49 protein-coding genes (1 of these 49 only partly in view) are annotated in these 56820 nt (G+C 73.4%); 17 read left to right on the plus strand and 32 right to left on the minus strand.

All coding sequences use genetic code 11. The features are described 5' to 3' along the window. The 5 genes from AC07GB_RS02435 to AC07GB_RS02455 form a co-directional block, all read right to left on the minus strand. Positions 1–1246, minus strand: partial view of a dipeptidase gene (locus AC07GB_RS02435; protein ID WP_478841347.1) — the 5' portion only. The gene continues 176 nt to the left of window position 1, outside the view; only the first 1246 of its 1422 coding nucleotides appear in the window; the start codon lies at positions 1244–1246; the stop codon falls past the left edge of the window. Between the two features lie 92 nt (positions 1247–1338). Next, complete coding sequence (locus AC07GB_RS02440) at positions 1339–4890, minus strand: UvrD-helicase domain-containing protein (RefSeq protein WP_478841348.1); 3552 nt, start codon at positions 4888–4890, stop codon at positions 1339–1341. A gap of 69 nt (positions 4891–4959) precedes the next feature. Next, positions 4960–5664: a hypothetical protein gene (locus AC07GB_RS02445; RefSeq protein WP_478841349.1), complete on the minus strand. Its 705-nt coding sequence runs from the start codon at positions 5662–5664 to the stop codon at positions 4960–4962. A 180-nt stretch (positions 5665–5844) separates the two neighbouring features. Then, entirely contained in the window at positions 5845–9279 is a 3435-nt protein-coding gene (locus AC07GB_RS02450) for an ATP-dependent helicase (RefSeq protein ID WP_478841350.1), read from the minus strand. A gap of 171 nt (positions 9280–9450) precedes the next feature. Further along, complete coding sequence (locus AC07GB_RS02455) at positions 9451–9849, minus strand: MGMT family protein (protein WP_478841351.1); 399 nt, start codon at positions 9847–9849, stop codon at positions 9451–9453. Positions 9850–10022: 173 nt separating this feature from the next. Between AC07GB_RS02455 and AC07GB_RS02460 the strand changes: the two genes are divergently transcribed. The 3 genes from AC07GB_RS02460 (at position 10023) to AC07GB_RS02470 (ending at position 16333) form a co-directional block, all read left to right on the plus strand. After that, positions 10023–12974, plus strand: a complete 2952-nt coding sequence (locus tag AC07GB_RS02460; RefSeq protein WP_478841352.1) for a lysylphosphatidylglycerol synthase transmembrane domain-containing protein — start codon at positions 10023–10025, stop codon at positions 12972–12974. Positions 12975–13086: 112 nt separating this feature from the next. Then, positions 13087–14673 (plus strand): alpha/beta fold hydrolase, encoded by a 1587-nt coding sequence (locus AC07GB_RS02465; RefSeq protein WP_478841353.1) that lies wholly within the window; start codon positions 13087–13089, stop codon positions 14671–14673. Between the two features lie 88 nt (positions 14674–14761). Beyond that, complete coding sequence (locus AC07GB_RS02470) at positions 14762–16333, plus strand: alpha/beta hydrolase (RefSeq protein WP_478841354.1); 1572 nt, start codon at positions 14762–14764, stop codon at positions 16331–16333. Positions 16334–16449: 116 nt separating this feature from the next. On the opposite strand, the gene moeZ is transcribed toward AC07GB_RS02470, so the two are convergent. The 12 genes from moeZ to AC07GB_RS02530 all read right to left on the minus strand — a co-directional run bounded on the left by moeZ (position 16450) and on the right by AC07GB_RS02530 (position 31498). Beyond that, the gene (gene moeZ, locus AC07GB_RS02475) at positions 16450–17628 is read right to left on the minus strand and encodes an adenylyltransferase/sulfurtransferase MoeZ (protein ID WP_478841355.1); all 1179 of its coding nucleotides are present in this window, start codon (positions 17626–17628) and stop codon (positions 16450–16452) included. 63 nt (positions 17629–17691) lie between these two features. Continuing rightward, a complete protein-coding gene (locus tag AC07GB_RS02480) occupies positions 17692–18507 on the minus strand; it encodes a spherulation-specific family 4 protein (protein WP_478841356.1) in 816 nt (271 codons plus the stop codon). Then, positions 18495–19445 carry an NAD-dependent epimerase/dehydratase family protein gene (locus tag AC07GB_RS02485; RefSeq protein ID WP_478841357.1) on the minus strand — a complete coding sequence of 317 codons (951 nt, stop codon included), beginning with the start codon at positions 19443–19445 and terminating at the stop codon, positions 18495–18497. Before AC07GB_RS02485 ends, AC07GB_RS02480 begins: the two co-directional genes overlap by 13 nt. A gap of 170 nt (positions 19446–19615) precedes the next feature. After that, positions 19616–21247, minus strand: a complete 1632-nt coding sequence (locus tag AC07GB_RS02490; RefSeq protein WP_478841358.1) for a hypothetical protein — start codon at positions 21245–21247, stop codon at positions 19616–19618. 122 nt (positions 21248–21369) lie between these two features. After that, positions 21370–23001 (minus strand): DUF3492 domain-containing protein, encoded by a 1632-nt coding sequence (locus tag AC07GB_RS02495; RefSeq protein WP_478841359.1) that lies wholly within the window; start codon positions 22999–23001, stop codon positions 21370–21372. 235 nt (positions 23002–23236) lie between these two features. Beyond that, positions 23237–24874 (minus strand): dipeptide ABC transporter ATP-binding protein, encoded by a 1638-nt coding sequence (locus AC07GB_RS02500; RefSeq protein ID WP_478841360.1) that lies wholly within the window; start codon positions 24872–24874, stop codon positions 23237–23239. Beyond that, on the minus strand, positions 24871–25878 hold the full coding sequence (locus AC07GB_RS02505; protein WP_478841361.1) for an ABC transporter permease: 1008 nt from the start codon (positions 25876–25878) through the stop codon (positions 24871–24873). Before AC07GB_RS02505 ends, AC07GB_RS02500 begins: the two co-directional genes overlap by 4 nt. Next, positions 25875–26879, minus strand: coding sequence for an ABC transporter permease (locus AC07GB_RS02510; protein ID WP_478841362.1), 1005 nt, complete (start codon positions 26877–26879; stop codon positions 25875–25877). Before AC07GB_RS02510 ends, AC07GB_RS02505 begins: the two co-directional genes overlap by 4 nt. Before the next feature lie 21 nt (positions 26880–26900). Continuing rightward, the gene (locus AC07GB_RS02515) at positions 26901–28625 is read right to left on the minus strand and encodes an ABC transporter substrate-binding protein (RefSeq protein ID WP_478841363.1); all 1725 of its coding nucleotides are present in this window, start codon (positions 28623–28625) and stop codon (positions 26901–26903) included. Positions 28626–28828: 203 nt separating this feature from the next. After that, positions 28829–28921 (minus strand): Ms4533A family Cys-rich leader peptide, encoded by a 93-nt coding sequence (locus tag AC07GB_RS02520; RefSeq protein WP_311775232.1) that lies wholly within the window; start codon positions 28919–28921, stop codon positions 28829–28831. A 67-nt stretch (positions 28922–28988) separates the two neighbouring features. Beyond that, a complete protein-coding gene (locus AC07GB_RS02525; protein ID WP_478841364.1) occupies positions 28989–30377 on the minus strand; it encodes a DUF3152 domain-containing protein in 1389 nt (462 codons plus the stop codon). An 83-nt stretch (positions 30378–30460) separates the two neighbouring features. Further along, a complete protein-coding gene (locus AC07GB_RS02530) occupies positions 30461–31498 on the minus strand; it encodes an alpha/beta fold hydrolase (RefSeq protein ID WP_478841365.1) in 1038 nt (345 codons plus the stop codon). 288 nt (positions 31499–31786) lie between these two features. Here AC07GB_RS02530 and AC07GB_RS02535 point away from each other — a divergent pair, with 288 nt between their 5' ends. The 4 genes from AC07GB_RS02535 to AC07GB_RS02550 all read left to right on the plus strand — a co-directional run bounded on the left by AC07GB_RS02535 (position 31787) and on the right by AC07GB_RS02550 (position 33733). Beyond that, a complete protein-coding gene (locus AC07GB_RS02535) occupies positions 31787–32005 on the plus strand; it encodes a hypothetical protein (protein ID WP_478841366.1) in 219 nt (72 codons plus the stop codon). A 167-nt stretch (positions 32006–32172) separates the two neighbouring features. Beyond that, entirely contained in the window at positions 32173–32814 is a 642-nt protein-coding gene (locus AC07GB_RS02540) for a TetR/AcrR family transcriptional regulator (protein ID WP_478841367.1), read from the plus strand. Positions 32815–32987: 173 nt separating this feature from the next. Beyond that, on the plus strand, positions 32988–33215 hold the full coding sequence (locus AC07GB_RS02545; protein WP_030684738.1) for a DUF3107 domain-containing protein: 228 nt from the start codon (positions 32988–32990) through the stop codon (positions 33213–33215). A 248-nt stretch (positions 33216–33463) separates the two neighbouring features. Further along, positions 33464–33733, plus strand: a complete 270-nt coding sequence (locus AC07GB_RS02550) for a hypothetical protein (protein WP_478841368.1) — start codon at positions 33464–33466, stop codon at positions 33731–33733. A gap of 29 nt (positions 33734–33762) precedes the next feature. On the opposite strand, the gene AC07GB_RS02555 is transcribed toward AC07GB_RS02550, so the two are convergent. Then, complete coding sequence (locus AC07GB_RS02555) at positions 33763–34545, minus strand: ferritin-like fold-containing protein (RefSeq protein ID WP_478841369.1); 783 nt, start codon at positions 34543–34545, stop codon at positions 33763–33765. A 521-nt stretch (positions 34546–35066) separates the two neighbouring features. Between AC07GB_RS02555 and AC07GB_RS02560 the strand changes: the two genes are divergently transcribed. Then, positions 35067–36530 (plus strand): DEAD/DEAH box helicase, encoded by a 1464-nt coding sequence (locus tag AC07GB_RS02560; RefSeq protein WP_478841418.1) that lies wholly within the window; start codon positions 35067–35069, stop codon positions 36528–36530. A gap of 99 nt (positions 36531–36629) precedes the next feature. Then, positions 36630–37505: an alpha/beta fold hydrolase gene (locus tag AC07GB_RS02565; protein WP_478841370.1), complete on the plus strand. Its 876-nt coding sequence runs from the start codon at positions 36630–36632 to the stop codon at positions 37503–37505. A gap of 10 nt (positions 37506–37515) precedes the next feature. On the opposite strand, the gene AC07GB_RS02570 is transcribed toward AC07GB_RS02565, so the two are convergent. Continuing rightward, positions 37516–38430: an NYN domain-containing protein gene (locus AC07GB_RS02570; protein ID WP_478841371.1), complete on the minus strand. Its 915-nt coding sequence runs from the start codon at positions 38428–38430 to the stop codon at positions 37516–37518. Between the two features lie 214 nt (positions 38431–38644). Between AC07GB_RS02570 and AC07GB_RS02575 the strand changes: the two genes are divergently transcribed. Continuing rightward, positions 38645–38797, plus strand: a complete 153-nt coding sequence (locus AC07GB_RS02575) for a hypothetical protein (RefSeq protein ID WP_138961645.1) — start codon at positions 38645–38647, stop codon at positions 38795–38797. Positions 38798–38900: 103 nt separating this feature from the next. Here AC07GB_RS02575 and AC07GB_RS02580 read toward each other — a convergent pair whose 3' ends face one another. From AC07GB_RS02580 to AC07GB_RS02595, 4 genes are all read right to left on the minus strand, one after another. Then, positions 38901–39503, minus strand: a complete 603-nt coding sequence (locus AC07GB_RS02580) for a MarC family protein (RefSeq protein ID WP_478841372.1) — start codon at positions 39501–39503, stop codon at positions 38901–38903. Between the two features lie 109 nt (positions 39504–39612). Next, entirely contained in the window at positions 39613–40488 is an 876-nt protein-coding gene (locus AC07GB_RS02585; RefSeq protein WP_478841373.1) for a PHP domain-containing protein, read from the minus strand. Between the two features lie 128 nt (positions 40489–40616). Further along, positions 40617–41258, minus strand: a complete 642-nt coding sequence (locus tag AC07GB_RS02590; RefSeq protein WP_478841374.1) for a DUF6758 family protein — start codon at positions 41256–41258, stop codon at positions 40617–40619. An 87-nt stretch (positions 41259–41345) separates the two neighbouring features. Next, the gene (locus AC07GB_RS02595; protein ID WP_478841375.1) at positions 41346–41945 is read right to left on the minus strand and encodes a suppressor of fused domain protein; all 600 of its coding nucleotides are present in this window, start codon (positions 41943–41945) and stop codon (positions 41346–41348) included. Positions 41946–42449: 504 nt separating this feature from the next. On the opposite strand from AC07GB_RS02595, the gene AC07GB_RS02600 reads away from it, so the two are divergent. Together AC07GB_RS02600 and AC07GB_RS02605 are read left to right on the plus strand one after the other, a co-directional pair. Beyond that, positions 42450–43565 (plus strand): magnesium and cobalt transport protein CorA, encoded by a 1116-nt coding sequence (locus tag AC07GB_RS02600; protein WP_030684760.1) that lies wholly within the window; start codon positions 42450–42452, stop codon positions 43563–43565. A gap of 41 nt (positions 43566–43606) precedes the next feature. Continuing rightward, positions 43607–44131 (plus strand): hypothetical protein, encoded by a 525-nt coding sequence (locus AC07GB_RS02605; RefSeq protein ID WP_478841376.1) that lies wholly within the window; start codon positions 43607–43609, stop codon positions 44129–44131. Between the two features lie 7 nt (positions 44132–44138). On the opposite strand, the gene AC07GB_RS02610 is transcribed toward AC07GB_RS02605, so the two are convergent. Next, positions 44139–44903 (minus strand): hypothetical protein, encoded by a 765-nt coding sequence (locus tag AC07GB_RS02610; protein WP_478841419.1) that lies wholly within the window; start codon positions 44901–44903, stop codon positions 44139–44141. A gap of 239 nt (positions 44904–45142) precedes the next feature. Between AC07GB_RS02610 and AC07GB_RS02615 the strand changes: the two genes are divergently transcribed. From AC07GB_RS02615 to AC07GB_RS02625, 3 genes are read left to right on the plus strand one after another with little or no spacing between them, the layout of a single operon-like run. Then, positions 45143–46417, plus strand: a complete 1275-nt coding sequence (locus tag AC07GB_RS02615) for a magnesium transporter MgtE N-terminal domain-containing protein (protein WP_478841377.1) — start codon at positions 45143–45145, stop codon at positions 46415–46417. Further along, positions 46407–47003 (plus strand): DUF1003 domain-containing protein, encoded by a 597-nt coding sequence (locus tag AC07GB_RS02620; protein ID WP_478841378.1) that lies wholly within the window; start codon positions 46407–46409, stop codon positions 47001–47003. Before AC07GB_RS02615 ends, AC07GB_RS02620 begins: the two co-directional genes overlap by 11 nt. Before the next feature lie 44 nt (positions 47004–47047). Then, entirely contained in the window at positions 47048–48181 is a 1134-nt protein-coding gene (locus AC07GB_RS02625; protein WP_478841379.1) for an Mrp/NBP35 family ATP-binding protein, read from the plus strand. 65 nt (positions 48182–48246) lie between these two features. Here AC07GB_RS02625 and AC07GB_RS02630 read toward each other — a convergent pair whose 3' ends face one another. From AC07GB_RS02630 to sigE, 5 genes are all read right to left on the minus strand, one after another. Beyond that, entirely contained in the window at positions 48247–48921 is a 675-nt protein-coding gene (locus AC07GB_RS02630) for a hypothetical protein (RefSeq protein ID WP_478841380.1), read from the minus strand. Positions 48922–49136: 215 nt separating this feature from the next. Beyond that, positions 49137–49616 (minus strand): sec-independent translocase, encoded by a 480-nt coding sequence (locus tag AC07GB_RS02635; RefSeq protein WP_478841381.1) that lies wholly within the window; start codon positions 49614–49616, stop codon positions 49137–49139. Positions 49617–49736: 120 nt separating this feature from the next. Then, positions 49737–51455 carry a S1C family serine protease gene (locus tag AC07GB_RS02640; protein ID WP_478841382.1) on the minus strand — a complete coding sequence of 573 codons (1719 nt, stop codon included), beginning with the start codon at positions 51453–51455 and terminating at the stop codon, positions 49737–49739. A gap of 87 nt (positions 51456–51542) precedes the next feature. Then, positions 51543–52538, minus strand: a complete 996-nt coding sequence (locus AC07GB_RS02645; RefSeq protein WP_478841383.1) for an anti-sigma factor family protein — start codon at positions 52536–52538, stop codon at positions 51543–51545. Beyond that, positions 52535–53299: an RNA polymerase sigma factor SigE gene (gene sigE, locus AC07GB_RS02650; RefSeq protein WP_171075849.1), complete on the minus strand. Its 765-nt coding sequence runs from the start codon at positions 53297–53299 to the stop codon at positions 52535–52537. Before sigE ends, AC07GB_RS02645 begins: the two co-directional genes overlap by 4 nt. A 171-nt stretch (positions 53300–53470) precedes the next feature. Here sigE and AC07GB_RS02655 point away from each other — a divergent pair, with 171 nt between their 5' ends. After that, on the plus strand, positions 53471–54169 hold the full coding sequence (locus AC07GB_RS02655; protein WP_478841420.1) for an O-methyltransferase: 699 nt from the start codon (positions 53471–53473) through the stop codon (positions 54167–54169). 147 nt (positions 54170–54316) lie between these two features. Here AC07GB_RS02655 and AC07GB_RS02660 read toward each other — a convergent pair whose 3' ends face one another. Next, on the minus strand, positions 54317–54484 hold the full coding sequence (locus AC07GB_RS02660; protein ID WP_003966491.1) for a DUF3117 domain-containing protein: 168 nt from the start codon (positions 54482–54484) through the stop codon (positions 54317–54319). 341 nt (positions 54485–54825) lie between these two features. On the opposite strand from AC07GB_RS02660, the gene chcB reads away from it, so the two are divergent. Beyond that, positions 54826–55626, plus strand: a complete 801-nt coding sequence (gene chcB / locus AC07GB_RS02665) for a 2-cyclohexenylcarbonyl CoA isomerase (RefSeq protein ID WP_478841384.1) — start codon at positions 54826–54828, stop codon at positions 55624–55626. Positions 55627–55636: 10 nt separating this feature from the next. On the opposite strand, the gene AC07GB_RS02670 is transcribed toward chcB, so the two are convergent. Further along, positions 55637–56224 carry a DNA-3-methyladenine glycosylase I gene (locus AC07GB_RS02670; protein WP_478841385.1) on the minus strand — a complete coding sequence of 196 codons (588 nt, stop codon included), beginning with the start codon at positions 56222–56224 and terminating at the stop codon, positions 55637–55639. Further along, a complete protein-coding gene (locus AC07GB_RS02675; RefSeq protein WP_478841386.1) occupies positions 56221–56667 on the minus strand; it encodes a DivIVA domain-containing protein in 447 nt (148 codons plus the stop codon). Before AC07GB_RS02675 ends, AC07GB_RS02670 begins: the two co-directional genes overlap by 4 nt. Positions 56668–56820: the final 153 nt, after the last annotated feature.

Consider the following 56820-nt stretch of genomic DNA (forward strand, 5'->3'; position numbering starts at 1 on the left):
CCGGTCCTGAGCCGCCTTCGCGGGTGAAGCGGATCTTCTGCTCGAAGGCGCGGCTCATGGCGCGGGCCACGGATTGCAGGGCGGGGTGGTCGAGCGGGGTGAGGCAGGGGCGGGTGGCGGCGCCGAAGGTGAGGGTGTGCCTGATGCCGGCGGGGAGCTGGTCGGCCACCCACGCGCGGACGGCTTCTTCCACGTGGTCGGGGTCCTGGCCCGCGACGAGGCGGAAGGAGAGCTTCAGTAGGGCGCTGGACGGGATGATCGTCTTGCCGCCGGCGCCTTGGTAGCCGCCTCCGATGCCGTTGACCTCGGCGGTGGGGCGGGCCCAGATGCGTTCGAGGGTGGTGTGGCCGGCTTCGCCGTGGGTGGCGTGGGATTTGGCGGTGCGCAGCCATTCGGCTTCGTCGAAGGGCAGCTCGGCGAAGAGTTCGCGTTCGCGGTCGGTGAGTTCGACGATGCCGTCGTAGAAGCCCGGTACGGCTACGCGCGCGTGCTCGTCGTGGAGTGCGGCGACGAGGCGGGCGGCGGCGGTGGCCGGGTTGGGGACGGCGCCGCCGAAGGAGCCGGAGTGGATGTCCTGGTCGGGGCCGTACAGCTCGATCTCGCAGTCGGCGAGGCCGCGCATGCCGGTGCAGACGGTGGGGGTGTCCTTGGACCACATGCCGGTGTCGGAGACGATGACGGCGTCGGCGGTCAGGCGGTCGCGGTGGCGCTCGACGAGGTCGCGGAAGTGCGCGGAGCCGGACTCCTCCTCGCCTTCGACGATCAGCTTGAGGTTCACGGCGGGGGTGGTGCGGCCGGTGACGGCGAGGTGGGCGCGCACGCCGAGGGTGTGGAAGAAGACCTGGCCCTTGTCGTCGGCGGCACCGCGCGCGTAGAGGCGGTTTTCGCGGATGACGGGCTCGAAGGGGTCGGTGTCCCAGCCGTCCTCGCGGGCGGCGGGCTGTACGTCGTGGTGGCCGTAGACGAGGACGGTGGGTGCCTGCGGGTCGTCGGACGGCCATTCGGCGAAGACGGCCGGGGCGCCCGCTGTCTCCCACACCTCGGCGGTGGGGAAGCCGGTGTCCTTCAGCCGGGCGGCGAGCCAGTCGGCGCTGCGGCGCACGTCGTCGGCGTGCTCGGGCTGCGCCGACACGGACGGGATGCGCAGCCAGTCGGCGAGGTCGTCGAGGAAGGCGGCGCGGTGGTCGTCGACGTACTCGCGTACGGCGCTGACGACACTGTCAGCTTGGTCGGCGGACTTACTCATGGTCACGAGCCTATCGGCCCGCGGGAGCGGTCCTGTCCGGTGGCCGGTCGGCCCTTGGGCCGCCGCTGCCGTGGCCGTCGCGCGGGTTGTTGTCATCGGTTCTCGCTGCCGTTGTCTCCGCTTTCGCGCTTGTCCTCGGCCTGGGTGGCGGGGTCGTCCTCGCCGAGCAGCAGCCGTTCCAGTTCGGCGCGGCCGGGCAGGTGGCGGGGGCGTACGACGTCGCCGCTGCGGACGTACAGGAAGGTGGCTGTCACGGATTCCGGGGGGATGCCGTGCTGCTCGGCCCAGGCCAGGCGGTAGACGGCGAGCTGGAGGGGGTCGGCGTCCTGGGTGCGGCTGGTCTTCCAGTCGACGATCTCGTACGTGGCCTCGGGGCCGTCGCCCTGCTTGTAGACGGCGTCCATGCGGCCGCGGATGAGGCGGCCGGCGAGGGTGAGCTGGACGGGGACCTCGGCGCGGTAGGGCGTGCGGTGGGCGTACTCGGTGCGTTCGAAGGCTTCCTTGAGTGCTTCCAGGTCGCGTTCGTCGGCGATGTCGGCTTCTTCGGGGGCGCCGCCGGGCAGTTCGTCCGGGCCGAGCATGGGCAGGCGCAGCTCTTCGAAGCGGGCTTCCACCCAGGCGTGGAAGCGGGTGCCTCGCCGGGCCGCGGGCTGGGGTGGCCGGGGCATGGGCCGTGCCAGCTCCTGGGCGAGGCCGTCCGGGTCGGTGGCCAGGCGCAGCAGCTGGGAGGCGGTGAGCGTGGCGGGCAGGGGGACGTCGCGTACGCCTTCGCGGGCCCGCAGGAGTTCGTCGGTGAGGGCGTCCAGGTCGCGGTCCCAGGAGGCGAGGGTGCGCTGTTCCTCCGGGGTGAGGCTCTGCTCGGGGCCCGCGGGGTGGGGTACGCGTGCGTGCGGGATCGCTGGGGGCTCGGGGCGGTCGCTGCTCCAGGTGTCCCAGTCGGAGGGGTCCTCGTCGTGGGGCGGGGGGCCGCTGTTCTCGTACGGGGTCTCTCCGGGGCCGTCTCCAACGTAGGGCTCGCCGTGCTGGGGGTCCTCGTAGAGCCCGCTGGCCTCCTCGTGGAGTTCGTCCTCCTCCGGGGGCGGCGGCCATTCCGGGTCGGCTGCCGGGTGGGGCTCGTCGTGGTGGCGGGCGCCGCCGGTCCTGAGGCGGTCCAGGTGGGCCTGGACGGTGTCGGCGGCGGCGCGGCGGCGGGCCAGGGAGGTGGGGTCGAGCGGGAGTGGCCAGGCGTGGTCGGCGGTGGCGTCGCGCAGGGCGGGGTTGTCCTCGCCGTCCTGCGGCTCGTCGGCCCAGGCTTCGATCTCGCCGTGGCCGGCGGCGCAGTGGTCGTACAGCGCTGTCAGGAAGTCGGAGGGGCCGCGCGGCTTCTTCTGGGTGGGGCCCCACCAGTGGCCGGAGCCGAGGAGGAGGCTGCGGGGCCGTGTGAAGGTGACGTAGCCGAGGCGTAGCTCTTCGGTGTGCTGGTGCTCCTTCATGGCGGTGTGGAAGGCCTTGAGGCCCTTGGCGTCCCAGGTGTCGACGTCGGGCAGGGTGTCGGCGTCGCCGCGCAGGGCGTGCGGGACGACCTTGGCCTGTGCGGTCCACTTCTCGCGGCCCTGGGCGCTCGGGAAGGTGCCGGTGACGAGGCCGGGGACGGCGACGACGTCCCACTCCAGGCCCTTGGACTTGTGGGCGGTGAGCACCTTGACGGTGTTCTCGCCGCCGGGCAGGGCGTTGTCGAGGCCCTTCTCGTACTGCGCGGCGGTGCGCAGGAACGCGAGGAAGGCGAGCAGGGAGGCCGCGGGGTCGTGGGCGGCGAAGGACGCGGCGACGTCGAGGAAGTTGGACAGGGTTTCGCGGCGGCGGGCGGCCAGGGCGTGCGGGGACGCGGACAGCTCGACGTCGAGGCCGGTGACGGCGAGGACGCGGTGCAGGACGTCCATGAGGGGGTCGGCGAGGGAGCGGCGCAGGTCGCGTAGTTCGGCGGCGAGGTGGGCGAACCGGACGCGGGCTTCCGGGGAGAAGGGCAGGCCGTCGTCTTCGGAGGTGTCGATCGGCGACTCCAGGAAGGTGTCGAGGGCGTCGGCGAGCGATATCACTTCGGAGGGGTCGACGCCTTCGACGGCCGCGGCGAGGCGCCGATCGGGGTCCTCGCTGTCGTCGGCGGGGTGGCCGTGGCGGACGAGGAGGCGGGCGCGGCGGCCGAGGAGGGCGAGGTCGCGGGGGCCGATGCGCCAGCGGGGGCCGGTGAGGAGGCGTACCAGGGAGGCGTTGGCGCCGGGGTCCTGGAGGACTTCGCAGACGGCGACGAGGTCGGCGACTTCGGGGAGGTGCAGGAGTCCGGAGAGGCCGACGACCTCGACGGGTACGTCGCGGGCGACGAGGGCGCCCTGGATGGCGGCGAAGTCGGTGGCGGTGCGGCACAGGACGGCGATCTCGCCGGGGGGTGTGCCGGTGCGGACGAGGTGGGCGAGGGAGTCGGCGATCCAGTCGATCTCTTCGGCGTGGGTGGGCAGGAGCGCGCAGCGGACGGTGCCGTCGTGCTCGGCGCCGGGGGCGGGCCGCAGGGCTTCCACGCCGGCGTGGCGGGCGCGCAGGGGGGCGGCCAGGCCGTTGGCGAGGTCGAGGAGGCGGCCGCCGCTGCGGCGGTTCTCGCTGAGGGCGTGGCGGGTGGCGGGGCGGCCGTCGGCGTGGGCGAAGTGGTGCGGGAAGTCGTCGAGGTTGGCGACGGAGGCGCCGCGCCAGCCGTAGATCGCCTGGCAGGGGTCGCCGACGGCGGTGACGGGGTGTCCTGTGCCGCCGCCGAAGAGGCCCGCGAGGAGGATGCGCTGGGCGACGGACGTGTCCTGGTACTCGTCGAGGAGGACGACGTGGAACTCCTCGCGCAGGATCGCGCCGACGTCCGCGCGGGTGCGGGCGAGGGTGGCGGAGTGGGCGATCTGGTCGCCGAAGTCGAGGAGGTCGCGGGCGCGCTTGGCGTCGCGGTAGCGCTCGACGAGGCCGGTGAGCGCGGTGCGGGCGGCCGCCGCTTCGGGGACCTTGCGGAGGTCGGCGTTGGTGAGCTTGGCGCCTGCCAGGGTGGCCAGGAGGTCGGTGTCGTACGCGCGGAGCCTGCTGGGGTCGACGAGGTGCTCGGACAGCTCGCTGTCGAGGGCCAGGAGGTCGCTGACGAGGTCGGGGAAGGAGCGGGTGAGGGCCGGGTACGGGCCGGGGGCTTCGCGCAGGACGCGCGCGGCGAGCTGGAAGCGGGTGGCGTCGGCGAGGAGCCGGGAGGTGGGCTCCAGGCCGATGCGCAGGCCGTGGTCGGTCAGGAGGCGCCCGGCGAAGGCGTGGTACGTGGAGATGACCGGCTCGCCCGGGGTGTCGTCGGGGTCGGCCGGGTCGGGGTCGGTGACGCCTGCTTTGACGAGGGCCTGGCGGACGCGGTCGGCCAGCTCGCCCGCCGCCTTGTTGGTGAACGTCAGGCCGAGGACCTGCTCCGGGGCGACCTGGCCGGTGCCGACGAGCCACACCACGCGCGCGGCCATCACCGTCGTCTTGCCCGACCCGGCTCCGGCCACGATCACCTGCGGGGCGGGCGGCGCGGTGATGCAGGCCGTCTGCTCCGGGGTGAACGGGATGCCGAGGAGCTCTTTGAGCTGGTCGGGGTGGGTGAGGCGGGAAGGCACGTGAGAAAGGCTAGCGGCGGCCACTGACAGCTGGGGCTGTCGGCGGCCGCCGCCGGGGCCTCCTCGGCGTCAGCCGCCGATGAGGTCCTTGAGGTCCTTGTCCTCGACGACCTGGTCGGCCGGCGGGGCCTTCACGTCGACGGGCTTGCCGTAGTCGCTGTAGTCCATCTTGGTGGGAGCGGAGCCCTTCTCCTCGATGCGCAGGAAGTAGGGCTCGCCGTCCAGTGCGACGTAGTACGTCAGCTGCTTCTTGCCGGTCTTCTTGGTGAGGACGGCTGCCTTCTCGCCGTCGACCTCGGCGTCCTTCTCCCGCTTGAGCCCCTTGAGCTTGGCGGAGTTGAACATCTCGTCCTTGTCGCAGGCCTTGCTGTCCTGGGTGCCCGGGGTCTTCATCCAGCGGCCCTTGAGCTTGTCGCCCATCGCGGAGCTGCCGCTGTTCTTCCAGAACTGCTCGTCGCCCTTGAAGTACGAGGTCTTGTCGACGACGAGGATCTCGCCGAAGCCGTTGGCCGTGGAGCCGGTCTTGCCCCGGCAGTCGCCGGACTTGGCGACGGCGAACTCGACCTGGATCTTCTTGCCGGCCTCCTCGCCCTGGCCGGAGACCTTGAAGGAGCCCGCTCCCTTCGAGGCGTCCACGGCCTTCTTGGCGATCTTGTCGGCGCTCATCCCCTCGAAGGGGTCCTTGTCGCCGTCGTCGCTGCTGCAGCCCGTGACGCCGATGACGACGGCGGCGCAGGCGGCTGCCGCTGCCAGGAGCTTCCGGTTGGCTGCCATGGTGACTCTCCTCAGGACGGTGCACGTTCGGGGGGTGCGGTAGGCGCCCGCCGTGTACACGGTTCAGCTTTACGGAGACCTTAGATGGCCTGTGCGAGTGCTATGAGCGCGGGTGGCGGAAGGTGACGTTGGCCACCACGGGCAGGACGCACGCCATCACCAGAGGGGCGGCGGCTGCCGTCACTCCACGACCTGGCGGCCCTCCGGGAGGGCGCTGCAAGAGGTGCGGAAGGCGCAGTGGGTGCAGTGCTGGCCCGTTGCGGGCGTGAAGCGTTCGTCGAGGACCTTGCCCGCGGCGGTGGCCAGGAGGTCGCCTACCCAGTCGCCGCCGTCGCCGCCGTCGCCGTCGCCGGACAGGGGCTGCTGCGTCTGGACCTTCGGGAGGGCGTCCCCGCCGTCCTTCTTGGCGGCGCCCTGGCGCAGGTGCACCAGTTCCGCGCCGCCGGGCTCGGGCCGTGTGCCGCCGAAGGCGTCGTCGGCGGCACCTTCGCGGATCGCGAGCTGGTAGACGGCCAGCTGGGGGTGGCGGGCGACGTCGGCGGCGCTGGGGGCCTGTTTGCCGGTCTTGAAGTCGACTACGTAGGCACGGCCTTCGCCGTCGCGTTCGACGCGGTCCATGGAGCCGCGTACGCGTACTTCGTAGGAGCCCGCTTGCAGGGTCACGTCGAAGCCGTGCTCGCTGGCGACGGGGGTGCGGCCCGTGTGGGCGCCGCTGACGTGCCACTGGAGGAACCGTTCGAGCGCCGCGCGCGCGTGCTCTTTCTCCTGGTCGGACTTCCAGGGGGCGTCGAAGGCGAGGGCGTCCCACACCGATTCGAGGCGTTCCATGAGGACGTCGAGGTCGGCGGGGGTGTGTCCGGAGGCGACCTCGTCGGCCAGGACGTGGACGACGTTGCCGAAGCCCTGGGCGACGGTCGCGGGCGCGTCCGCCTTCACCTCGCGGCCCAGGAACCACTGGAGGGCGCAGGTGTGGGCGAGCTGCTCCAGGGCGCTGCCGGAGAGGGCGACCGGCTTGTCGCGGTCCCGGAGGGGCACCGTGCTCGCGGTGGGCTCGTGCATGCCCCACCAGCGGGAGGGGTGCGCGGACGGCACGAGGGGGCGCCCGTCGGTGTCGGCGAGCCCGGCGAGGCGGGCCAGGCGCCGGGCCGCGGCCTCGCGCAGGGCCTCCGACGCGTGCGGGTCGACGGTCGTGGCGCGCAGCTCCGCGACGAGCGCGGAGACGGACAGGGGGCGGCGCGGGCGGCCCGTGACGTCCCTGGGCTCGACGCCGAGTTCGGTGAGGAAGCGGGAGGGCTGGTCGCCGTCGTCGGCGGGCGCCTTGACGGCGGTGACGACCAGGCGTTCCCGCGCGCGCGTGGCGGCGACGTAGAACAGTCGGCGCTCTTCGGAGAGCAGTGCTCCGGGGGTGAGGGGTTCGGCGATGCCGTCGCGTCCGATGCGGTCGGCCTCCAGGAGGGAGCCGCGGCGGCGCAGGTCGGGCCAGAGGCCCTCCTGGACGCCCGCGACGACGACGAGGCGCCATTGCAGGCCCTTGGAGCGGTGTGCCGTCATGAGGCGTACGGCGTCGGGGCGCACGGCGCGGCGGGTGAGCGTGTCGGCGGCGATGTCCTGGGCCTCGATCTCCTCCAGGAAGTTCAGGGCGCCGCGGCCGCCGGTGCGCTCCTCGGCGCGGGCCGCGGTGGCGAACAGGGCGCACACCGCGTCGAGGTCGCGGTCGGCGTTGCGGCCCGCGGCGCCGCCGCGCCGTGCGGTGCGCTCCAGGCGGCGCGGCCAGGGGGTGCCGTTCCACAGCTCCCACAGCGCCTGCTCGGCGGTGCCGCCGCCCGCGAGGCACGCGCGTGCCCGGGCGATGAGCCGGCCGAGGCGCTGGGCGCCCTTGGCGTACGAGGGGTCGTGCGCGACGAGCCGCTCCGGCTCGGCGAGGGCGCGGGCGAGCAGTTCGTCGGAGGGCGGCGGCAGGTGGTTGCCCGCGGCGCGCTCCTCCTCGCGCAGGGCGCGGCCGAGGCGGCGCAGGTCGGCTGCGTCCATGCCCGCGAGCGGGGAGGTGAGCAGGGCGAGCGCGGTCTCGGTGTCGAGCCAGGCCGGGGTCACCTGGGGGCCGCCCTGACCGTCGGCGGCTTCTCCTGGGCGTGCCTGGCCGTCGTCGGCGGCCTCTTCAGGAAGCCCCTGGCGCGCCTGGTCCTCCGCCGTCGCCTCGCCCCGGCGCGCCTGGTCCTCCGCCGTCGCCACCGCCCGCAAGGCCGTCAGGAGGGCCGTCACGGCCGGTTCGTGGCGCAGGGGGATGTCGTCGCCGTCTATGTCCAGGGGGACGCCTGCGGCGGTGAGGGCGCGGCGGAAGGAGGGCAGGGTGCGGGCGCCCGCGCGGACGAGGACGGCCATCTCGCTCCAGGGGACGCCGTCCTCGAGGTGCGCGCGGCGCAGGACGTCCGCGATGTTGTCGATCTCCGTACCGGCTGTGGGGAAGGTGAGGACGTCCACGCGCCCGCCGTCCCTGACGGCGGCGAGTTCGCGGTGGGCGCGGACCTTCTCGGCGGGCAGCCGGGTCAGTGGCATGCGCCGGGTGAGGAGGCGGGTGGCGGCGAGGAGTCCCGCGCCCGAGCGGCGGGACGTCGTCAGGACCTCGACGGGCGCCGGGGTGCCGTCCGCGCGCGGGAAGTCGGCCGGGAACTGGAGGATGCCGTTCACGTCGGCGCCCCGGAAGGCGTAGATCGACTGGTCCGGGTCTCCGAAGGCGACGAGGTCGCGGCCGCCGCCCGCGAGCGCGTGCAGCAGGCGGACCTGGGAGGGGTCGGTGTCCTGGTACTCGTCCACGTACACGGCGTCGTACTGCGCGGCGAGGGCGCGTGCCACCTCGGGGCGGTGGGCGAGCAGGACCGCGCGGTGCACCAGTTCGGCGTAGTCGAGGACTCCTTGGAGGTCGAGGACGTCGAGGTACTCGGCGAGGAACGCGGCGGCGGCGCGCCAGTCGGGGCGGCCGCTGCGGCGCGCGAAGGCGTCGAGGGCGGCGGGGCCGAGGCCCAGCTCGCGGCTGCGGGCGAGGACGGCGCGCACCTCGTCGGCGAAGCCGCGCGTGGTCAGGCAGGCGCGCAGCTCGTCGGGCCAGCGGACCCGGGCGAGGCCTTCCTCGCCGAGGCCGAGCTGCCCGGCGAGCAGTTCGCGGACGGCGACGTCCTGCTCGGGTCCGGAGAGCAGCCGCAGCGGCTCGACGAACAGGTCGGCGTCCTGGTGGGCGCGGACCAGGGCGTAGCAGAAGGAGTGGAACGTGGTGGCCTGCGGGGCGTCGGCGGCGCCGATCCGGTGGGCCATCCGGTCGCGCAGGTCCACGGCGGCCTTGCGGCTGAAGGTGAGCACGAGGACACGCTCGGGGTCGGTGCCCTTGGCCACGCGCGCGGCGACCGACTCGACCAGGGTCGTGGTCTTGCCGGTGCCCGGACCTGCGAGAACGAGCAGCGGGCCGCCGTCGTGGTCAACCACGGCGCGCTGTCGTGCGTCCAGCTCAGGGGGGTCCGCGAGGACCGGTGGGGTACGCACCAGTCGATAGGCGCCCGCGGCCCCCTGTCGTACCTGCTGGTACGACGGGTGCCGCGCGTGCCGTGCGGATGAAAGGGAGCTCACGTGGGTCGCCGGTCCTGGTGGGTGTGCTGGTCGAGGTGTGGCTGCGGGACAGCCACGGGGTGAGGGTGCATGCGTGCTGTCGACGCTACGCCAGCGGCCGTGTGGGACGTGCGGCTTCCCCCGTACGGGCCACCAGCGGCCCACCGCCGCGCGCCCGGATGCCGGAAGCTGTCAGTTGTGACCTTCCGGAGCCCGTGGCCGTCCGGCGGGGCCGTCCGCGGGCGGCCCGGCGCCGTCCCAGCGCGCCCGGCGCATGTCGAGGCGCGGCACGTGCCCCTGTGTGGCCCGGCCCGCCTCACGCAACGGCGTGCCCTCCGCACGGTAGGCCTCCAGGGCGCGCAGTTCGTGGCCCGGCAGCAGGACGCCGTCGGAGCGGACCACACGCCACCACGGCACCGCGCCTCCGTAGAGGGCCATCGCCCGGCCGACCTGACGGGGGCCGCCCTCCTCCAGCCACTCGGCGACGTCTCCGTACGTCATGACACGGCCCGGGGGAATCATTTCCGCCACTTCCAGGACCCGCTCCGCATACTCCGGGAGTTCCGGTGGCACTCCGCTCTCCTCGCTCATCCGGACCATCCTGCCCCATGGCACCGACACGGTGACGGGGTGGCCACGGAGCGTACGGGAGGGTGTACGACTAGGTCCGATGTGGCAAATCGTGACCGTTTCGCGCCCCCGGATCGCCCCCTGATGCCCCCCGTCGCGGACGGGGCATGCCACCATCGTCCGGGCGGTGACTGGTGATACGAGATCAAGAAGAGGCGACGGAGCAGCAGAGCGTGCATTCCGACAAGACGGCTGGCACCTCCGCGGACAGGTCACGCCCCGGTAGCGGTGAGCCCGTCGGCGAGACGCACGAAGGCCGCGAATCGCCGGCCCCGTCGCGCGCCGAGCAGCCGTCCGGCACCGCCGAGCCGCGCGCCACGGAGCAGCCCCCCACGGAGCCGCACCCCGCAGAGCAGCCCCCCGCGGAGCCACGCCCCGCTGAGCCGCACACGGAGCGCTCCACGGAGCCTCGCCCCGCAGAACAGCCCCCCGCGGACACCGCCGCCCCGGCGGAGGTGCCCGGCTTCGACGCCGACTGCGCCGACGACGCGTACGCCGACCGCGTGGAGGGCGACGAACCGCTGCTCCCCGCGCGCGTGCACCGCCCCTCCGACCTGATGCGGCTGCTCATCGGCATGCTGGCGATCGCCGTGCTGCTCGCGTTCTCCGCGTTCGCGCACGGCACGACGTCCGGCCTTGAGCAGGACATCAACGCGGGCACCGGCGAGCCGCCGGACCTGTTGATGAAACTGGCGGGCCTGACGGCAAGCATCGGCGTCCTGCTGGTGCCCGTGGCGTTCGCGATCGAGCGCCTGATCAAACGGGACGGCCTGCGCATCGCCGACGGCGTCCTCGCGGCCGTCCTCGCGCACGGCGTGACCCTGGCCACCGACCTGTGGGTCGCCAGGGGCGCCCCCGAGTCCATCCAGGACGCCCTGACGCAGCCCTCGCCCGGCGACGTGAGTTCGCTGACCGACCCGGTGCACGGCTATCTCGCCCCGGTCATCGCGTACATGACGGCCGTGGGCATGGCACGCCGCCCGCGCTGGCGCGTCGTCCTGCTGGTGGTGCTGCTGCTCGAAGCCTTCACGATGCTCGTGTCGGGCAACACGACACCGTTCTCGATCATCCTGACGGTCCTGATCGGCTGGACCGTGGCGTACGGCACGCTGTACGCGGTCGGCTCGCCGAACGTGCAGCCCACCGGGCAGACGCTCCTCGCGGGTCTGCGGCACGTCGGCTTCCGCCCGGTGAGCGCCGCCCGCGAGGACGCCGGGGACAGCGCCGACCACGGCGACCGCGGCCGGCGCTACTTCGTCACCCTGGAGGACGGGCCACCCCTCGACGTCACGGTCATCGACCGCGAGCAGCAGGCGCAGGGCTTCTTCTACCGGGTCTGGCGCCGCCTCACGCTGCGCAGCATCACCACCCGGCGCAGCCTCCAGTCGCTGCGCCAGGCCCTGGAGCAGGAGGCCCTCCTCGCGTACGCGGCGATCGCGGCGGGCGCCAACGCGCCGAAGCTGATCGCCACCTCCGAGCTGGGCCCGGACGCGGTGATCCTCGTCTACGAGCACACCGGCGGGCGGACCCTGGACTCGCTGCCCGACGCGGCCCTCACCGACGAGCTGATGCGCGAGACCTGGCGGCAGGTGCGGGCGCTCCAGTCGCGGCGGATCGCGCACCGCAGGCTCGCCGGGGACGCCATCCTGGTGGATCGTTCCGGCAGGGTGATCCTGACGGATCTGCGCGGCGGCGAGATCGCGGCCGGTGACCTCGTGCTGCGGATGGACATCGCGCAGCTGCTCACCGCCTTCGGGCTGCGCGTCGGCGCGGAGCGCGCGGTCGCCTGCGCGGTCGAGGTGCTCGGGCCGGACGACGTGGCCGACTGTCTGCCGCTGCTCCAGCCGATCGCCCTGACGCGCTCCACGCGTGCGACGCTGCGCAAGCGGGCCCGTGAGCGTGCCCAGCGTGAGCGCGACGCGGTCCTTGAGGCGTCCCGGAAGGCCAAGGCGGCCTCGGGTGAGGAGGCGCCGCGGGAGCAGGCCGCGGACACGGCGGCGGCGCGCAAGTCGCTGCGCGCGGAGAAGCAGGCCGAGAAGCAGGCCATAGACGAGGCCCTGGAACAGGCCCGTGAGGAGGACCTGCTCACCCAGATCCGCCACCAGGTGCTGCTCATCCGGCCGACGGCACCCGTCGAGCCGGCGCAGCTGGAGCGGATCAGGCCGCGCACGCTGATCAGCTTCATCGCCGGTGCCTTCGGCGCGTACTTCCTGCTCTCGCAGCTCACCCACGTCGACTTCGGCACCATCGTCGGCGAGGCGGAGTGGGGCTGGGTCGCCGCGGCCGTGGTGTTCTCCGCGCTCAGCTACTTCGCCGCGGCGATGAGCCTGCTCGGCTTCGTGCCGGAGCGGGTGCCGTTCCTGCGGGCGGTGGCCGCGCAGGTCGCCGGGTCGTTCGTGAAGATCGTGGCGCCCGCGGCGGTCGGCGGTGTCGCGCTGAACACCCGGTTCCTCCAGCGGTCGGGGGTGCGCTCCGGGCTCGCGGTGGCGAGTGTCGGCGCCTCGCAGCTGTTCGGGCTCGGCTCGCACATCATCCTGCTGCTCGTCTTCGGCTATGTGACGGGCACCCAGAAGACCCCCACCCTGACGCCGTCGCGCACGGTCATCGCGGGCCTGTTGTCGGTCGCGGTCCTGGTGCTCGTGGTGACCGCCATCCCCTTCCTGCGGAAGTTCGTCGTCACGCGCGTACGGTCGCTGTTCGCGGGGGTCGTGCCGCGCATGCTGGACGTCCTCCAGCGACCGCAGAAGCTGCTGACGGGCATCGGCGGGATGCTGCTCCTGACGTTCCTCTTCGTGCTGTGCCTGGACGCGTCCGTACGGGCGTTCGCCAGCGAGGAGATGGGCACCCTGAGTCTGGCCAGCGTCGCCGTGGTGTTCCTCGCGGGCAACGCGCTCGGCTCGGCGGCGCCCACGCCCGGCGGTGTCGGCGCGGTCGAGGCGACCCTCACGCTCGGCCTCATCGCGGTGGGCGTGCCCAACGACGTGGCGGCGCCCGCGGTGCTGCTGTACCGCCTCCTCACGCTGTGGCTCCCGGTGCTCCCGGGGTGGCTGTTCTTCAACCACCTGACGCGCAAGGGGCTGCTGTAGCGCGCCCCGGCGCATCGGCGGCGCGGCGGCGCGGCGCGCCCTGACGGCGGCCGGGTCACCCGCACGGCCCGCGCCCCGAGCGCCCCGCCCTGCTCGACCGCAGGATGGAGCCATGCCCAAGCTCCCGCCGCGCGCCAGGGCTCTGGCCGCCACCGCCGTCCTGCTGTCCTCCGCGCTCGCGGCCTGCGGTGACGGGGCCTCGGACAGTGCCGACGCCGACGAGGCCCGGCCGGACCAGAAGCTCAGCTGGAAGGACTGCCCGGCGCCGTCCGCGGCCGAGGGCGGCGGCGGGGCCCCCTCGCCGCTGCCCGGCGGAGCGACGTGGCAGTGCGCCACCATGAAGGCCCCGCTGGACTGGGACGAGCCCGAGGGCGACACGATCGGCATCGCCCTCATCCGCGCGCGGGCCGGCGGCGCCGGGGGCAAGCGCATCGGCTCGCTCGTGTTCAACTTCGGCGGCCCCGGGGGCTCGGGCGTCACCACGCTGCCCGCGTTCGGCGCCGACTACGCGAAGCTGCGCACCCGCTACGACCTGGTGAGCTTCGACCCGCGCGGCGTCGGCCGCAGCCAGGGCGTGCGGTGCGAGGACGACGAACAGCTCGACGCGTACTTCCAGCAGGACGCCACGCCCGACGACGAGACCGAGCGCAAGGAGTTCATCGACACCGTCAAGGACTTCAACAAGGCGTGCGAGAAGAACTCCGGCACGGTCCTCCCCCACGTGCGCACCACCGACGTGGCACGCGACATGGACCTGATGCGGCAGGTACTCGGCGACGAGAAGCTGCACTACTTCGGCATCTCCTACGGCACCGAACTCGGTGGCGTCTACGCGCACTTGTTCCCAGAGAACGTGGGGCGCGCCGTGTTCGACGCCGTCGTCGACCCCACGGAGACGCCCGAACAGGGCTCCCTGGGGCAGGCCGAGGGCTTCCAGCTCGCCCTCGACAACTTCGCGAAGGACTGCGTCTCCCAGGAGGACGACTGCCCCGTCGGCGACACCGAGGACGACGTCAAGAACCGGATCGCCAAGCTCCTGAAGGACCTGGACGCCAAGCCGCTGCCCGGCCTCCCGCCGCGTCGCCTCACCCAGACCGCGGCCACCAACGGCATCGTGCAGGCCCTCTACTCCAAGGACTTCTGGCCCTACCTCACCGAGGGCCTTCAGGAGGCCTACGACGGCGACGGCCGGATCCTCATGCTCCTGTCCGACTCCATGAACGGGCGCAGTGAGGACGGCGAGTACAGCAACCTGGCGGCCGCGAACGTCGCGATCAACTGTGCCGACGACAAGCCGCGTTACAGGACGTCCGACGTCGAGGCGCGGCTCCCCCGGTTCCGCGCGGCATCGCCGCTGTTCGGTGACTACCTGGCGTGGGGCATGCTCGGCTGCACCGACTGGGCCGTGCCGGGCGAGGCCGACCACCCGGACGTCGGCGCGTCGGGGGCGGCGCCGATCCTCGTCATCGGCAACACCGGGGACCCCGCCACTCCCTACGAGGGCGCCCGTGCGATGGCCCGCGCGCTCGGTGAGGGCGTCGGTGTCGAGCTGACGTACAAGGGCCAGGGGCACGGCGCGTACGACAGCAAGGACCGGTGCGTACGCGGCGCGGTGGACGGCTATCTGTTGGAGGGGACGGTGCCGAAGCCGGGCACGGTCTGCGGCCCGGGCAAGGCAGCGGGCCCGTCGGGGACTTGAGGTCGAGACCGGCCGGGGGCGGGCGCGGGGCACTGTCAGTGGCCCCGCCTAGGATGGCCGGACGTTCTTTCGAGGGGGGAAGCGAGACATGCCGCGTTTCGTACGGTCGGTGGCTCTGGCCACCGCGCTGACCCTGATGGCCGCGCTCGCGGCGGCGGGCTGTAGCGGCTCGTCCGACAGCGAGGGCGGCGAGCGTCCCGCGGCCCAGGGCGCGGACCCGGAGCCGCGGCCGGACCCGTCGTCCACGCTGCCCGCCGCCGTCGTCTCGCAGCGGCTCGACTGGGGCGCGTGCGAGGGCTCGGGCGAGGACGCCCCGCCCGGCGGCGAGTGGCGGTGCGCGACCCTGAAGGTCCCGCTGGACTACGCGGAGCCGGAAGGGGAGACGATCGGCATCGCCCTGATCCGCGCGACGTCCACCGCGAAGAAGCGCGGCGACCGCATCGGCTCGCTCGTGTTCAACTTCGGCGGCCCCGGCGGCTCGGGCGTCTCCAGGCTCCCCTCCTTCGCCGCCTCGTACGGCGCCCTGCGTGAGCGGTACGACCTGGTGAGCTTCGACCCGCGCGGCGTCGCGGGCAGCGAGGGCCTGCGCTGCCGGAGCGACAAGCGCACGCAGGCGGCGGAGTCCACCGACCCCACCCCGGACACTCCGGCCGAGGAGAAGGCGTATCTGGCCGACGCGACGGCGTTCGGCGCGGGCTGCGCGCGGGCCGCGAAGAAGCTCCTGCCGCACGTCTCGACGGCCGAGGCGGCCCGCGACATGGACGTGCTGCGGCAGGTACTCGGCGACGAGAAGCTGCACTACTTCGGCATCTCGTACGGCACCGAACTGGGCGGCACGTACGCCCACTTGTTCCCCAAGAGGGTGGGGCGCCTCACCCTCGACGCGGTCGTCGACCCGACGGCGGGCTCGGTGGGCCACGCGCGGAACCAGGCGCGGGGCTTCCAGCGGGCCCTGGAGAACTACCTCCGGTCCTCCGGCGAGGACCCCCGGAAGGGCACACGGAAGATAGCCGACCTGCTGCGCCGCGTGGACGCGAAGCCGCTGCGGACGTCCACGCCCGGGCGCAGGCTCGGCGAGGCCCTCGCGACGACGGGCATCATCGTGGCGCTGTACAGCAGGCAGACCTGGCCGGTGCTCGCCGACGCCCTGGAGCAGGCCGAGAAGGGCGACGGCTCGGCGCTCCTGGAGCTGGCCGACACCTACAACCAGCGCGAGGCGTCCGGCGCGTACAGCACGGAGAGCCACGCGCAGCGCGCGATCTCCTGCCGTGACGGCAAGGAGCGCTCGACCGTGGGCGAGGCCAAGGCGCGGCTGGCCGCGTTCCGGGAGATATCGCCGGTGTTCGGTGGCTTCATGGCCTGGGACACTGCGGGCTGGTGCCACGACTGGCCGGTGGCGGGGCTTCAGGACAGCCCGGAGGTGAGCGCCCCCGGCGCCGCTCCCGTCCTGGTCGTCGGGAACACCGGCGATCCGGCGACGCCGTTCGAGGGCGCCCGCAGGATGGCGGACGAGCTGGGTGAGGGCGTCGGCGTCCAGCTGACGTGGAAGGGCGAGGGCCACGGGGCGTACGGCAACGGCAGCGACTGCGTCGACGGCACGGTGAACGACTACCTGCTCAAGGGCGAGGTCCCGCGCGACGGCAAGGTCTGCGCACCGTGACGAACGGCCCCCGGGTGGCTGCCACCCGGGGGCCGTCGAGGCCGGCGCCCTGCCGCCGGCGACGCTGCCTCCGAGGACCCGTGTCCCCGGAGGTCCCGCGCCGAGCGGTCCCGCGTCTAGTAGACCGGCTTCTCGGGCTCGATCTGGTTCACCCAGCCGATCACGCCGCCGCCCACGTGCACGGCGTCCGCGAAGCCCGCGGACTTCAGGACGGCGAGGACTTCCGCACTGCGGACACCCGTCTTGCAGTGCAAGACGATCTTCTTGTCCTGCGGCAGGGTCTCCAGGGCGGTGCCCATGAGGAACTCGTTCTTCGGGATCAGCTTGGCGCCGGGGATCGAGACGATCTCGTACTCGTTCGGCTCGCGGACGTCGATGATCTCGATCTTCTCGTCGGCGTCGATCCACTCCTTGAGCTGCGTGGGAGTGATCGTCGAACCGGCGGCCGCCTCCTGGGCCTCCTCGGACACGACGCCGCAGAAGGCCTCGTAGTCGATGAGTTCGGTGACGGTGGGGTTCTCACCGCAGACCGCGCAGTCCGGGTCCTTGCGGACCTTGACCTGGCGGTACTGCATCTCCAGGGCGTCGTAGATCATCAGGCGGCCGACGAGGGGCTCGCCGATGCCCGCGAGGAGCTTGATGGCCTCGTTGACCTGGATGGAGCCGATGGACGCGCACAGCACGCCGAGCACGCCGCCCTCGGCGCAGGACGGGACCATGCCGGGGGGCGGGGGCTCGGGGTAGAGGCAGCGGTAGCAGGGGCCGTGCTCGGACCAGAACACCGAAGCCTGGCCGTCGAAGCGGTAGATGGAGCCCCACACGTACGGTTTGTTCAGGAGCACGCAGGCGTCGTTGACCAGGTAGCGGGTCGCGAAGTTGTCGGTGCCGTCGACGATCAGGTCGTACTGGCCGAAGATGTCCATCACGTTGTCGGCTTCGAGCCGCTCCTCGTGCAGGACCACGTTCACGTACGGGTTGATGCCGAGGACGCTGTCGCGCGCCGACGCGGCCTTGGAGCGGCCGATGTCGGACTGGCTGTGGATGATCTGCCGTTGCAGGTTCGACTCGTCGACCTCGTCGAACTCCACGATGCCAAGGGTGCCGACGCCCGCCGCCGCGAGGTACATCAGCGCCGGTGACCCGAGGCCGCCGGCGCCCACACAGAGCACCTTGGCGTTCTTCAGCCGCTTCTGCCCGTCCATCCCGACGTCCGGGATGATCAGGTGGCGGGAGTACCTGCGGACCTCGTCGACGGTCAGCTCGGATGCGGGCTCGACCAGGGGTGGCAGCGACACGGGGACTCCGTTGGTCGGATATGCGGAACGGTTGTTCTGTGCGTAACACTGCCACGGCCTTCTTCATTCCGAGACACCTGGTCCGATGCGCGAGACGATCTCGTCCCAGTAACCGGGCAGGGCCTCCCAGGGCTCGCCGCCCGCGCCGCCGCAGCCGCCATCGGCGCGGTCGGTGAAGTAGATCGTCGACGCGCCCTGCCAGCGCGCGACGCGCAGCGCCTCGTCGAGGTGGCCACGCGGCACGCCGTGCACGAGGTGGCAGAAGCGCTCGGGCGGATAGTCGGCGGTCCACTCGGCGACCTGGGACCAGCGGTAGTCGCTCCAGGGCCCGCTGAACGTCACCAACTGGTCGGCGCTCTCGACGTATCCGGGGTACGGGTGGGTGCCGTGCCCGAACACCACGTGGGCCCGGCCCAACAGCGCGCGCAGGGTGGTGACGGTGCGCCGGACCTCCGGGAGCGCCGCGCGCTCGGTCGGGCAGCGGGCGAGGTAGAACCCGTCGGCCAGATACCAGTCGAGGTAGCGGTGGGCGTCGGAGACGAGTTCGCCGAAGCTCCGGGCGCCGTGGGCGACGTCGAGGTGGCCGAGGACCCGGACGCCCGCGTTCCGCAGGCGTCCCGCGGCGTCCAGGCAGTGCGGGTCGGGCCGGTCGCCGGGGCCGCCCGCGACGTTCAGGACGACCCAGTGCAAGGAGTCGCTCGACCGGGTGAGTTCGGCCCACTCGGCCGAGGCGAGCAGGGGGTGGGCGATGCCGGGGACGCCGAAGCCGACGCGCAGCCCGGTCCGCGGGACGACCGGGGCGGTGGCGCCCGTCGGACGGGGGCCGCGGCCCGGCCGGGGGGTGGGGCCGGGGCGCGGTGTGCGGCCTAGATGCGGCATGCGGCCTCCATCCAGATGTCGGCGAGCGACTCTTCGAGGTTGATGCGCGGGCGCCAGCCGAGCCGGTCGCGGGCGGTGCGCACGTCGGCCTGCTGCCAGCTGCCGCAGCCGTCCGGGTAGGGGTAGGCGGTGGGGGCGGTGTGGTCGGCGTCGGGCCGCGGGTGCAGGCTCGGCCTGCCGGGTGGCTGGTCGAGTTCGTGCAGGGCGCCGCCGTAGCCGGCGACGCGGGCGAGTACGGCGGCGGCGTCGCGCAGCCGCACGGCGCGCCCGGAGCCGATGTTGACGATGCCCTGGGCGGCGGAGAGCGAGGCGGCGTGCACGGCCCGCGCGACGTCGCGTACGTCGATGAAGTCGCGCTGTACGCCGAGTCCGCCGAGCTTCAGCTCGCCGTCGCCGGACTGCATGGCGCGGCGCATGGCCTCGGCGAGGCGGCCGAGCGGCGATCCTGCGGGGGTGCCGGGGCCCGCGGGTGAGAACACCCGCAGGACCACGGCGTCGAGCCCGGAGCCGAGGACGAGTTCGGTGGCGGCCAGCTTGCTGACGCCGTAGGGGCCGCCGGGGCGGGGCACGGCGTCCTCGGCGGTGGACGAGCCGGGCTGGCTCGGTCCGTACTCGGCGCCGCAGCCGAGCTGCACCAGGCGGGCGCCGCAGCCGCTGCGGCGCAGGGCCTCGCAGATGGTGGCGACGGCGACGGTGTTGTGCCGGGTCAGTTCGCGGGCGCCGCCGCGGGTGGCGCCCGCGCAGTTGATGACGACGCCGGGGTGCACGGCGTCCAGGAAGCGGGTGAGCGCGCCGGGGCTGCCGCTGGCGAGGTCGAACCGTACGTCCGAGTCGTCCCCGCGGCCGAGCGCGGTGAGCTGGACCGCCGGGTCGGCGAGCAGCCGGTCGGCGACGAACCGGCCGAGGTATCCGTTGGCTCCGATCAGCAACACCCTCATCGGGCGCCTCCGGGGACGGACGCTCGGATGCTGGGCCTTGTCATCTGTGGTTCTCCTTCAGGGGGGTGCCGGCTGGTCTCGGGCGACGGGTGGACCGGGGTGGTCAGGGGGTGCGCCCCGGGGGTACGGAAGCGGGCGGGGGCGCGGGCGCCGAGGGGCGGCGCGCCCGTTCACGCCGTGCCCCCGTGGGCGTGCGCGGAGGCGCGGCCGAGCACGCGGACCGCGCGGGCCAGGAGTACGGCGGCCCCCGCTCCGCAGGCGACGGCGGGCGCGTCCCAGGTGAGGGCCGCGGTCTCCACCGGCGCCGCGAGGAAGCCGCAGCCGGGGAGGCGGGCCGCCCAGGCGAGGGCCAGGGCCGCCGCACCGGTCGCGCCGACCGCGGCGTACACGAGTCCGGGGGCGCGCGTGGAGCCGTGCGCGGCGAGGAGGCGGCCGAGCCAGAGCAGTACGGCCAGCGCGCCGGCGCTCAGGCAGGGGGTCACGTCGTCGAGGCCGAGCGCGGCGGACGCTCCGGCGGCGGCGAGGCCCACCGTGGCCGCGTAGAGCGCGAACACGCCGGTCAGGAGGGGCCGTACGGACGCGGCGAAGTCGGCGAGCCCCCGGCTGCGGCCGAGCCGGGCGCGGGCCCGCACCGCGAAGAGCCGCGCGCAGGCGAGGCCGGGCGCGACGGCGGTGGCGAGCGTGAGGGCGGCCAGGGCCGATGGTGTCCAGGGCCGGTCCGGCCCGCCCGGGGCGGCGGCGCGCAGCAGTCCCTCGCCGAGCAGGGCGTACGCGAGCAGCCAGCAGGTCCACGCGCGCGTGGCGGGCGCGGCGGGGCGGGGGGTGCGCAGCGGGCCGTGGCGCAGGGCGACACGTGCGGTGACGGCCAGGGCGAGCGCGCCGCCCACCGCGACCGCGAGGCGTGCGCCGCCTCCGGTGAGGGCGAGCCCGGCGAGGCCGAGGGCGCACACCGCGCCGGGGAGCAGCGCGAACACGGGCCAGTGGGCGTGGACTTCGGGAGCGGTGGCGCGGGGCAGGCCGCTGCTGTGGGGCCCGGGGGCGTCGCGGGCGTCAGGGGCATCCCATGTGTCGCTGTCGCGCGGCACGCGCGCGTACATCTCCTCGGCGAGGGCGAACACATCACGGTGCCGGAACCGCGCGGCCGTGCGGTCGGTGACCCCGTGCGCCTCCAGGCCCGCCGCGATCTCCAGCGGATCGACGGCACGCTCGCACAGGGCGCGGTGGCGGTGGAGCAGCGCCTTGACGGGGTCGACGGCGCCGGGCTTCGGGGCGGGGGCGTCGTGGGGGGTGGGGGCAGGGGCGCCGTCGAGCCTGAGGACAGGGACCTCGTCGGACCTTGCAGCGAGCGCGTCGTCGAGCCCGAGGGCGGAGACGTCATCGGACCTGAGGGCGGGCGCGTTCTCGGGCCTGGGGGCGAGCGCGTCGCCGGACCTGGCGGTGGGCGCGTCCTCGGGCCCGGGGGCGAGCGCGTCGGGCCCGGGGCCAGCCGTGTCGGACGTGGGGGCGAGCGCGTCGTCGAACCCGAGGGCAGAGGCGCCGCCAGGCCTGGGGGCGAGCGCGTCGCCGGACCTGGCGGCGAGCGCGTCCTCGGGCCCGGGGGCAAGCGCCTCGGGCCCGGGGCCAGCCGCGTCGGACGTGAGGGCGAGCGCGTCGTCGAACCCGAGGGCAGAGGCGCCGGCAGGCCTGGGGGCGGGCACGTCGCCGGACCTGGCGGCGGGCGCGTCCTCGGGCCCGGGGGCGAGCGCGTCGGGCCTGGGGCCAGCCGTCCAAGCCCGCTCCCCCGCCGCCGTACGCGAAGCCACCCCCGCACGTGGGGCCACCCCGGCGCGGGAAGTCGCCCCCGTATACGAGGCCGCCGCCCCACGCGAGGCCCCCGCACGTGAGGCCGCCACCCCCCGCGAAGCCCCCGCCGGGTCGAGCCCCGTCACGAGGCCACCTCCCCCACGTACCCGCGCAGCCCATAGCGTGCGGCCCACCGCCCCGGTACGGAGGCCTCGGCCGGGTGGGCGAACGGGACCGGTTCGCCCGCCTCGTTCACGGTCTCGCGGCGCACCGGGCAGTGGGAGACGATCTCCAGGTAAATGCCGTGAAATGCCGCGATGTTCTGCTCGACCGTGAAGAGTTCGAGCGCCCGGGCCCGCGCCGCCGCACCGAGGCGCGCGCGGCGCTCGGGGTCGCGCAGCAGCGCCACGCACGCCTGTGCGAGCGCCCGGGGGTTGCGGGGCGGCACCACGAGGCCTGTGCCGCCGATGACCTCGACCACCGCGCCGACGTCCGTGGAGACCGTGGCGCGCCCGCAGAGCATCGCCTCGATGAGGCTGATCGGGAAGCCCTCGACGACGCTCGACAGGACGACCACGCCGCCCCCGGCGTAGGCGTCGGCGAGGTCCGGTGCCTCGGGGCTGCCGATCTCCTCGAAGGAGACGGGGCCGGCGCCCGCCGCGTGCGCGCCCTCGGCCTCGTCGGGGAACAGCCGCGCGGCGAGCGCCCGGCAGTGTTCCAGGTACGCCGCCGCGCGCGGCCCGTCCGCGAGCGCGCCGACGATCCGCAGGCGGGTCCTCGGCTCCTCCTCGCGGACCGCGGCGAAGGCGTGCAGGAGGGAGACCAGGTCCTTGGCGGGCTCGATCCGGCCGACCCACAGGAGCGTGTGCGGATCGCCGGGCTCCTCGCGCTCGCCGACCTCGGCGAAGCGGTCCGCCTCCAGGCCGGGGTAGACCGTGCGCAGCTTGGCGCGGTCGGCGCCGCACCGCTCCTGCCAGCGGCGGGCGTGCGCGTTGCCGGGGGTGATGACGGTGGCCTCGCGGTAGGTCTCGGCGGCGAGCCTGCCGTGGAAGGAGGCGAGCAGCGCCCGCGCGGGCGCGGGCTCTCCGGTCGTGCCGGCCAGGTAGTGCGCCCGCAGCCGTACGCCGTACTCGGTGACGAGCAGCGGTACGCCCGCGAAGTGCCGGGCGAGCAGGCCGGGAAGGGCTGCGGCGCCGCCCGCCGTGGCGTGGCAGAGGTCGGCGGCGCCCAGCGCGTCGTCGTCGTACCAGTCGAGGGAGAGCGGCCGCAGGGCCCGCTCCAACTCCGCGGCGACGGTGAGCAGGTCGGGCACGCGGGCGGCGCGGGCGGCCCGGTGCGCGCCGGGCGCGCGGCAGGCGCTCTCCAGGGCGCGCACGGCGTCCTCGGAGCGCAGGGCCCCGGCGAGCCCGCCGGTGTCGCGTGCGAGTTCGGCGAGCCCGTAGAGGCCGGTGCCGAAACGGTCCGCCAATGCGGCGGACGCGCCCGTGAGGCCCGCCGCGAGGTCCCCGAAGCACGCGGCGAAGCGGCGGCCCGCGCGGCGCCGGCCCCGGAGCACCGAACGCCCGGAGGCCTCCCCCCACAGCGCGGCGGTCCGCACCCGGCGGACCTGCGGGGGCAGTTCGCCCCAGCCGAGCGCCTCCTGGCGGGGGCTCCCGCTCAGCGCGTAGACGTCGAACTCGTGCTGCCCGAGCCCGCGCACGAGCCGGTCGCACCAGAGCCTGGCCTCACCGCCCACATACGGATAGCCACTCTCCGTAAGCAGTCCAATGCGCACGCGTGCACCCCCGATCTGCCCTCTGGGGAGCCGCCGTTGGCCCGGCGGCTCGCAGCGGGACGAACGTATGCGGACATGCCGGTGGCGCGACGGACGGTTGTCCATCGCGCCACCAAAAGGGGTGAAGAGCAGTAACTTTCCTGCGCCGGTAGCGTTCCGTCGCGCTATAGAAGCCTCATAGGGCGACGAAAGGCGTCATGAGGGGCTCGTGGGAGATCTCCTCACTCACGCGGAGTCATGCCACGGCCAATTCCTCGGGAGCCGCTCCCGACCGGGCGGCACGGGCCGCGCGCCGCTCGGCGGCGAGCGCCGGGTCCAGGGCGGGCACGGCCGCGAGCAGGTCCCGCGTGTACGGGTCCCGGGGCGCGTCGTAGACCTCGTCCACGGTGCCGTACTCGACGATCCGACCGCGCCGCATCACCGCGACCCGGTCGCTGACCTGGCGCACCACCGCGAGGTCGTGCGCGACGAAGACGAGCGCGAGCCCCAGTTCCCGCTGCAACTCCGCGAGCAGGGCGGTGACCTGGGCCTGCGTGGTCACGTCGAGCGCCGAGACGGGCTCGTCGCAGACGATGAGCCGGGGCTCGGCGGCGAGCGCCCGCGCGATGCCGACGCGCTGGCGCTGGCCGCCGCTGAACTCGTGCGGGTAGCGGTCGTAGTGCGCCGGGTCCAGGCCGACGCGCTCCATCAGGTCCCGTACGCGGGCGTGGATCGCGGCCTCGTCGCGGTCGCCCCGCGCGCGCAGCGGATCGGCGACGGACTCGCCCACCGAGCGGCGCGGGTTGAGCGAGGAGACGGGGTCCTGGAACACCATCTGCACGCCCGGCACCGGGCCCGCGCCCCGCTTCTCGGCACCGCCGTGGCTGAGCTGCCCGGAGGTGGGTTCCAGGAGGCCCACGAGCATCCGGCCGAGCGTCGTCTTGCCGCTGCCGCTCTCGCCGACGACGCCGAGGGTCTCGCCGCGCCGCACGGTGAGCGACACGTCGTCGACGGCGACGAAGGCGCTCTTGCCGCTGCCGAACTCGCGCCGCAGCCCCTTCGCCTCGACCACGACGTCACCGAGGTCGCCGGAGCGCTCGTCCCGTACGGCGTCCACGCGCGGCACGGCGCTCAGGAGCTGCTTGGTGTACGCCTCCTGGGGCGCGGCGAGGACGTCGGCGACGCCGCCGCGCTCCACGACGCGCCCGTGCCGCATGACGAGCACGTCGTCCACGCTGCCGGCGGCCACGCCCACGTCGTGGGTGACCAGGAGCAGGCCCATGCCGGTCTCCTCGCGCAGCACGTGCAGCAGGTCGAGGATCTGCGCCTGCACCGTCACGTCCAGGGCGGTGGTCGGCTCGTCGGCGACGAGCAGGTCGGGTTCGCAGACCAGGGCCATGGCGATCAGGGCGCGCTGGCGCATGCCGCCGCTGAACTCGTGCGGGCGCGAGCGCGAGCGCCGCGCGGCGTCCGCGATGCCGACGCGGTCGAGGACGTCGACGGCACGCGCGCGTGCGGCGCGGCGCGAGGCGCCGGAGTGGGCCCGGTACACCTCGGCGATCTGGTCGCCGACCGCGTAGTACGGGTCGAGCGAGGACAGCGGGTCCTGGAAGACCATGGCGGCGACCCCGCCGCGCAGCCGCCGCAGCTCGCGGTCGGTGGCCCCGGTGACGTCGACGCCGCCGACCCGCACGGCGCCCGTGACCCGCGCCCCGGTGCCGCGGTGCAGGCCGAGCAGCGCCGACGCGACGGTCGACTTGCCGGAGCCGGACTCGCCGACGAGGGCGAGGGCGGCGCCGCGCGCGAGCGTGAAGGAGACCCCGTCCACGGCCTGTACGTCGCCGAAGCCGACGCTCAGGCCGTCCACGTGCACGAGGTGTTCGTCGAGGCTCATGCGAGCACCACCCGTCGGTCGGCCACCGCGTACAGCACGTCCGCGACGGCGTTGGCGAGGACCACGAAGAAGCCGGTGATGAGGACCATGCCGACGACCACCGGCAGGTCGACGACCCGGACGGCCTGCACCAGTTCGCGGCCGAGCCCGGGCAGGCCGAACAGCGTCTCGGTGAGCAGGGCGCCGCCGAACATGGTCCCGAAGTCGTTGGCGCTCAGCGCGATCACGGGCGCGAGGGCGCCGCGCAGGGCGTGCCGCCCGACGAGGGAGCGCTCGCTGATCCCGTACGCGCGGAAGGTGCGCACGTGGTCCTCGGCGAGCGTCTCCAGCATCGCGGAGCGGGTCAGGCGCGCGTACTTGGCGGACTCGATGAGGGCGAGCGAGAGCCAGGGCAGGAGCAGGTTCCACGCCCACTGCTGCGGGTCCTCGGTGAACGGCACGTACTGCGGGAACGGCAGCCACTGGAGCTGGCCGCAGACCAGGATCATCAGGAGCAGGCCGATGACGAACACGGGGGTCGCGGTGCCCGCGAGCGTGAGGGCGGTCAGGACGCGCTCGGTGGGGCGCCCGCGCCGCCACGCGGACAGGACGCCGGTGCCGACGCCGAGGATCAGCCACAGGACCATCGCGCCGATCGCGAGCGACCCCGTGACCGGCACCTTGTTCATGATCAGGTCGGTGACCTGCTGGTCGGTCTGGTACGACAGGCCGAGGCAGGGCGCGTCGCAGTGCAGGACGCCGGTGCCGGTGGAGTAGTCGTGGCCGGCGACCACGCCGCGCAGGAACTCGAAGTACCGCGTGTACAGCGGGTCGTCGAGCTTGAGCTGTTCGGAGACCTGCTGGACCTGGGCGGGCGAGCAGCGCGGGCCGCAGGTGATCTGCGCGACGTCGCCGGGGGCGACGTAGAAGACGGCGTAGATGACCACGGACAAGGCGAAGAGCGTGACGAGGGCGCCGAGGGCGCGCCGCAGGACGAAGCCGGTGAATCCGGAGCCCGGGCTCATGAGGCCGCCCCCTTCCCGGCCCGCTTCGTGCCCACCCGCAGCCGCGAGGCAGCGCGTGGGTCGAGGGCCGTGCGGACGCCGTCGCCGAGGACGGTCAGGGCGAGCACGGTCACGAAGAGGGTGCCCGCGGGCAGCAGCAGGTACTGCGGTGCCGCCTGGTACCAGACGTCGGCGGAGGTGAGCATCTGGCCCCAGGACGCGGTGGGCGGCTTGACGCCGACGCCGAGGAACGACAGGGCCGCCTCCACGGTGATGTTGGTGGGGACGAGCAGCGCGGAGTACGTGATGACGGGCGCGGCGAGCGCGGGCAGCAGCTCGCGGCGCGCGATGCTCACCCCGCCCCAGCCGCTCAGGCGGGCCGCGGAGACGTGGTCGAGCGCCTTGAGCGAGATGGTCTGGGCGCGCACGATCTTCGCCATGCCGCCCCAGCCCACGACGCCGACGACGAGCGCGACGAGCACGGGGCGCGGGAAGCCGGTCGGCACGACGGCGAGGAGCCCGAGCGCGAGGACCATCAGGGGCAGCGCAACCATGACGTCGGTGGCGCGGCTGAGGGCGAGGTCGACCCAGCGGTTGCCGAGGCCGCTGGCGAGGCCGACGCCGATGCCGAGCGCGACCTGGAACACCGTCGCGACCAGCGCGACGCCGAGGGAGACCCGGGCCCCGTAGACCAGGCGCGCGAACAGGTCACGGCCGGTCTGCGGCTCGACGCCGAGCCAGTGCTCGCCGCTCATGCCGCCGAAGGAGCCGACGGGCACGCCACCGCGCGCGGAGTCGATGAGCTGAGGGTGGTACGAGGTGGGGTCCTGGCCCTCCAGGGCGGTGAGCAGGGGCGCGGCGAGCGCGACCAGGACGAGCAGGGCGACGATCGCGCCCGCGACGAGGGCGGCGCGCTGCGTGCGCAGGCGCCGCCAGAACTGACGGGCTCCGGAGGGGCCGGGGGCGGACGCCGTGGCGGTGTCCGCTCCCGCGCTCTCCGAGGCCAACAGGGCCTCACTCATGACAGATCTACCCGGCGGTCCCTACTTGACCGCGACCTGGGAGATGTCGAGGACGCCCGTCCAGTCGCTGATCACGACGTTCTTGATGTCCTTGCCGTACAAACGCTTGTAGACCGGGTGGAACAGCGGCACGTTGACGGCCTTCTCGCCGATCTTCTTGTCGAGCGCGCCCCAGCGCTTGGCGGCGGCCGCGTGGTCCGTCAGCTTGTTGATCTCGTCGATCTCCTTGTTGACGGCCTTGTCGTTCAGGAAGGAGGAGTTGAAGTTGTAGCCGTCCTTGACGATCTGGCGGCCGTCGAAGATCGGGGCGAGGAAGGGGCCGCCGGAGGGCCAGTCGGCACCCCAGTGGGCGAGGAAGAGGGCCGGCTCCTCCTTGGCGTCGTGGACCTTGTCCTCGTAGTCGTTGTCCTCCAGGCCCTGGAGCTTGACGGTGATCCCGGCCTTCTTCAGGGCGTCCTGGAGGGCGGTGGCGATCTCCGGGCTGGTCTCGAAGTTCTTGGTGTTGGAATGCGTGAGGGTGACGGTCAGGCCGTCCTTGTAGCCGGCCTCCTTCAGGAGTTCCCTGGCCTTCTTCGGGTCGCCGTCGGCGCCGGCCGGGAAGTGGTCGAACTTCTGGTGGCCGAAGGACTCCTGGTCGGGCAGGAAGGTGGTCGCGGGCTCGGCGAGCGAGGAGCCACCGGCGGCGTTGATGACCGAGGAGCGGTCGACGGCGTAGGCGACGGCCTGGCGCACCTTCGGGTTGTCGAAGGGCTTCTTCTTGGGGTTGAAGGCCAGGTAGTTGGTGTAGCCGAAGTGGCCGGTGCCGACCTGCGCGGCCAGCTTCTTGTCGCCGGTGACCTTGGCCAGCTCGGCCGGGCCGAGGTTGGTGTCGGTGGTGACGGCGGCGGCGTCGGCGCCCTGGCTCGCGGACAGGCGCTGGTTGATGACGGAGGAGTTGAAGCCGGAGCGGACGTCGATCTCGTCCGGGTAGGCCTTGCGCTCGGCGTCGGTCTTGGCCGACCAGTGCGGGTTGCGCTCCAGCTGGAGCCGCTCGCCGCCGTTGGTGTTCTTGACGACCTTGTACGGGCCCGAGGAGATCGGGTGCTCCTCGTACTTGGTGCCCTTGTCCTTGGCCTTCGGCACGGGCGCGAACGACGTCTGCGTGGCCACGTAGTCGAAATCGCCCACGGGCTTGTTCAGATGGAAGACGATCGTCCGGTCGTCCGGCGTCTCGACCGAGTCCAGGCCCTTCTTGTCCTTGTACGGGCCCTGGTACGTGGCGCCGCCGATGAGCCAGTCCCGCAGGAAGGGCGCGCCGCCGGACAGCTCGGCCGCGAAGGAACGCTCGATGCCGTACTTGATGTCCTTCGTGGTGATCGGCGTGCCGTCCTCGAACTTGAGGCCCTTCTTGAGGGTGTACGTCCACACCGTGGCGTTCTTGCTCGGCTTGCCGAGGCTCTCGGCGAGGTCGGGGACGACCTTCGCGCCCTCGGCCCCGTCCTCGCGGTTGCGGGTGGTCAAGGTGCGGAAGACGAGGCTCGGGACGTTGCCGCCGCCGGAGGTGTAGAGGCGCGCCGGGTCGAAGGTCTTCTGGGGCTCGCGGTTGAGGACGGTGAGCGTGCCGCCCTTCTTGGCCTTGCCGTCGCCTCCGGCGTCGTTGCCGTCCTCGGGCCCGCAGGCGGCGGCGCCGGCGGCCAGGACGACCAGGGTGGCGGATGCCGCTGCCACGCGGCGGGATATGACGGACTTCTGACGACGCAGACGCATCGGAGTGCCTCTCGGAAAGCTGAAGAGATGAGGGAGCGGGGGAAAGAGCGCGGGAGCCCGCCCGGGGCACGTGCGTCCACGACCGTTCGTCCAGGATGCAGACATCTGACCATGTGGTGGACCGCGCACGGGGACGCGGCACACGCGCGGAACGGAACGCGGTGAAGGAGGAAGAAGCGCGACGCACTCGCCGGGGGCGGGCGTCAGCGACAGTGAATATCGGCCACGCAGAGCGCGGTCACGCCGAACAGCGCCAGCTCAAGGGCGGCGCTCGGGGAGGCGTGACGGGTCGACATGCGGAGAAATATGGACGATGCCGCGCGGAATGTCAACGCGATGTCTCAGCTGTCGAGCCAAAGCTTCTCAGCCCTTGGGAAACACCCAGGGGTTGGGCTTGCAGTGGATTCCGTCGTGGTCGAGGAACTTGGTCTGCTGCTGCATGACGGGCGCCAGTTCGCCGTCCCGCCGGCAGTCCACGTGGTTGTAACCGAGCCGGTGGCCGACCTCGTGGTTGATCAGCATCTGGCGGTAGGGGTGGATGCGGTCGCCGTAGGTCTTGGCGCCCTGGGCCCACCGATAGGCGTTGATCATGATGCGGTCGGTGGACGCCGAGTCGCACGACACGTTCTGCCGGAGCGTTTCGAGGCCGGACTTCGCGCACCACTTCGCGGTGGTCACCGGGCTGGCCAGGGTGATGACGAAATCCGGCTTCCCGGAGGAGATCCGCTCGAAGGTGCGGGCCCCGCCGTGGGCCCAGCTCCGCTTGTCGTTCAGGGTCTTCTGCACGGCCTGCGCGAACAGCGCACCGTCCAGACCCATGCCCTTCTCGACGTCGACGCGGTAGCGGAACTTCTGCCCCTTGCCGGGCGCCCCGTCGAATCCGGGCATCACGTCGAAGTGCCCGGACGCGGCGAGCTTCGCGTCCAGGGGGTACTTCTTGCCCATCTTCGTGTCGTACGTCTCCGGCTTCGCGGGGGCGGATTCGGACGGGGCGGGCCGGTTGTCGGACCGCGATGCGGGGTCGCGGGCGTCCCGGCCCTCCCCCGCGTCGCGGCCCGCGGCCCGGGTGCCGGAGCCCTTGGCGTCGTCGGCGACCTGCGCGGCCACGACGATGGCGAGGGCCATGGTGACGGTCGCGGCGGCGGCACCGATGAGGGTGCGGTTGCGGGGCCGCCCGCCCTGCGGGGGCCCGCCGCCGGCCTCGGCGCGCGGGGAGGCGCCGCCCGTGCCGTCGCCGTCGTCACCGGCGCCGGCCTTCCGGGCGGTGCCGGACGCGTGCGAGTCGCGGGGCGCGGGCGGCCGCACGGGCGTGGCACCCGCCGAGAACACGTCCGCGCCCTCGAAGCCGTCCGGGGCACCGAGGGCGTCGAAGGCCGCGACGTCCTCCCGTCTCGGCCCCGGCATCCGCCGCGGCCGCGCCCCGCCGGCCCGCGGCGCCGACCCGCCGACCGGGCCCCAGCCGCCCCCGGGCTCACGCTGCTCGGGGTGACCGCCGCGGACGTGCGGGGCGGGGCGGGCGGTGCGGCCTCGGGCGGAGGCACCGGGCTCCGGCGCCACCTGGGGCGTCCCGTGCGCGGGCGTGCCGGGCTCCGGCGCCGCCTGGGGCGTCCCGCGCGCGGGCGTGCCGGGCTCGGGCGCCCCCTGGGGGGTGCCCCGAGCGGGCGTGCCGGGCTCCGGCGCCACCTGAGGCGTCCCGTGCGCGGGCGTGTCACCGCGACGGCGGCGGCCGTTTCCGGCCTCGGACGGGGTCATCCGCGGCTCGGGTATGCCAGAGGTGCTGCTGGTGTCTGAGGTGTCGGCCGGGTCCCGGCGGCTATGGCGTCCCACGCGGCGTGTCAGCTCCTCGTACCCGAAGTACCCGGATCGCGGCGGTCGGCGCTCACGCCGCCGCCCTTGCGCACCTCACGAGGATCCCTCAACTCATCGGCCTCAGCCACGAGTTCACGGATCGCGGCGGCCACCGCGTCCGGAAACTCCATCATCGCCACGTGCCCCGCCTCGGTCAGCGTGAGCAGCCGCGAGCCCCGGAAGGCCGCCGCGGCCTTGCGCGCCATGCGGTACGACACGAGCTGGTCCCGGCCGCCGTACACGAGCAGGGTCGGCGCGAGCACCCGCTCGGCCTGCCGCCACAGGCCGTGCTGACCGCCGAGCGTGTACGCGTTCACGATGCCGCGGGCCGAGCGGGCCATGGCGTCCCAGAAGTAGGGGCGGGCGAGGCGGCGCTCCATCTCGCGCACGGCCACCGCGAACGCCTCGGGCGAGACCTTGGCCGGATCGCCGTAGCAGAGTTCCATGACGCCGCGCACCCGCTGCTCCGGTGTCCACTCCTTGGTCAGCCGGAGGAACAGGGCGGCCACGCCGGGCAGCGCGAGCAGCCCCGTGGGCACGGCGGTGCGCTGCACCCGCAGCTCGGGCAGGGCGGGCGAGACCAGCGTGAGGGAGCGCACCAGGTCGGGGCGGACCGCGGCGACGCGGGTGGTGACGGCGCCGCCCAGGGAGTTGCCCACCAGGTGGACGGGGCCGCGCCCGCGTGCCTCCAGGAGGCGGATGACCGCGCGCGCGTGCCCGGTGACCGAGTAGTCCCCGTCGTCCGGGGGCGGCGAGTCGCCGAAGCCCGGCAGGTCGAGCGCCTCACCGTCCACGACGTCCTGGAGCAGCGGCATCAGCGCCGACCAGTTCTGCGAGGAGCCGCCGAGCCCGTGCACGTACAGCGCGGGCGGCAGGCCCGTGGCCGTCGTGGGCCGGGTGCGCACCGAGAGCGTCAGGCCGGGCAGCGTGACCGAGTCCATGCGCTCGCCCTCCGCGACACCGACGGCGCCCGGCTTGGGGGCGACGGTGGCGGCCAGGACATCCGGCAACTCGGTCGAAGGCATGCGGCAATGTTACGAGACGATCACGCGTTGGATCGCGTGTTCGGGGTCACAGGTGCCGTTTGGATCGCGTAACAGATCGCGGGGCAACCGGGCGAGAGATCGCGGGGCGCCCCGATCGGGTGTTCCCTGGGTTCATAGGGAACTCGCCGGGAAGAGGCGTGCGCACAGGGCACCCGCACCGCGGACCGTCTCCGGCGGAGGAACCGGCGGAGGAACCGGCGAGCCGGAGGAGACCGCGGCCACTGAAGACACTGAAGACACCGGCAAGAGATCCGAGGAGTCCCCATCATGACCGTTGATCCCAGCGACCCGGACACGTTCGAGGCCGAGGAGTCCGCGGGCGAGCCCGACGAGGAGACGCCCGAGGCCGACGCCGCCGAGCAGCACACCGACCTCGCGCCGCAGCACGACGGTTCCCTGGAGGACGTCGACCCCGGCGCGGCCAACGTGGCGGACGTCGCCGAGCAGGCCCGCGTGGTCGAGCTGGACGAGGACGACTACCGCTGAGCGGGGGCGCGCACTCGCGCGCCTGCCCGTGTTTGCCCTGCTACGCACCGCTTCCATGGGCACCGGGTCCGTGAAATTCTGCGCTCGCACCGCGCACATCGCAGTTACCGAAAAGTACGATGGCGGCGCGGCGCACACCGCGACTAAGGACGATTCTGGGAGGCGGCGTGACAGCCATAGAGCAGACAGAGGCGGCACGCCCGCGGGGCACTCGCCTGCCGCGCCGTGCCCGACGCAACCAACTCCTCGGCGCGGCCCAGGAGGTCTTCGTCGCCCAGGGCTACCACGCGGCGGCCATGGACGACATCGCCGAGCGGGCGGGTGTCAGCAAGCCGGTGCTCTACCAGCACTTCCCCGGCAAGCTCGACCTCTACCTGGCCCTGCTCGACCAGCACTGCGACAACCTGCTGCAAGCGGTGCGCGCGGCCCTGGCCTCGACGACGGACAACAAGCAGCGCGTCGCCGCGACCATGGACGCCTACTTCGGGTACGTGGAGGACGACGGCGGCGCCTTCCGGCTCGTCTTCGAGTCCGACCTGACCAACGAGCCCGCGGTCCGCGAGCGCGTCGACCGGGTCACGCTCCAGTGCGCGGAGGCGATCTGCGAGGTCATCGCGGAGGACACCGGCCTGCCCCAGGCCGAGGCGATGCTGCTCGCCTCCGGGCTCGGCGGCCTCGCCCAGGTCGTGGCGCGCTCCTGGCTGCACAGCGACGGCGGCGTCCCGCGCGAGAAGGCGGTGCAGCTGCTGACCTCGCTCGCCTGGCGCGGCATCGCGGGCTTCCCGCTGCACGGCACCGAGGGCCACTGAGCGGGCGGACCGGCCCCGAGCACGCGGACCGGTCCCCCGTCCCGCTTTTCTTCCCGGTACGTGTTCGCTCCTGGCGTGCGCGGCCGGAGCCGTCACCGTCGCCTCACCGGGCTAATCTGTGCAGGTACGGCGCGGGCGGCCGCGCACATCACTGACCGTCGGAGGGACAAAGCGTGGAGGTCAAGATCGGCGTGCAGCACGCGCCGCGCGAGATCGTTCTGGAGAGCGGTCAGAGCGCCGAGGAGGTCGAGAGCGCGGTCTCCGAGGCCCTGACGGGCAAGGCCCCGCTGCTGAGCCTGACGGACGACCACGGCCGCAAGGTCCTGGTCCCCGCCGACCGCCTCGCGTACGTGGAGATCGGCGAGCCGGCCCAGCGCAAGGTGGGCTTCGGCGCGCTGTAGCACGCGGACGGCGCGCGCCGCAGCGGCGCGCACGGGAGCGGCCCGGTGGTTCCACCACCGGGCCGCTCTCGCGTGTTCACCCGCTGTTCACCCGCCGTACGGGGATCACCCGCTCGTACCGGACATGGATGGGGTGGAGGGTTGCGTTCCGACAGCCGGGGGTAGTACCGGCTACGACCGTTTTGCCCCCAAGATCCGTACGCGGTCGTCCGCGATCCGCACCCGACCACGAGGGAGGGACCCCCACCGTGATCCTGGAAGCGCTCGGCTCCGCACTTCTCGGCCTGGCCCTCGCCTGGGCGACGGCCCATCGGCTCGCCCACCGGCTGCCGTCCCGCACGCTCGTCCTCGCGACCGGAGTGGGCGGGGCGCTCATGGGCGCCTTCGTCGCGCACACGGCGCTCGGCCCCGGCAGCTCGCCCATGACGCTGGCGGGCGCCCTGATCGTCTCGGCCGCGCTGCTGTCCCTGCTGCTCCGCCCTGACCGCCGCCTGCGCCGCCGCCAGCTCACGGCGTAGGCCGCGGGCCCGGCGGCGGGGCGGCGGGCTCAGGCCGCCAGGCCCAGCGCGGCCATCCGCTTGGTGTGCGCCTCGGTGATCCGCGAGAACATCCGCCCGACCTCGGCGAGGTCGAAGCCGTCCGCGACGCCCCCGACCAGCATGGTGGACAGCGCGTCCCGGTCGGCCACCACCCGCTGCGACTGCGAGAGGGCCTCCCCCATCAGGCGCCGCGCCCACAGCGCGAGCCGCCCGCCGACGCGCGGGTCCGCGTCGATCGCCGCGCGCACCTTCTCCACGGCGAAGCTCGCGTGCCCGGTGTCGTCGAGGACGCCGAGGACGAGCCCGCGCGTGTCGACGTCGAGCCGGGCCGCGACCTCGCGGTAGAAGTCACTGGCGATGGAGTCGCCGACGTACGCCTTGACCAGGCCCTCCAGCCAGTCGGACGGCGCCGTCTGCCGGTGGAAGCCGTCGAGCGCGGCGACGAAGGGCTCCATGGCGGCGGTGGGCTCCTCGCCGACCGCGGCGAGCCGGTCCCGCAACTGCTCGAAGTGGTGGAACTCGGCGGACGCCATCTTCGCCAGCTCCGCCTTGTCGGCAAGCGTCGGCGCCAGCTTGGCGTCCTCCGCGAGCCGCTCGAACGCCGCCAGCTCCCCGTAGGCGAGCGCGCCGAGCAGGTCCACGACCGCGGCGCGGTACTGCGGGTCGGCGGAAGCTTTCGCCCAGTCCTGGGCGGCGACCCCGGTGGGGGTCTCGACGGCCCCGCCGTCGGCTGCTTCGGCTGCTTCGTTCGCGGGTCGGGCTGCGTTGTCAGGCGTCTCCATGAAGCGCACAATAGCCCGCCCGACCGGTGGCGGAAGGCCCTGGTCAGCCACTGTGACGACAACGACGTGGCGCGAGCGAGGGGGCGCGCGCCGGACCCGGGCGGGCGCCGGTGCGAGCCGGGTGACACACATCGCCGGACACTCCTGCGGGATTCCGGGGTACAGTGGTAATGCGCCCGCCGAATATTCGACGGGCCGTATGAATGAGGATGCCCGGTCGGTGGCCCGATCGGCTCCGACCCGACAGCCCTCCAGAGCGGTGCGCGTGGTGCGTGCAGCATGCGGAGGGACCCTCAGCGGTGTGAGCGCTCGAGCGTCGGCAGTGGTCCCGTGCCACTTGGCCCGCCCGGTTCGTTCCACAGGCGGCCGGCAGTCCCCGACACGGTCACGACCCCCAGCGTTCGCCTCGCGCCGCGTCTCACAGAAGAGGCATAGCCCTGACTACGACTTTCCGGGATCTCGGGATCCTCCCCGAGACAGCCGAGGCCCTCGAGGCCGTCGGCATCGTGAACCCCTTCCCCATCCAGGAGATGACGCTCCCCGTCGCGCTCTCCGGCACCGACGTCATCGGCCAGGCCAAGACCGGCACCGGCAAGACGCTCGGCTTCGGCCTTCCGATCCTCGAGCGCGTCGTCGTCCCCGCCGACGTCGAGGCGGGCCGCGGCACGCCCGAGGACCTCACGCAGGCCCCGCAGGCGCTCGTCGTCGTCCCCACCCGCGAGCTGTGCACGCAGGTGACCAACGACCTCCAGACCGCCGGCAAGGCGCGCAACGTCCGCGTCCTCGCCATATACGGCGGCCGTGCCTACGAGCCGCAGGTCGAGGCCCTCAAGAAGGGCGTCGACGTTGTCGTCGGCACCCCCGGCCGCCTGCTCGACCTCGCCGGCCAGCGCAAGCTGAACCTGAAGCACGTCAAGTGCCTCGTCCTCGACGAGGCCGACGAGATGCTCGACCTGGGCTTCCTGCCCGACGTCGAGAAGATCATCAACCTGCTGCCGGTGAAGCGCCAGACGATGCTCTTCTCCGCGACCATGCCGGGCGCCGTCATCGGCCTCGCCCGCCGCTACATGTCGCAGCCCACGCACATCCGCGCCACCGCGCCGGACGACGAGGGCCAGACCGTCGCGAACACCGCGCAGTTCGTCTACCGCGCGCACTCCATGGACAAGCCGGAGATGGTCTCCCGCATCCTCCAGGCCGACGGCCGTGGCCTCGCCATGATCTTCTGTCGGACGAAGCGGACGGCCGCGGACATCGCCGAGCAGCTGGAGCGGCGCGGCTTCGCCTCCGGCGCGGTCCACGGCGACCTCGGCCAGGGCGCCCGTGAGCAGGCCCTGCGCGCCTTCCGCAACGGCAAGGTGGACGTGCTGGTGTGCACCGACGTCGCCGCCCGCGGCATCGACGTCGAGGGCGTCACGCACGTCATCAACTACCAGTCCCCCGAGGACGAGAAGACGTACCTGCACCGCATCGGCCGCACCGGCCGCGCGGGCGCCAAGGGCATCGCGATCACGCTGGTCGACTGGGACGACATCCCGCGCTGGCAGCTGATCAACAAGGCGCTGGAGCTGGACTTCAACGACCCGGTCGAGACGTACTCCAGCTCCCCGCACCTGTACGAGGAGCTGAGCATCCCCGCCGGCACCAAGGGCGTCCTGCCGCGCGCCGAGCGCACCCGGGCAGGCCTCGGCGCCGAGGAGATCGAGGACCTCGGCGAGACGTCCGCCCGCGGCGGCGCGAAGGGCCGGTCCCGTGGCGGCCGCACCCGGACCGCGGCCGCGGAGGAGCCCGCCGCCGAGCGCGCGGAGCGTACGCCGCGCCGGCGCCGCCGCACCCGGGCGGGAGCCCCGGTGTCCGGTGCCGCGGAGGCCGCCGAGGCGCAGCCCGCCGAGGCCCCGGCCGCCGCGCCCGCCGCCGCGGAGGAGCCGGCCGCGCGCACGCCGCGTCGCCGCCGCCGCACCCGCGCGGGCAAGACCTCCGAGGCCGCGGAGTAGCCGCCCGTCACCCCTGTGAAAGCCCGCCGCGACCGCGGCGGGCTTTCTGTCTTCCGCCCCGCGGCGCCGAGCCACCGGACACCCGTTAACGTACGTCGCATGAGCAGGCCCCCCACGTTCAGCCCGCCCCCGGGCACCCGCGCCCGCGTGCTGGAGACCGCGCGCGGGGGTTTCGCCGTCCTCGACGCCGCGCCCGCCCGCCCGACCGGCGAGGTCAGGGGGTCCGCGCTGCTGCTGCCCGGGTTCACCGGCAGCAAGGAGGACTTCATCGCGCTGCTCCAGCCACTGGCGGCCGCGGGCTACCGCGCGGTGGCCGTGGACGGGCGCGGGCAGTACGAGTCCGACGGCCCTGACGACGAATCCGCCTACGCCATCAGCGAGTTGGCGCGCGACGCGCTCGCTCAGGCCGGTGCGCTCGGCGACCCGCCCGGCACCCCCCTGCACCTCGTCGGCCACTCCCTCGGCGGCCTGATCGCCCGCGCGGCCGCGCTGCTCGCCCCCGCAGGGACCTTCGCCTCGCTCACGCTCATGTCGTCGGGCCCCGGCCGCATCTCGCCGTCCCAGCGCACCCGCGCCACCCTGCTCACGGACGCCCTCGCGGCCCACTCCATGGCGGCGGTGTGGGAGGCGATGCGGGCCATGGACCCGCCGGAGGACGCCGAGGTGAACGGCGGCCCGGACAGCGGCGCCCTGCGCGCCCGCTGGCTGCGCAACAACCCGGCCCAGCTGATCGCCACCGGCCGGCAGCTGTGCGTCGAGCCGGACCGCGTGGCCGAGCTGGCCGCCCTGACGCTGCCCGTGCACGTGCTGTCCGGGGAGCACGACGACACCTGGCCGGTGCCGCTCCTCGACGACATGGCCCGGCGCCTCGGCGCGCACCGCACGGTCATCACCGGGGCCGACCACTCCCCCAACACCGACCGCCCGGAGGCGACCGCCACCGCCCTCGTGTCCTTCTGGGACCGGACGCGCTGAGCCCGGCGCCTCAGTAACACTTCTGGAGGTGCTCCCAGAAGCCGTCCCGCAGCACCCGGCGCAGGTCGGACTGGCCCCGCAGGGAGTAGTCGAGCAGCCGCTCCGCCTCGACGAGGAGTTCCTGGTCGACCGATCCCGGCAAATAGGGGTGGCCGGGCAGCAGGCCCACGAGGGCCTCGCGGCCGCGCGCCGACAGCCACTTCGCGGAGATCTGCGCGCCGACGAACCGCACGTCGTCCCGCGAGGGCCGGGAGGCCGCCAGCGAGCCCTCGTACGGCAGGGCGGAGCGGCGCGTGATGTACGGCTTGAAGAAGTCGGCGTCGAACGTGCGCTGGCTGTCGACCTCCCAGAGCAGCGGTTCCGCCTGGTTGCGCCCGTCGGGGGCCTCGATGCCCCACAGGTGGACGCGTGCCCCGTACCCCTGCGCGGCCTCGACCGCCGACACCAGGTCCTCGTCGCCGCCGATGAGCGCGGCGTCGCTGATGGCCCGGTGCCGGGCCAGGGACTCCAGGTCGCTGCGGATCAGCGAGTCGACGCCTTTCTGCTGGTTGTTGGCGTTGAGGTTGCCGAGCCGCACCTTGACGTCGGGCAGCTCGGCGATGGACTGCTGCTCGCTGGTGTGGATGCGCCGCCGGGCACCGTCGTACCAGTACACGCGCAGCAGCCTGCTGTCGGCGAAGATCGTGCGGGCCTTGTCGATGAGCGCGTCGATGAGCCCTTCGGCGTCCAGGTCGAAGGCGCGCCGGTCCTCGGTGCCCACGGCGAGACGTCCCGCGGCGGCGTACAGATATCCGGCGTCGACGAAGATCGCGTGGGTGGACGGCGTCTTCGCCACCTCGGCGAGCATGCGCTCGAGGAGCCCGTTGGCGCGCGCGAGCAGCGCGTTGACCTCGCCGGTCTCGTGGATGGTCTCGTCCGTGTCCATACGGAACACATTGTCGCGTCCGTCACACAGGGGGCACAACCAGTGCTAGTTACGCAACGAACACAACCGGCCGCGAAACGGGGCGGCAACACGGCGTTCATTAGCCTCTCAAAAAATTTCCTTAGCGTAGGGAATGTTTGACGAGGGAAACTCGTTGGAACCGTACGTAACCGAAGTTCTCCTCAGGAGGATCACCAGACGAAGGGAGAAGCCCATGCGCTTCGAAATCATGCGACTCGACGACGTCGACGGCACCGCTGTGGACACCACCGTCGTGGACGCCGCCTCCGTCAACCGGATCGTGCAGCAGGCGGCCGCCATCGGCCAGCGCCTCTACATCCGCCCGGCCGACACCACGGCCTCGTAACGCCGCACGTCCCCACCCATCACGCTCCAGAGCCCTGTACGACACCGGATCACGCCGGTGACGTACAGGGCTCTGTCCGTGGGTGCGCTCCCGCGCGCGGGGGTCAGCCGCCCCGGATGATCTGGGTGACGCCGTTGACGATCTGCTGCACCGCGATCGCCGACAGCATCATGCCCGCCAGGCGCGTCACCAGGACCACACCGCCGTCCTTGATGACCCGGATGATCAGCAGCGAGAAGCGCATCGCGAGGAACAGCACGACGTGGATGGCGAGGATCGCCGCCCACACCGAGACCTGCTCGACGCCGCTGGCGTGCTGGACGGCCAGGATCACCTGGACGATCGCGCCGGGCCCGGCAAGCAGCGGCATGCCGAGCGGGACGAGCGCGACGTTCACGTCCTTGGTCTGCTTGGGCTCGTCGGTCTTGCCGGTGAGCAGGTCGAGCGCGACGAGCAGCAGGAGCAGGCCGCCCGCGATCATCAGGGCCTGCGTCGACACGTGCAGATAGTCGAGGATCTGCTGCCCGATGACGCCGAACAGGGCGATGACCCCGAAGGCCACGCAGACGGCCTGGAAGGCCATCTTCTTCTGCACCTTGCCGGGGCGGCCCGCGGTCAGGGCGAGGAAGATCGGTGTGATCCCAGGGGGATCCATGATGACGAAAAGGGTGAGGAAGAGGGATCCGAAAACGGCGACGTCGAACACGGTGATGGCCTTGCAGAGAGTCGTACGAGGTGAGGGAGGTGAGGCGGCGGAGCCCGCGCACGGCGCGGGGCGCGCGGCCCCGAAGAGGCGCGGCGGACGGTGGCGCCCGCTAGGCGGGCAGGTCTCCGCCCGCGCCCGGCACCGGAAACGCCCCGGTGGCGCGGCGCGTGATCTCGCCGTAGATCTCGGGGTCGGTGGTGTACTCACCGAGCGAGACGGTCTTGCGGCTGCCGTGGTAGTCACTGGAGCCGGTCACGAGCAGGCCGAGGTCGGCGGCGAGGCCGCGCAGGCGGGGGCCCGCCTCGGGGGCGTACGCCAGCTGCTCGGGGTGGTCGACCTCGATGCCGTCGAGCCCCGCGGCGGCCAGCTCGGCTATCGCGGACTCGGGCACGACCTTGCCGCGCTGGGCGGCGGCGGGGTGGGCGAGGACGGTGACGCCGCCCGCGGCCTTGACCAGGCGGATCGCCTCGAAGGGGTCGAGTTCGGACTTCTCCGCGTACGCGCGTCCGCCGTCGGCGAGCCACTGCGGCGTGAAGGCGTCCGAGACACTGGCGACGACGCCGAGCCGCACGAGGGCCTCGGCGATGTGCGGGCGGCCCACGGAGCCGTCGCCCGCGATCCGCGCGACCTGCTCCCAGGTCACGGGGACACCCAGCTCCTGGAGCTTGCGGACCATGGTCCGCGCGCGCGGCACCCGGTCGTCGCGCACCAGCTCGCGCGCCCGCGCCAGCTCCGGCTCGTCCGGGTCGAAGAGGTACGCCAGCATGTGCAGGCCCACGCCGTCGAGGCGGCAGGACAGCTCGGCGCCGGTCACGAGGGTCAGGCCGGGCGGCAGCGCGGCGACGGCCTCGGCGTGGCCGCGCGTGCTGTCGTGGTCGGTCAGGGCGATGACGTCGAGTCCGGCGGCGGCCGCGTTGCGCACCAGCTCGGCCGGGGTGTCCGTGCCGTCGGAAGCGGTGGAGTGGGTGTGCAGGTCGATGCGCACGCGAGGACTCCACGCTGTTCGGGACGGGCAAGGGACGCTTCAAGGATAACGGCCGCCTCAGGGGCGACCGGCCGCCGCGTCCGCGCGCGGAGCGCGCCCGTGCACGCGGCGGGGCACGCCCGCGAGGGCTACGGCGTCAGCAGGCGTGGTGACAGCGCCCCGCACGGCAGCAGCTCGACCTCGGCGCCGGCGTCCCGCAGGTCCGTGAGCACCAGCTCGTCGTACATCAGGAGCCCGGACTGCTCGGGCCACGCGATCGCCCACAGCCACAGGCCGCACGCCTCGCCCGCGAACACGGCGCGGTCCTCCGGCGTGCCGGACACGTGCCACAGGGGTGTCGGGCGCCCGGCCGCGAGGACCTTGGCGGCCGGCGGCTTGCCGATGTTCATGGCGGGGCCGGGGTCGGGGCCGTCGATGCCCGCGTAGCGCGCACCGAGGCCGATGCCCAACTCCTCGGCGACCAGGATGAGTTCACCGACGCCGCCGAGCGGGGCGGGCCCCGAGCAGGCCACGGCGGTCGCCCGGCCGCCGCTGCGGTCGTCGCCCGCGCAGGCCACCCCGGTGAAGAGCCAGCCGACGGGCAGCGGCCAGGGCATCCACACCGGCACCTGCGCGCGGTGCACCACGACGCTGAGGGCCTCGACGCTGGGCGGGATCACGGGTTGCAGCGGATGCACGGTGCCGTGCACGTCGCACTGCCAGGAGTCGGCAAAGAGGCCGGGAGCCCTGACCCGGCCACCACACTTCGGGCAACTGGGTTCGCCCCTCATAGCGCCCCACGGTCCTCCCCGGTGGACGCCGCGTCAAGGACGATCACCCGTCCGGAGTGCGGCCGCACGGCGCGCGCCGGGGGCGCGCTAGTCCAGGGCCACCGTCGCGCGCAGCGGATCGCGCAGGTCCGTGCCCTTGCTCAGCCAGCGCTCCTGGAGGGCCTGCGCGCCGTGCACCCGCTTCCAGGCGGCCTCGTTCGGCGTCATCGGCAGCAGCGGCAGGAACCGTACGGGCTCCATCGGCTCGTCCAGGTCCAGGTCCGCCACCAGGCCGCCGGGCTCGGCGACCAGGACCGAGGTGAAGGGCGCGCCCGGCCACAGCGGCTCGCCCACGTCCAGGGAGCTGCCGGGAGCCACCACGACCCCTTCGACCTGCGGCGAAGCGGCGAGCACGGCCAGCGGCCTGAGCACCTTGTCGGTGTCGGCGACACCGCCCCGCACGGACAGGATCAGCTCCGCGCGCGGGCCCTTCACGGGGTCCGCGAGGACGGCCGTGGGGTCGGCCATCGGCTGGGCGGACATGCCGAGGGTGGCGTACCGCACGACCCCCGCGCTTTCGGCCGGAGGGCCCGGGAAGCGCAGCACCTCGACGCGGTCCGTGCCGAGGAACGTCACCGCCGCGCGCGCGTCCGGTTCGCCCAGGCCGTCACGCAACCGGGCTTCGACCAGAGCAAGAACATCAGCCATGCCGTGAGCATAGAACTCGTCAGTGATGGGTAAAGGTCGGGGTTTGACGGACCGGTCGGCTGATACTGTTGGCTGCTGGCCCGGGCGGCACGCAGAAGCGTCGCTCTCAAGCCCGGACCTCGGGGCCCTCGGGCCCGAACTCGACGGACGGCGCCCTCGCGCGCCTGGGAACTCCCCTACGGGGGACCGGCCGGAGGAGGTGGGGCTGCAGTGGATCGAAGTCGACCGTGCAGTACCACTCGCTCTTCCGCCCGCTGACTCCCCGCAGCAACGACGCTGCGGCTGTGTGCCCGGCACCCCAAGCACCACTCGGCCCGACCCGGCCTGTGCCCCGCACGACGGAAGAGCACCGCGTTTCACCTGATCTGCATCAGTAGCGTTGCTGCCACCGCGACGGTGCGGTGCTCCCCGCTTTGTGGACGTGCCTCCCCAGCACAGCCGGACGTCCCCATTCCGGGTAGTTCCACCCGCCGCAGGCGGCCCTTTCGTCGAAGGAGCCTGCCCATGTCGATGATCCGCGACCTGCGCGCCGCAGTCCGCCCCTCCCTGCGCAAGGAGAGCGGCGCCTACAGCTCGTACGACACCACCCGCGACCCGCGTGCCGCGTCCGCCGTCGTCGACTGCGCCGTCTACCGCGACGGCCGCCGCGTGTCCTGCGACGAGACCCTCACCCCGCACGAGGCCATGCTCCAGGTCCGCCGTGACGGCGGCTTCGCCTGGATCGGCCTGCACGAGCCGACGGAGGCCGAATTCGCGGGCATCGCCGCCGAGTTCGGGCTGCACCCGCTGGCCGTCGAGGACGCTGTCCACGCCCACCAGCGGCCCAAGCTGGAGCGCTACGACGACACGCTGTTCACGGTCTTCAAGACCATCCACTACGTGGAGCACGCCGAACTGACCGCCACCAGCGAGGTCGTGGAGACCGGCGAGGTCATGTGCTTCACCGGCCGGGACTTCTTCATCACCGTCCGGCACGGCGGCCACGGCTCGCTGCGCGCGCTGCGCCGCCGGCTCCAGGACGAGCCCGAGCTGCTCGCCAAGGGCCCGTCGGCGGTCCTGCACACCATCGCCGACCACGTCGTCGACGGCTATCTGGCGGTCGCCGACGCGATGCAGGTCGACATCGACGACGTCGAGAACGAGGTCTTCGCGGCCACCGGCAAGGGCGGCTCGCGCGGCGTCGACGCCGGGCGGATCTACCAGCTCAAGCGCGAGGTCCTGGAGTTCAAGCGGGCCGTGCAGCCGCTGCTCCGCCCGATGCAGCTGCTCTCCGAGCGTCCGATGCGGCTCGTCGACCCCGACATCCAGAAGTACTTCCGCGACGTCGCCGACCACCTCGCCCGCGTCCAGGAGCAGGTGCTCGGCTTCGACGAGCTGCTCAACTCGATCCTCCAGGCCAACCTCGCGCAGGCCGCCGTCGCGCAGAACGAGGACATGCGCAAGATCACGTCCTGGGCGGCCATCATCGCCGTCCCCACGGCCGTGTGCGGCGTCTACGGCATGAACTTCGACCACATGCCCGAACTGCACTGGCGCTACGGCTACCCGATGGTGCTCGGCCTGATCGCCACGGTCTGCTACACCATCCACCGCACCCTGAAGCGGAACGGCTGGCTGTGAGCGCGGGTCCCCGCCCCGGGGCCGCTGGCTAAGCTGCCGTCATGACCGCTGACACGCTGTTCGGGCGCGCCCTGATCGAAGAGGCCACCAAGAAGTCGGGCCTCGTCTGGGTGCGCGGCGCGGGTCCGGCCCGCGCCCTGTGGCACGTCTGGCACGACGGCGCGGCGCACCTCGTGGGCGACGGCCCCGGCGAGCAGCCCCTGCCGCAGCTCGCCGACGGCGCCACCGCCGAGGTGACCGTGCGCAGCAAGGACAAGGGCGGCCGCCTCCTGTCCTGGACGGCGACGGTGACGGAGCTTGCGCCGCGCACCGAGGAGTGGGAGGCGGCGGTCGCCGAGCTGAAGGGCAAGCGGCTGAACGCCCCCGACGGCGAGCGGGTCGTCGAGCGCTGGGCGGCCGAGTGCCGCGTGCTGCGCCTCGCGCCGCGCGAGGCGGACCTGGAGGCGCCCGACGGCTCGCTGGCGGCCCCGCCCCTGCCGACGCCCGCGACGACCCGCGCGCCCATGCCTCAGGGGCTGCCGAAGCTGCTTCTCGGCCGCGGGAAGAAGGCGAGGAAGCGGCGCTGAGCGGCGGCTACGACGTGGGCAGCTGCTTGCCGTAGTCCACCGTCTCGTTCAGGCCCGGCTCCTTCAGCGGGACGGCCTGGTTCCACTCGCTGAGCCGCAGCGTGCCCGCGCCGCCCGCGCGCCGCAGGGTCAGCGGGTACGGCTTGCCGTCGAGGGACACCTCCAGGGTGCCGCCCGCGCCCTGGTCGCCGCTGATCCTGATGTAGCGCTTGGTGCCGGTCCCGCCGCGCTCGCCCTTGGCCAGCGTGCCGTGCAGCGCGAGGGTGCCGTCGAGGAGCACGTCCTTGTCGGTGAACCCGCTGAGCCTGCGGTACGCCGGGTCGCCCTGGGGCACCTTCACGTACTTGCCGTCGAGCTTGGCCGCCGCCGAGCCGTCCGGGCCTGCGGAGGCGCCGCCCTCGCCCTGGTGCGCCCAGAAGGCCGAGTCCGCCTTCAGGAAGAGGTTCTCGCCGACGCGCAGCAGCTCGAACGTCTGCCCCTTGGACGTCACCGTGCCCGTGCCGCCGTTGGCCGTGAGCCGCATGTCGAGCTTGTACGTGTGCCCCTTGGTGACGACGCTGCCGGAGAGCCGCACGGCGGGCGCGGCCTCGGCGACCTGCCGGGCCTTGCTCTGGATCCTGGCCGCGGAGAGCTTGCCGACGCCGTTCGTGCCCTTGTCCGGGTCGTCGTCCCCGCCACCGCCGCACGCCGTCAGGCCGGCGACACCCACCATGAGCCCCGCGCACACCGCGCCCACCAGCACGGACCTTCGGAAACGGGGAGCCGGTCGCATCGCAGTCACAGGTGGGGCTGCCTCTCGTGCGGACGTCGTCTACGGCCGTGGCCGTACGCCGGGACGGCCTGGCGTACCGCAGCGTACCGGTGTCCCCTACGTCCCTCGGAGCCAGTCCGTCCGGACCGCTCACCAGGGCATATGCGAGGGGTACGGGCTAGCCTGAACCCCATATCCCCGGCATAGGGCACATACCGCCGAAACGGTTCACCGACCCCACCCCGAGAAAGGCGCGGCACATGGCAGGAGGCGCGCCCCGGATCTTCGTCTCGCACCTGTCCGGCACCGCGGTCTTCGACCCGAACGGCGACCAGGTGGGCCGCGTGCGCGACCTCGTCGTCATGCTCCGCGTCGGCAGGAGGCCGCCCCGGCTGCTCGGCCTGGTCGTCGAACTCGCGACCCGCCGCCGCATCTTCCTGCCCATGACCCGGGTGACGGGCATCGAGTCCGGCGAAATCATCAGCACCGGCGTCCTGAACGTACGCCGCTTCGAGCAGCGCCCCACCGAGCGCCTGGTCCTCGGCGAGATGCTCGACCGGCGCGTGCACCTGGTGGAGACCCGCGAGGAGGTCACCGTCCTGGACGTGTCCGTACGGCAGCTCCCGGCCCGCCGCGACTGGGAGGTCGACAAGGTCTTCGTCCGCAAGGGCAAGGACGGCGCCTTCCGGCGCAAGGGCGAGACGCTCACCGTCGACTGGGCCGCCGTGGACGGCTTCTCCCTGGAGGAGCACGGGCAGGGCGCGGAGAACCTGCTCGCCACCTTCGAGCAGCTGCGCCCCGCCGACCTCGCCAACGTCCTGCACCACCTCTCCCCCAAGCGGCGCGCCGAGGTGGCCGCCGCCCTCGACGACGACCGCCTCGCGGACGTCCTCGAAGAGCTGCCGGAGGACGACCAGATCGAGATCCTCGGCAAGCTCAAGGAGGAGCGCGCCGCCGACGTCCTGGAGGCCATGGACCCGGACGACGCCGCCGACCTGCTCGCCGAGTTGCCCGAGGACGACAAGGAACGCCTCCTGACCCTGATGCAGCCCGACGACGCGGCCGACGTACGGCGCCTGATGGCGTACGAGGAGCGCACGGCGGGCGGTCTGATGACGACCGAGCCGATCGTGCTGCGCCCGGACGCCACGGTCGCGGACGCCCTCGCCCGGGTGCGGCAGGAGGACCTCTCGCCCGCCCTCGCCGCGCAGGTGTACGTGTGCCGGCCGCCGGACGAGACCCCGACCGGCAAGTATTTGGGCACCGTGCACTTCCAGCGGCTCCTGCGCGACCCGCCCTACACGCTCGTCGGCTCGATCCTCGACGACGACCTGCGCCCCCTCTCGCCGGAGGACCAGCTGCCGGTCGTCGCGGGCTTCTTCGCCGCGTACGACATGGTGGCGGCGCCCGTGGTCGACGAGGGGGGCGCGCTCCTCGGGGCCGTCACCGTCGACGACGTACTCGACCACATGCTGCCCGAGGACTGGCGCGAGACGGAGTTCCACCTCCAGGAGGAGACCGGCCATGGCGCGTGAACGGCAGGGGCGCGCCGGCGGGCGCGACCGCGAGGCGCGCGAGGAGCGGCGCGAGCCCCGTCCCGAGACCCGGCCCCGGTTCCGTCTCGACCAGCCGCGCGCGCGGCGCCGCAAACTGCTCCCGGACTACGACCCCGAGGCCTTCGGGCGGCTCTCGGAGCGGATCGCGCGCTTCCTCGGCACCGGCCGGTTCATCGTCTGGATGACCGTGGCCATCGTCATGTGGGTGGTCTGGAACGTCTCCGCCCCCGTCGAGCTGCGCTTCGACCGCTACCCGTTCATCTTCCTGACCCTGATGCTCTCGCTCCAGGCCTCGTACGCGGCCCCGCTGATCCTGCTCGCGCAGAACCGCCAGGACGACCGCGACCGCGTCACCCACGAACAGGACCGCAAGCAGAACGAGCGTTCCATCGCCGACACCGAGTACCTGACCCGGGAGCTGGCCTCGCTGCGCATGGGCCTCGGCGAGGTCGCCACCCGCGACTGGCTGCGCTCCGAACTCCAGGACCTGGTCAAGGAGCTGGAGGAGCAGCGGCGGGTATTCCCGTCGGCGGCCGCGCGGGCACGTGACGTAGGCGACCGCTGACGGGCCTTCCGGACCCCCCTACCGGGAGCCGTACCATCGAGTACATGGTTACGGAAGACGCGGTGCGCGAAGCGCTGGCGACGGTGAACGACCCCGAGATCCAGCGGCCCATCACCGAACTGGGGATGGTCAAGTCCGTGGAGATCGGCGCGGATGGCGCGGTCGCGGTCGCGGTGTATCTGACGGTCTCCGGCTGCCCGATGCGGGACACGATCACGAAGAACGTGACGGACGCCGTGTCCCGCGTAGAGGGCGTCACCCAGGTCGACGTAACCCTCGACGTGATGAGCGACGAGCAGCGCAAGGAGCTGGCGGCGGCGCTGCGCGGCGGCCAGGCCGAGCGCGAGGTGCCGTTCGCCAGGCCCGGCTCCCTGACCCGGGTGTACGCGGTCGCCTCCGGCAAGGGCGGCGTCGGCAAGTCGTCCGTGACGGTGAACCTGGCCGCGGCGATGGCCGCGGACGGCCTCAAGGTCGGCGTGGTCGACGCCGACATCTACGGCCACTCGGTGCCGCGCATGCTGGGCGCGGACGGGCATCCCACCCAGGTCGAGAACATGATCATGCCGCCGTCCGCGAACGGCGTGAAGGTCATCTCCATCGGCATGTTCACGCCGGGCAACGCGCCGGTGGTGTGGCGCGGCCCGATGCTGCACCGCGCGCTCCAGCAGTTCCTCGCGGACGTCTTCTGGGGCGACCTGGACGTGCTCCTTCTGGACCTGCCGCCGGGCACCGGCGACATCGCGATCTCCGTCGCCCAGCTCGTGCCGAACGCCGAGATCCTGGTCGTCACCACGCCCCAGCAGGCGGCGGCCGAGGTCGCCGAGCGCGCGGGCTCCATCGCCGTCCAGACCCACCAGAAGATCGTCGGCGTGGTCGAGAACATGTCGGGCCTGCCCTGCCCGCACTGCGGCGAGATGGTCGACGTCTTCGGCACGGGCGGCGGGCAGAGGGTCGCCGAGGGCCTCACGAAGACGACCGGCGCGACGGTGCCGGTGCTCGGCTCCATCCCCATCGACGTCCGGCTGCGCGAGGGCGGCGACGAGGGCAGGCCGGTGGTCCTCACCGACCCCGAGTCCCCCGCGGGCAGCGCGCTGCGCACCATCGCGGGCAAGCTCGGCGGCCGCCAGCGCGGCCTCTCCGGCATGTCCCTGGGCATCACGCCCCGCAACAAGTTCTAGACCCGGGCGCTTACGACAGGGCGCGTGGAGTCCACGACGCCCTGTCGTCCGTGCTGGTCCGTGGGCTACTTCGCGTAGGCGGCGATGTCCTTGACCACCGAGAACCCGAGGCCGTACGCGCTCATCCCGCGCCCGTACGCCCCCAGATGCACCCCCTCTTTGGTGGACCCGGCGAGCACCCATCCGTACTCGGACTCCCGGTAGTGGAACGAGGTCGGGACCCCGTCCACCGGCAGGGAGAGGGCCGACCAGTCGGAGCCGTCGAGGTCGTCCGCGAGGACCCACGCCGTCTCCGTCTGCTGGTCCAGCCAGTCGTCCCGCAGGCTGTGGTCCATCTGCCCGGGCCAGGTGTAGGACAGCAGCCCGACGCCGGCGAGCCAGGCCGCGGAGGACACCGAGGTCGCCTCCAGGACGCCCGTGCCGTCGGCGCTGCGCCGCACCGGGTTGGCGGCGACGGTCACCACGACCGCGAAGCGCTCCCTGTCCCCGTCGCCGGAACCGCCGTCGGCCCGGAGCGACGGCTCGTCACCGTGGCCGATCGAACCGTGCTCCACGGCGCCGTCCGCCGCGGTGCCGACCTGCATCAGCCAGCGCGGTCCCGTGAAGGCCTCGTCCAGGCCGTACCAGGGGAAGGGCGCCAGCAGGTAGCCGTCGACCGTGCGCCGGGCGGAGGGCACCGCTTGCGACGCGGCACCGTCCGCGGCTGACGCCTGAGCGCCCACCCGACTTGTCGTCTCCATGTACCCGGCCGCCTCCTCGCTGTCGTCGGTCCGGAGCGGCCCGCCCCCCTCGGGCGTCCTCACGCCGGACAACAAGGCAGGATAGCCACACCGCATCCGGAAGCCGGTAAGGCAGTCGGCGGACGGGTGTCCGGCAGGCCACGAGCGCGGGCATCGCGGCGCACCGGGCGGCGCACACGTGGCGCCGGATGGCGCATGCGGGCGGCGGCGTGCGCTCAGGTCGCGTCGGCGTCGAAGGGCGGGTGGTCCTCGGCCGCGGGCTTGGCGGGGCGCTTGTCCATGTCGATCCGGCCGCCGCCGTTCGCCGCGGCCTTGGAGGTGGACGTGCCGGACCGGCTCGCGCGGTCCTCCCGGTCCTCCGCGGGGTCGCTGTCGCGCCCGTGCACGGAGTCCGCCACTTCGGCCATTTCCTTGCGCAGGTCGAAGCCGTTGCGGATTTCCTTGAGCCCGAGGTCCTCCCGCTCCATCTGCTTGCGGATGAACTTCTTCGGATTCAGGTCGTCGAACTCGAAGTCCTTGAACTCCGGACCCAGTTCGTCCCGTATGTCCTGCTTCGCACTGTCCGAGAACTGCCGGATCTTACGAATGGTCCGGGACGCGTCCTGGATGAACTTCGGCAGCTTGTCCGGGCCGAAGATGAGTACAGCGAGGATGACCAGCGTCACTATCTCGAATACGCCGATGTCGTTGAACACCCTGAAGCTCCTTGCCGTCCGGACCCGCTCTACGGTACCCGGCGCTGCTGTACGTCCGGTAGCCGCCGGGCGTCAACGACGTCAACAGCGGCAAGTGCCGTCCGGGGGCGCACTCCCGGCTCAGTCGCCACTGGCGCTGCCGAGGACCAGGGTCACCTTGCGCTCGTCGCCGCCGCGGCGGAGGGTCAGCTCCAGGCGGTCCTCGGGCTTGTGCGCGCGGACCTTGACGATCAGCTCGTCGCCGGAGTGCACGCGCCGGCCGTCGACCTCGGTGATCACGTCGCCCGGCCTGAGCCCTGCCTTGGCGCCGGGGCCGCCGCGGGTGACGGCGGGGCCGCCGTTCTGGCTCTTGCGCGCGATGCGCGCGCCGTCGCCCGTGAACCGCTTGTCGATGGTGACGCCGATCACCGGGTGTGTGGCCCGGCCGGTGTTGATCAGTTCCTCGGCGACCCGCTTGCCCTGGTTGATCGGGATGGCGAAGCCCAGCCCGATGGAACCGGCCTGGCCGCCCTCGGACTCCGAGCCGCCGTCGGCGGAGCGGATGGCGCTGTTGATGCCGATGACGCGGGCCTTGGAGTCGACGAGCGGCCCGCCGGAGTTGCCAGGGTTGATGGGCGCGTCGGTCTGGAGTGCGTTCACGTACGAGACGTCGCTGCCGTCGCCCTTCTCGCCGCCCGCCGTGATGGGGCGCTCCTTGGCGCTGATGATCCCGGAGGTGACGGTGTTGGCGAGGTCGAAGGGCGCGCCGATGGCCACCACGGGGTCGCCGACCTGCACGTTCTCGGAGTTGCCGAGGGGCAGTGGCTTGAGGCCGCGGACGCGGGAGACCTTCACGACGGCCAGGTCGTAGCCGCTGTCCCTGCCGATGACCTTGGCGCGCGCGGTCTCGCCGCCGCTGAAGGTCACGGATATCTCGCCGCCGGTTCCCGCCGGTTCGACGACGTGGTTGTTGGTGAGGATGTGGCCCTTGCCGTCGAGGACGAATCCGGTGCCGGTGCCGGCTCCGTCGTCGCCGCGCACGTGCAGCGTGACCACGCCGGGCAGGGCACTCGCGGCGATCCCGGCCACGCTGCCCTTGGGCCGGGCGCGGGACTCCGAGCCGGCCTGCGGCAGCTCCACGCCACCGCCGCCGATGCCGCCCTCGCGCTCCAGCTGCGCCCCTACGACACCACCGATGCCGCCCGCGACGAGCGCGATGCCCACCGCCCCGGCCACGAGCCCCTGCCGGCCACGCTTGCGCCGCTGCTCCCGCGTCTCGACGGCGGCCCCGGTCTGCTGGAGGGGCGCGGCGCTCCAGGGGTCGTACCGCTGCCAGGGCGCGGGGGCGCCCGGGGCCTGAGTGCCGTGGGCCGGGGTGGTGACCGGGTGCTGCACGGGCGGGGCGGGGGCCCAGGGCCCGGGTTCGCCGTACGGCGGGGTGCTGTAGGGGTCGGGCTCGTGCAGGGGCTTGGGGCGGCCGGCCGGGGGGTGGGGGGCTGCGGCTGGGGCGGGCGGTGCTGCCGGGGCAGGTGCTGCGGGCGTGGCCGCCTGGCCTGCGTGGCGGTCGGCTGCCGGGGCGGCCGGAGAGCCGGAGCCCGCGGACGAGGCGGCCGGTGCTGCCGGGGTAGGTGCTACGGGCGTGCCCGCCTGCCCGGCGTGGCGGTCGGGCGCCGGGGAGCCGGGGGCTGCCCCCGCTGGAGGTGTCACCGGCGCCTCGCCGGGCCGGGTCTCGGGCGGCAGAGGCCCGGAGGCCGGGGTGTCAGGGGCCGGGGGCCGGGCCTCGGCCGCACGGGGGGCGGCCTCCCCGCGTGGCCCAGCGCCAACGTCTCCGCTCGGCCCAGTACCCACGACCTCGTCCATGCTCTCCCCACAACTGCCCCACGGCGGACGCCGATTCCGTGCCCGTCGGGCACACCGGGGAATTCAACCAGGTCCGCGCGCCGGACGTCAGTGGATCTCGGCCGTGCCCCGTCGCTGGGCGAGGCCGGGGGGCGGTGTCGCCCGGGGTGTCGGGTCCGCCGCGGCGTTCAGCGTGAGGCCGGTGGCGGCGGCCGGGCCCTCCGGGTCGTCCGGCGCGGCGGCACGCACCAGCGGCGACATCACTCCGGCACCGGCGAGCAGCGGGGCCGTGAGGTGCTGCGGCGTGGGCGTGGAAGGGCCGGGCGCGCCGGACAGGAGCGGCACGGCGGCCGTGGTCGGCGCGGGCGCCTGTGGCCGCTGCCCCTGGACGGAGAAAGGGCTGATGCCACGGCGGCGCGTCGACTCGGGGACGCCGGTGGTGGGGGCGGTCTGGGAGCGCGGCGGCGACGCGTTGCTGTTCGTCCCCGCGCCGCCCGCGCGCTGGTCGGTGGAGCCGAGGGGGGCGCTCACCGTGACCCCGCCGAGAGCTATCGCGGCGAGGGACACGGCCCCGGCGGCCGCGAAGGCGAACCGCCTGCCGCGCCAGCCGGACCGCTCGGCCTCGGTCCTGCCCACCGCGTGTATCCGGAAGCCGCGCTGCTCGCTGGGCAGCACCGCCGCGTGGGCGCCCGACGGCGCGTACTCCACGAGGGGGTCGGGGCGCGGGCCGCCGAGGGAGAACAGGCCGCCGCTCGGCAGGCCCGTCGTCCCGGAGGAGCCGGTGGCGAAGCCGTCGTCGACGGGGGTGCGGGGGCCGCCCCGGCCCTCGATGTCGTCGATGTCGTCGAGGCTCATGCCCGGGAGGTTCTGCAAGCGGGCGAGGAAGCTCTCGCTGGGCGGCGGGGCCGCCGTCTGCGCGAACACGCTCTTGAGCCGGCGCTGGGCGTCGGCTTCCGTCTTGCACGTAGGACAGGTGGCCAGATGCGCGAGCACACGCTCGCGCGCCTCATGACCGAGTTCGCCGTCGACCAGCGCGGCGAGTCGGTCCCCCAGGTGCTGCTCGGCGAAATGCCGCTCGGCAGGATTCGACCGTGATCCACTCACGCGGTCGCGCCCCCTCCTCCCAGCGCCACGGCACCGGTGACCGCGAGCGAACGGCGCTCGGCGCGGGCCTCGGGTGAACGGTGCTGGAGCGCCTTGCGGAGCTGGGAGCGGCCACGGTGGATACGGCTGCGGACCGTACCGAGCTTGACGCCCAGGGTGGCGGCGATCTCCTCGTACGAGAGGCCCTCGATGTCGCACAGGACCACGGCGGCGCGGAACTCGGGCGCGAGGGTGTCGAGCGCCTGCTGGACGTCCGCGTCGAAGTGCGTGTCGTTGAACACCTGCTGGGGGGACGGCTCGCGGCTGGGGAGGCGCTCGGCGGCGTCGTCCCCGAGGGCGTCGAACCGGATGCGCTGCTTGCGGCGCACCATGTCCAGGAAGAGGTTCGTGGTGATGCGGTGCAGCCAGCCCTCGAAGGTGCCGGGCGTGTACGTCGACAGGGAGCGGAAGACGCGGACGAAGACTTCCTGCGTGAGGTCCTCGGCGTCGTGCTGGTTGCCCGTCAGGCGGTAGGCGAGGCGGTAGACGCGGCCGCTGTGCGTGCTGACGATCTCCTCCCAGGTGGGGGGAGTCCACGCCTGGGCATCCGCGTCAGCGGCAAAGGTCGCGGTCTGAGCGGAGTTAGCGCGGTCAGCGGTGTCGGTCACGGATTTCGGCCTACCCGCCAACCTGAGAAAACGCCGGAGCGCTCCTCCCTGATCCGCGGACTCGGCCGCACCTCCCCTGTCGGCTCTGGTGGTGTCCAGTGGAGCCCCTACCATAACCACCTCGCCCGTTAGCTCCGGATAAGCGTTTTTACCTAGATTTGCCTCTTGGGGGGTCGGTACGGCCCCTGCGATCGTGCCTTGATCCACCCGATCCCCCCGTCAGCTCTCCCCGGGCCGCCCCGGGCCGCTCCCCGTCAGCGGTCTACCTGACTAACGCGCGGTCCCATCTGCGGGTTCCCGGGCCCAACGGATACAGTCACCGCCAGGCAACCACGGGGACAGGAGAGGGCCATTAGCGGCAACCGGCAGACGAGCTGGGCGTTCGCCGACGCCTTTGTCGCCGAGGACGAGGCGCTGCTCTGGGCCCGCGACCGGGCGCTGGACGCGGGCCTGCGCTCCGTGTCGCCCGGCACCGGCGCCGCGCTGCGGCTGCTGGCCGCCACCGTGGACGCCAAGGCCGTCGCCGAGATCGGCACGGGCACCGGGGTCTCCGGCATCCACCTGCTGCACGGCATGCGCCCCGACGGGGTGCTGACCACCGTCGATCCCGAGCCCGAGCGCCAGCAGTTCGCGCGGATGGCCTTCCGGGCCGCGGGCTTCGCGGGCAACCGCGCCCGGTTCATCCCGGGCCGCGCCCTCGACGTGCTGCCGCGCCTCGCCGACGGGGGCTACGACCTGGTGTTCTGCGACGGCGACCGGCTCGAGTGCCTCGACTATCTCGCTGAATCGTTGCGCCTGCTACGTCCGGGTGGCCTCGTCTGCTTCGAGGGCGTCTTCTTCGACGGCCGGACCGTCGACTCCGGGCCCCAGCCCATCGAGGTGCTGCGGCTGCGGGAGCTGCTCCGCGCGGTGCGCGAGAGCCAGGACCTCGTACCGTCGCTGCTCCCGGTGGGCGACGGCCTGCTGTGCGCGGTCAAGCGATAGCGCGGCACAGCCCCGGGCGCGCGCCCGCCCGCGCCCCTCGGGGGTGCTCCCGCCCGCGCCCCTCGGGAGTGCTCCCGCCCCGGACACAGCACTGCCCCGGCTCGTCGTACGATGCCGGGGCAGTGGAAAAGTGTGGGCGATTGCGCGTCAGCCGACTACCTTCTTCAGGGCGTCGCCGAGTGCGTCGGCCTCATCCGGGGTCAGTTCGACGACAAGTCGACCGCCGCCTTCGAGCGGAACGCGCATGACGATGCCCCGCCCCTCCTTGGTCACCTCGAGCGGGCCGTCGCCCGTCCGCGGCTTCATGGCCGCCATGCTCGTTCCCCTTCCTGAAACCAGCTTGTCGCAGCCGACAACCCAGGTGTCACCGGCATCGAACACATTGCTTCCAGGTCATTATCCCGCATGGCGGGACCCGATGACCAACATCGGTCGGCATCGCTTGCGCAACGCGCGCCCGCAAAACCACTCAATTCGGCGATGTGGCTGCAATACTTCGCCGCCCCAGGCGCTTCTTCCGCCTCTCGTTCTTTGACGCAGGTCACATCTCCGACGGCGTACCGGTGGCCGATGATCTAGGTCATGCTGGGCGCACCGAGGCCCAGGGACACACACCCACGGGACCACCACACAGGACCAGCGGAGGGGACCCCACCATGGCCGACACCGTGCTCTACGAAGTCAGCGACGGGCTCGCGACGATCACGCTGAACCGTCCCGACGCCATGAACGCGATGAACACCGAGGCCAAGGTGGCCCTGCGGGAGGCGGCGCGCGAGGCGGGGGCCGACCCCGAGGTGCGGGCGGTGCTGCTCACCGCGACCGGCCGCGCCTTCTGCGTGGGCCAGGACCTCAAGGAGCACATCGGAGTGCTCCAGGAGTCGCGCGCGTCGGGCTCCGGGCAGACCATGAGCACGGTGAGCGAGCACTACAACCCGATCGTGCGAGCGCTGGCCGGCATGCCCAAGCCGGTCGTGGCGGGCGTCAACGGCGTGGCGGCCGGCGCGGGCTTCGGCTTCGCCCTCGCCGCCGACTACCGCGTGGTCGCGGACACCGCGTCGTTCAACACGTCCTTCGCCGGGGTCGCGCTGACCGCCGACTCGGGCGTGTCCTGGACGCTGTCCCGGCTGATCGGCCAGAGCCGCGCCGCCGACCTGCTGCTCTTCCCGCGGGGCATCAAGGCGCAGGAGGCGTACGACCTGGGCATCGCGAACAAGGTCGTCCCGGCGGACGCCCTTGCCGACGAGGCGCGCGCGGTGGCCCGCGCGCTGGCCGCGGGCCCGACCCTCGCCTACGCGGCGATCAAGGAGTCCCTCGCGTACGCCGCGGGGCACTCCCTGGACGAGGCGCTGGACAAGGAGGACGAGCTGCAGACGAAGGCGGGCGCGTCCGACGACCACGCCATCGCCGTGCAGGCCTTCCTCGACAAGGCGAAGCCCGCCTACCTGGGCCGCTAACCGCGCCCGCTCAGGAGCCGCTCGCCTCGCGGGCCACGCAGTCCGCGAGGTGGTCGTTCACCAGGCCGCAGGCCTGCATCAGGGCGTAGGCCGTGGTGGGGCCGATGAAGCGCAGGCCGCGCTTCTTGAGGGTCTTGGACAGGGCCGTGGACGCGTCCGTGACCGCGGGCACGTCGGCGAGTGTCCGCGGTGCCGGGCGCGTGGCGGCGTCCGGCGCGAACGACCAGATCAGGCGGTCCAGCTCGCCCTCGGGCCAGTCGGCGAGCACGCGCGCGTTGGCGAGGGTCGCGTCGACCTTCGCGCGGTTGCGGATGATGCCCTCGTCGGCCAGGAGCCGCGTGCGGTCGGCGTCCGTGAACTCCGCCACCGCGGCGATCTTGAAGCCGGAGAAGGCCGCCCGGAAGCCCTCCCGGCGGCGCAGGATCGTGATCCAGGACAGGCCCGACTGGAAGGCCTCCAGGCAGAGGCGCTCGAACAGCGCGTCGTCGCCGTGGACGGGGCGGCCCCACTCGCCGTCGTGATACGCCACGTAGTCCTCGGTGGACAGGCCCCAGGGGCAGCGCAGGGCGCCGTCGGGGCCGGGGATCGCGTCGCTCATCGGTCGTCCTCCGGTCGCTCGGCCGGCGCCGCCGCCGGATTCCCGTCGCCCGGGGCGCGGTCCTGGGGGCCGGGCCCCCCGGGGTCCGGGGCGCCGGGGCCGCCGTACCTCGCGAACAGGCCGGGGCCGCCGACGGCCGTGGCCTGGGCGCCCGCGAGGGCCGTCTCCAGCTCCGCGATGCGGGCGTCGCGCTCGGCCAGCTCCGCGCCCAGGCGGTCGAGGGCCTCGTCCACGTCCACCATGCGGTAGCCGCGGACGGTCATGGGGAAGCGGACCGCCTCCACGTCGGCCCGGCGCAGCGGCCGGTCCGGCGGCAGCGGGTCGGCGAAACGCTCCGGCGGCACGTCCGGCAGGGCGCCGCCCTCGGAGCCGCCGAGGACGGCCAGCGTCACCGCGGCGACCACCACCACGAGGGCGATGACCAAGAACAGGAACATGACCATCTGTGCGGGTCCCCACGCTCGGATGCCGACCGCGGCCGGTCGGCACGGAACTGTTGGCTAACTGTCTGGCTCCGATCGTGCCATGCGCCTCTGACAGTTAAGGTCGCAGGCGGCGACGGCCACGCGGTCCGCCACGTAACGAAAGGGAGGCGC

The sequence above is a fragment of the Streptomyces sp. NPDC045778 genome (assembly GCF_056431945.1).

Excerpts from the sequence above, each read along its gene's own strand:
- AC07GB_RS02595 (WP_478841375.1), bottom strand. The coding sequence starts at position 41,945 with ATGGCTGATGTTCTTGCTCTGGTCGAAGCCCGGTTGCGTGACGGCCTG.
- AC07GB_RS02480 (WP_478841356.1), bottom strand. The coding sequence starts at position 18,507 with ATGCCGCATCTAGGCCGCACACCGCGCCCCGGCCCCACCCCCCGGCCG.
- AC07GB_RS02640 (WP_478841382.1), bottom strand. The coding sequence starts at position 51,455 with ATGGACGAGGTCGTGGGTACTGGGCCGAGCGGAGACGTTGGCGCTGGG.
- AC07GB_RS02535 (WP_478841366.1), top strand. The coding sequence starts at position 31,787 with ATGACCGTTGATCCCAGCGACCCGGACACGTTCGAGGCCGAGGAGTCC.
- chcB (WP_478841384.1), top strand. The coding sequence starts at position 54,826 with ATGGCCGACACCGTGCTCTACGAAGTCAGCGACGGGCTCGCGACGATC.
- AC07GB_RS02455 (WP_478841351.1), bottom strand. The coding sequence starts at position 9,849 with ATGAGCGAGGAGAGCGGAGTGCCACCGGAACTCCCGGAGTATGCGGAG.
- AC07GB_RS02620 (WP_478841378.1), top strand. The coding sequence starts at position 46,407 with ATGGCGCGTGAACGGCAGGGGCGCGCCGGCGGGCGCGACCGCGAGGCG.
- AC07GB_RS02575 (WP_138961645.1), top strand. The coding sequence starts at position 38,645 with ATGCGCTTCGAAATCATGCGACTCGACGACGTCGACGGCACCGCTGTG.
- AC07GB_RS02510 (WP_478841362.1), bottom strand. The coding sequence starts at position 26,879 with ATGAGTGAGGCCCTGTTGGCCTCGGAGAGCGCGGGAGCGGACACCGCC.
- AC07GB_RS02515 (WP_478841363.1), bottom strand. The coding sequence starts at position 28,625 with ATGCGTCTGCGTCGTCAGAAGTCCGTCATATCCCGCCGCGTGGCAGCG.
- AC07GB_RS02560 (WP_478841418.1), top strand. The coding sequence starts at position 35,067 with ATGACGCTCCCCGTCGCGCTCTCCGGCACCGACGTCATCGGCCAGGCC.
- AC07GB_RS02530 (WP_478841365.1), bottom strand. The coding sequence starts at position 31,498 with ATGCCTTCGACCGAGTTGCCGGATGTCCTGGCCGCCACCGTCGCCCCC.
- AC07GB_RS02605 (WP_478841376.1), top strand. The coding sequence starts at position 43,607 with ATGACCGCTGACACGCTGTTCGGGCGCGCCCTGATCGAAGAGGCCACC.
- AC07GB_RS02675 (WP_478841386.1), bottom strand. The coding sequence starts at position 56,667 with ATGGTCATGTTCCTGTTCTTGGTCATCGCCCTCGTGGTGGTGGTCGCC.
- AC07GB_RS02565 (WP_478841370.1), top strand. The coding sequence starts at position 36,630 with ATGAGCAGGCCCCCCACGTTCAGCCCGCCCCCGGGCACCCGCGCCCGC.
- AC07GB_RS02445 (WP_478841349.1), bottom strand. The coding sequence starts at position 5,664 with ATGGCAGCCAACCGGAAGCTCCTGGCAGCGGCAGCCGCCTGCGCCGCC.
- AC07GB_RS02500 (WP_478841360.1), bottom strand. The coding sequence starts at position 24,874 with ATGAGCCTCGACGAACACCTCGTGCACGTGGACGGCCTGAGCGTCGGC.
- AC07GB_RS02600 (WP_030684760.1), top strand. The coding sequence starts at position 42,450 with ATGTCGATGATCCGCGACCTGCGCGCCGCAGTCCGCCCCTCCCTGCGC.
- AC07GB_RS02505 (WP_478841361.1), bottom strand. The coding sequence starts at position 25,878 with ATGAGCCCGGGCTCCGGATTCACCGGCTTCGTCCTGCGGCGCGCCCTC.
- AC07GB_RS02465 (WP_478841353.1), top strand. The coding sequence starts at position 13,087 with ATGCCCAAGCTCCCGCCGCGCGCCAGGGCTCTGGCCGCCACCGCCGTC.
- AC07GB_RS02660 (WP_003966491.1), bottom strand. The coding sequence starts at position 54,484 with ATGGCGGCCATGAAGCCGCGGACGGGCGACGGCCCGCTCGAGGTGACC.
- AC07GB_RS02610 (WP_478841419.1), bottom strand. The coding sequence starts at position 44,903 with ATGCGACCGGCTCCCCGTTTCCGAAGGTCCGTGCTGGTGGGCGCGGTG.
- AC07GB_RS02615 (WP_478841377.1), top strand. The coding sequence starts at position 45,143 with ATGGCAGGAGGCGCGCCCCGGATCTTCGTCTCGCACCTGTCCGGCACC.
- AC07GB_RS02525 (WP_478841364.1), bottom strand. The coding sequence starts at position 30,377 with ATGACCCCGTCCGAGGCCGGAAACGGCCGCCGCCGTCGCGGTGACACG.
- AC07GB_RS02630 (WP_478841380.1), bottom strand. The coding sequence starts at position 48,921 with ATGGAGACGACAAGTCGGGTGGGCGCTCAGGCGTCAGCCGCGGACGGT.
- AC07GB_RS02625 (WP_478841379.1), top strand. The coding sequence starts at position 47,048 with ATGGTTACGGAAGACGCGGTGCGCGAAGCGCTGGCGACGGTGAACGAC.
- AC07GB_RS02570 (WP_478841371.1), bottom strand. The coding sequence starts at position 38,430 with ATGGACACGGACGAGACCATCCACGAGACCGGCGAGGTCAACGCGCTG.
- AC07GB_RS02485 (WP_478841357.1), bottom strand. The coding sequence starts at position 19,445 with ATGAGGGTGTTGCTGATCGGAGCCAACGGATACCTCGGCCGGTTCGTC.
- AC07GB_RS02670 (WP_478841385.1), bottom strand. The coding sequence starts at position 56,224 with ATGAGCGACGCGATCCCCGGCCCCGACGGCGCCCTGCGCTGCCCCTGG.
- AC07GB_RS02470 (WP_478841354.1), top strand. The coding sequence starts at position 14,762 with ATGCCGCGTTTCGTACGGTCGGTGGCTCTGGCCACCGCGCTGACCCTG.
- AC07GB_RS02520 (WP_311775232.1), bottom strand. The coding sequence starts at position 28,921 with ATGTCGACCCGTCACGCCTCCCCGAGCGCCGCCCTTGAGCTGGCGCTG.
- sigE (WP_171075849.1), bottom strand. The coding sequence starts at position 53,299 with ATGGTAGGGGCTCCACTGGACACCACCAGAGCCGACAGGGGAGGTGCG.
- AC07GB_RS02590 (WP_478841374.1), bottom strand. The coding sequence starts at position 41,258 with ATGAGGGGCGAACCCAGTTGCCCGAAGTGTGGTGGCCGGGTCAGGGCT.